40 protein-coding genes are annotated in these 46,135 nt (G+C 62.6%); 14 read left to right on the top strand and 26 right to left on the bottom strand.

Features of this window, described 5'->3' with window-relative positions; all coding sequences use genetic code 11:
• The first annotated feature begins 122 nt into the window (after nucleotides 1-122).
• On the top strand, nucleotides 123-2,243 hold the full coding sequence (locus tag AD670_RS08165) for a TonB-dependent receptor (RefSeq protein WP_053130326.1): 2,121 nt from the start codon (nucleotides 123-125) through the stop codon (nucleotides 2,241-2,243).
• A 5-nt stretch (nucleotides 2,244-2,248) separates the two neighbouring features.
• Here AD670_RS08165 and AD670_RS08160 read toward each other — a convergent pair whose 3' ends face one another.
• From AD670_RS08160 to AD670_RS08140, 5 genes are read right to left on the bottom strand one after another with little or no spacing between them, the layout of a single operon-like run.
• Nucleotides 2,249-3,013 carry an energy transducer TonB gene (locus AD670_RS08160; protein WP_053130323.1) on the bottom strand — a complete coding sequence of 255 codons (765 nt, stop codon included), beginning with the start codon at nucleotides 3,011-3,013 and terminating at the stop codon, nucleotides 2,249-2,251.
• The gene (gene tolR, locus AD670_RS08155) at nucleotides 3,010-3,456 is read right to left on the bottom strand and encodes a protein TolR (protein ID WP_027607142.1); all 447 of its coding nucleotides are present in this window, start codon (nucleotides 3,454-3,456) and stop codon (nucleotides 3,010-3,012) included. Before tolR ends, AD670_RS08160 begins: the two co-directional genes overlap by 4 nt.
• Nucleotides 3,457-3,470: 14 nt before the next feature.
• Nucleotides 3,471-4,163, bottom strand: a complete 693-nt coding sequence (gene tolQ, locus AD670_RS08150; protein WP_053130320.1) for a protein TolQ — start codon at nucleotides 4,161-4,163, stop codon at nucleotides 3,471-3,473.
• Nucleotides 4,164-4,210: 47 nt separating this feature from the next.
• Nucleotides 4,211-6,076, bottom strand: coding sequence for a phytase (locus AD670_RS08145; protein WP_053130317.1), 1,866 nt, complete (start codon nucleotides 6,074-6,076; stop codon nucleotides 4,211-4,213).
• A 46-nt stretch (nucleotides 6,077-6,122) separates the two neighbouring features.
• Nucleotides 6,123-8,636 (bottom strand): TonB-dependent receptor, encoded by a 2,514-nt coding sequence (locus tag AD670_RS08140; protein WP_053130314.1) that lies wholly within the window; start codon nucleotides 8,634-8,636, stop codon nucleotides 6,123-6,125.
• 381 nt (nucleotides 8,637-9,017) lie between these two features.
• On the opposite strand from AD670_RS08140, the gene AD670_RS08135 reads away from it, so the two are divergent.
• A complete protein-coding gene (locus tag AD670_RS08135; RefSeq protein ID WP_053130313.1) occupies nucleotides 9,018-9,932 on the top strand; it encodes a GGDEF domain-containing protein in 915 nt (304 codons plus the stop codon).
• A gap of 1 nt (nucleotide 9,933) precedes the next feature.
• Nucleotides 9,934-10,971, top strand: coding sequence for an AraC family transcriptional regulator (locus tag AD670_RS08130; protein WP_053130310.1), 1,038 nt, complete (start codon nucleotides 9,934-9,936; stop codon nucleotides 10,969-10,971).
• On the opposite strand, the gene AD670_RS08125 is transcribed toward AD670_RS08130, so the two are convergent.
• The 6 genes from AD670_RS08125 to AD670_RS08100 all read right to left on the bottom strand — a co-directional run bounded on the left by AD670_RS08125 (nucleotide 10,958) and on the right by AD670_RS08100 (nucleotide 16,663).
• Entirely contained in the window at nucleotides 10,958-11,839 is an 882-nt protein-coding gene (locus AD670_RS08125; protein ID WP_053130307.1) for a LysR family transcriptional regulator, read from the bottom strand. The two genes, AD670_RS08130 and AD670_RS08125, sit on opposite strands and share 14 nt — an antisense overlap.
• Nucleotides 11,840-12,018: 179 nt before the next feature.
• Complete coding sequence (gene ycaC / locus AD670_RS08120) at nucleotides 12,019-12,636, bottom strand: isochorismate family cysteine hydrolase YcaC (RefSeq protein WP_027607149.1); 618 nt, start codon at nucleotides 12,634-12,636, stop codon at nucleotides 12,019-12,021.
• A 27-nt stretch (nucleotides 12,637-12,663) separates the two neighbouring features.
• Nucleotides 12,664-14,502: an amidohydrolase gene (locus AD670_RS08115; RefSeq protein ID WP_053130304.1), complete on the bottom strand. Its 1,839-nt coding sequence runs from the start codon at nucleotides 14,500-14,502 to the stop codon at nucleotides 12,664-12,666.
• Entirely contained in the window at nucleotides 14,499-15,089 is a 591-nt protein-coding gene (locus AD670_RS08110) for an antibiotic biosynthesis monooxygenase (RefSeq protein WP_053130301.1), read from the bottom strand. The genes AD670_RS08115 and AD670_RS08110 overlap by 4 nt, the downstream gene beginning before the upstream one ends.
• A gap of 106 nt (nucleotides 15,090-15,195) precedes the next feature.
• Nucleotides 15,196-15,783: an NUDIX domain-containing protein gene (locus AD670_RS08105; RefSeq protein WP_053130298.1), complete on the bottom strand. Its 588-nt coding sequence runs from the start codon at nucleotides 15,781-15,783 to the stop codon at nucleotides 15,196-15,198.
• Nucleotides 15,784-15,817: 34 nt separating this feature from the next.
• Nucleotides 15,818-16,663 carry an SDR family NAD(P)-dependent oxidoreductase gene (locus AD670_RS08100; RefSeq protein ID WP_053130294.1) on the bottom strand — a complete coding sequence of 282 codons (846 nt, stop codon included), beginning with the start codon at nucleotides 16,661-16,663 and terminating at the stop codon, nucleotides 15,818-15,820.
• A 162-nt stretch (nucleotides 16,664-16,825) separates the two neighbouring features.
• Here AD670_RS08100 and AD670_RS08095 point away from each other — a divergent pair, with 162 nt between their 5' ends.
• Nucleotides 16,826-17,752: an alpha/beta hydrolase gene (locus tag AD670_RS08095; protein WP_053130292.1), complete on the top strand. Its 927-nt coding sequence runs from the start codon at nucleotides 16,826-16,828 to the stop codon at nucleotides 17,750-17,752.
• Nucleotides 17,753-17,929: 177 nt separating this feature from the next.
• On the opposite strand, the gene AD670_RS08090 is transcribed toward AD670_RS08095, so the two are convergent.
• Nucleotides 17,930-19,105, bottom strand: a complete 1,176-nt coding sequence (locus AD670_RS08090; protein ID WP_053130289.1) for an alpha-hydroxy acid oxidase — start codon at nucleotides 19,103-19,105, stop codon at nucleotides 17,930-17,932.
• 121 nt (nucleotides 19,106-19,226) lie between these two features.
• On the opposite strand from AD670_RS08090, the gene AD670_RS08085 reads away from it, so the two are divergent.
• Both AD670_RS08085 and AD670_RS08080 read left to right on the top strand, forming a co-directional pair.
• Complete coding sequence (locus tag AD670_RS08085; RefSeq protein ID WP_053130286.1) at nucleotides 19,227-20,012, top strand: DeoR/GlpR family DNA-binding transcription regulator; 786 nt, start codon at nucleotides 19,227-19,229, stop codon at nucleotides 20,010-20,012.
• A gap of 395 nt (nucleotides 20,013-20,407) precedes the next feature.
• Complete coding sequence (locus AD670_RS08080) at nucleotides 20,408-20,968, top strand: type 1 glutamine amidotransferase domain-containing protein (RefSeq protein WP_053130283.1); 561 nt, start codon at nucleotides 20,408-20,410, stop codon at nucleotides 20,966-20,968.
• A 61-nt stretch (nucleotides 20,969-21,029) separates the two neighbouring features.
• Here AD670_RS08080 and AD670_RS08075 read toward each other — a convergent pair whose 3' ends face one another.
• A complete protein-coding gene (locus AD670_RS08075; RefSeq protein WP_053130280.1) occupies nucleotides 21,030-21,236 on the bottom strand; it encodes a PLDc N-terminal domain-containing protein in 207 nt (68 codons plus the stop codon).
• Between the two features lie 256 nt (nucleotides 21,237-21,492).
• Between AD670_RS08075 and AD670_RS08070 the strand changes: the two genes are divergently transcribed.
• Both AD670_RS08070 and AD670_RS08065 read left to right on the top strand, forming a co-directional pair.
• Complete coding sequence (locus tag AD670_RS08070; RefSeq protein WP_053130277.1) at nucleotides 21,493-21,969, top strand: hemerythrin domain-containing protein; 477 nt, start codon at nucleotides 21,493-21,495, stop codon at nucleotides 21,967-21,969.
• Between the two features lie 68 nt (nucleotides 21,970-22,037).
• Nucleotides 22,038-22,316 carry a hypothetical protein gene (locus tag AD670_RS08065; RefSeq protein WP_053130274.1) on the top strand — a complete coding sequence of 93 codons (279 nt, stop codon included), beginning with the start codon at nucleotides 22,038-22,040 and terminating at the stop codon, nucleotides 22,314-22,316.
• On the opposite strand, the gene AD670_RS08060 is transcribed toward AD670_RS08065, so the two are convergent.
• A complete protein-coding gene (locus tag AD670_RS08060; RefSeq protein ID WP_053130271.1) occupies nucleotides 22,305-22,514 on the bottom strand; it encodes a DUF3079 domain-containing protein in 210 nt (69 codons plus the stop codon). The genes AD670_RS08065 and AD670_RS08060 overlap by 12 nt on opposite strands.
• Nucleotides 22,515-22,693: 179 nt before the next feature.
• Between AD670_RS08060 and AD670_RS08055 the strand changes: the two genes are divergently transcribed.
• The 4 genes from AD670_RS08055 to AD670_RS08040 are packed head-to-tail and all read left to right on the top strand — an operon-like array spanning nucleotide 22,694 to nucleotide 25,748.
• Nucleotides 22,694-23,224, top strand: a complete 531-nt coding sequence (locus AD670_RS08055; RefSeq protein WP_053130268.1) for an iron transporter — start codon at nucleotides 22,694-22,696, stop codon at nucleotides 23,222-23,224.
• Complete coding sequence (locus tag AD670_RS08050) at nucleotides 23,224-23,547, top strand: cupredoxin domain-containing protein (protein ID WP_053130265.1); 324 nt, start codon at nucleotides 23,224-23,226, stop codon at nucleotides 23,545-23,547. Before AD670_RS08055 ends, AD670_RS08050 begins: the two co-directional genes overlap by 1 nt.
• A gap of 9 nt (nucleotides 23,548-23,556) precedes the next feature.
• Nucleotides 23,557-24,396, top strand: a complete 840-nt coding sequence (locus AD670_RS08045; protein WP_053130261.1) for an FTR1 family protein — start codon at nucleotides 23,557-23,559, stop codon at nucleotides 24,394-24,396.
• On the top strand, nucleotides 24,393-25,748 hold the full coding sequence (locus AD670_RS08040; RefSeq protein WP_053130258.1) for a 4Fe-4S binding protein: 1,356 nt from the start codon (nucleotides 24,393-24,395) through the stop codon (nucleotides 25,746-25,748). The genes AD670_RS08045 and AD670_RS08040 overlap by 4 nt, the downstream gene beginning before the upstream one ends.
• A 319-nt stretch (nucleotides 25,749-26,067) precedes the next feature.
• Here the strand turns inward: AD670_RS08040 and AD670_RS08035 are convergent, their stop codons facing one another.
• The 12 genes from AD670_RS08035 to AD670_RS07980 form a co-directional block, all read right to left on the bottom strand.
• Nucleotides 26,068-27,687, bottom strand: coding sequence for a methyl-accepting chemotaxis protein (locus AD670_RS08035; protein WP_053130255.1), 1,620 nt, complete (start codon nucleotides 27,685-27,687; stop codon nucleotides 26,068-26,070).
• A gap of 68 nt (nucleotides 27,688-27,755) precedes the next feature.
• A complete protein-coding gene (locus tag AD670_RS08030) occupies nucleotides 27,756-28,451 on the bottom strand; it encodes an anaerobic ribonucleoside-triphosphate reductase activating protein (protein ID WP_053130253.1) in 696 nt (231 codons plus the stop codon).
• The gene (nrdD, locus tag AD670_RS08025; protein WP_027607168.1) at nucleotides 28,448-28,603 is read right to left on the bottom strand and encodes an anaerobic ribonucleoside-triphosphate reductase; all 156 of its coding nucleotides are present in this window, start codon (nucleotides 28,601-28,603) and stop codon (nucleotides 28,448-28,450) included. Before nrdD ends, AD670_RS08030 begins: the two co-directional genes overlap by 4 nt.
• A gap of 31 nt (nucleotides 28,604-28,634) precedes the next feature.
• On the bottom strand, nucleotides 28,635-30,635 hold the full coding sequence (locus AD670_RS08020) for a ribonucleoside triphosphate reductase (RefSeq protein ID WP_027607169.1): 2,001 nt from the start codon (nucleotides 30,633-30,635) through the stop codon (nucleotides 28,635-28,637).
• Between the two features lie 908 nt (nucleotides 30,636-31,543).
• On the bottom strand, nucleotides 31,544-32,530 hold the full coding sequence (gene moaA / locus AD670_RS08015; protein WP_053130250.1) for a GTP 3',8-cyclase MoaA: 987 nt from the start codon (nucleotides 32,528-32,530) through the stop codon (nucleotides 31,544-31,546).
• Between the two features lies 1 nt (nucleotide 32,531).
• Nucleotides 32,532-33,446, bottom strand: a complete 915-nt coding sequence (locus tag AD670_RS08010; protein WP_053130247.1) for a peptidylprolyl isomerase — start codon at nucleotides 33,444-33,446, stop codon at nucleotides 32,532-32,534.
• 10 nt (nucleotides 33,447-33,456) lie between these two features.
• Entirely contained in the window at nucleotides 33,457-34,137 is a 681-nt protein-coding gene (narI, locus tag AD670_RS08005; RefSeq protein WP_053130244.1) for a respiratory nitrate reductase subunit gamma, read from the bottom strand.
• Nucleotides 34,130-34,885, bottom strand: coding sequence for a nitrate reductase molybdenum cofactor assembly chaperone (gene narJ / locus AD670_RS08000; RefSeq protein ID WP_053130241.1), 756 nt, complete (start codon nucleotides 34,883-34,885; stop codon nucleotides 34,130-34,132). The genes narI and narJ overlap by 8 nt, the downstream gene beginning before the upstream one ends.
• 3 nt (nucleotides 34,886-34,888) lie before the next feature.
• Nucleotides 34,889-36,427, bottom strand: a complete 1,539-nt coding sequence (narH, locus tag AD670_RS07995; protein ID WP_027607174.1) for a nitrate reductase subunit beta — start codon at nucleotides 36,425-36,427, stop codon at nucleotides 34,889-34,891.
• A gap of 1 nt (nucleotide 36,428) precedes the next feature.
• Nucleotides 36,429-40,202 (bottom strand): nitrate reductase subunit alpha, encoded by a 3,774-nt coding sequence (locus tag AD670_RS07990; protein ID WP_053130238.1) that lies wholly within the window; start codon nucleotides 40,200-40,202, stop codon nucleotides 36,429-36,431.
• Between the two features lie 57 nt (nucleotides 40,203-40,259).
• Nucleotides 40,260-41,657 carry a NarK family nitrate/nitrite MFS transporter gene (locus AD670_RS07985; protein WP_053130235.1) on the bottom strand — a complete coding sequence of 466 codons (1,398 nt, stop codon included), beginning with the start codon at nucleotides 41,655-41,657 and terminating at the stop codon, nucleotides 40,260-40,262.
• Nucleotides 41,658-41,659: 2 nt separating this feature from the next.
• Nucleotides 41,660-42,916: a nitrate/nitrite transporter gene (locus AD670_RS07980; RefSeq protein WP_156338154.1), complete on the bottom strand. Its 1,257-nt coding sequence runs from the start codon at nucleotides 42,914-42,916 to the stop codon at nucleotides 41,660-41,662.
• 309 nt (nucleotides 42,917-43,225) lie between these two features.
• On the opposite strand from AD670_RS07980, the gene AD670_RS07975 reads away from it, so the two are divergent.
• Both AD670_RS07975 and narL read left to right on the top strand, forming a co-directional pair.
• Nucleotides 43,226-45,025, top strand: coding sequence for a HAMP domain-containing protein (locus AD670_RS07975; RefSeq protein WP_053130229.1), 1,800 nt, complete (start codon nucleotides 43,226-43,228; stop codon nucleotides 45,023-45,025).
• Nucleotides 45,022-45,669, top strand: coding sequence for a two-component system response regulator NarL (narL, locus tag AD670_RS07970; protein WP_053130227.1), 648 nt, complete (start codon nucleotides 45,022-45,024; stop codon nucleotides 45,667-45,669). Before AD670_RS07975 ends, narL begins: the two co-directional genes overlap by 4 nt.
• Nucleotides 45,670-46,135: the final 466 nt, after the last annotated feature.

Genomic DNA, 46,135 nt, shown 5'->3' with positions numbered 1-46,135 from the left:
TAATTAACATATAACAAAACGGACTTTTACGAACGCCTTTCCTATCCATATTGTTATGTCCAGCACCGACCCCTGACCAGGTGGAGGCCTTGCCTGAACCACCACTTTCTCAGGGACCTACCATGAGCCACATCGCCGCGCCCAATCGCCTCACCCTTGCTGTCTCCCTCGCCCTGTTCGGCGCGTACGCCCACGCCGATGACGCCGCGCTGCCGGTGGTCAATGTCACGGCCGAGCACCGCAGTGAAGACTTGCAGAAAACCCCACTGGCGATTTCCGCCTTCGACGAGAAGAGCCTCGACGACAAGCAGATCCGCAGCGTGCGCGACCTGTCGGGCCAGGTGCCGAACCTGACTCTCAGCCGCCAGTCGATCTCCTACAGCGCCCAGACCTATGGCATTCGCGGCATCGGTGAAACCGATCCGATCCAGGAAGCCGCCGTGGCGGTGTATGCCGATGACTTGTACATCCCAAGGGCGATTTCTTCGATGCTCGATTTCAATGACGTCGAGCGCGTCGAAGTGCTGCGCGGCCCCCAGGGCACCCTGTACGGGCGCAACAGCAGCGCGGGGGCGATCCGCGTGATCACCCGTGACCCCAACCAGGAAACCCGTGGTTTCGTCGAGCTCGGTGCGGGTAATTACAACGCGCAGAACGGCCGTTTCCTGATCAGCGGCCCGCTGGTGGACAACGCCTTGTTCGGCAGCTTTTCGGCGATCCGCCTGAGCCGCGACGGCACGGTGTCCAACCCGACCCGGGGCAAGGATGTGAACAACGTCGATATCCAGTCCTACCGTGGCAAGCTGCGCTACAAGCCGGAGGATTCACCCTGGGATGTGCAGTTGACCCTGGCCGGCACCTTTGACCGTGGCGACACCACCAGCTACTCGCCGTTCGACGCCAATGGCCGTTTCGACAAGTTCAAGAGCTACAGCAGCCTCGACCCGAAAAACCGCCTTGACCAGGGCAGTTCGGTATTGCGCGCGATCTATGCGATCAACGATCACTTGAATGTCAAATCGGTCACTGCCTGGTCGTCCTTCAACCAGCCGGTGGACTACGACAACTCGGGGCAGGCCGCGCTGATCCAGAACAACCTGATCCTCTACAAGCAGAACTACGCCACCCAGGAATTCCAGCTCAACGGTGACTATGACGACTTCAGCTTCAGCACCGGCCTGTACCTGTACCGCGAACGCTTCGATGCAGACCGCGACAACCTCACCTACTCCATCGCACGCAACCGGGTGATCGGCCAGGGCCAGTACAGCACCACCAACACCGAAAGCTACGCGCTGTATGGCCAGGGCACCTACAAGATCACCCCGCAGCTGTCGCTGATCGCCGGCCTGCGCTTTACCCGCGAACACAAGAACTTCGAGTTCACCAATTACGCGATCAATACCGACCGGCAGATTACCGGCACCAACTTCGCGGCCGAGTCGAGCAAATCCTGGCAGTCCACCAGCCCGAAAATCGGCTTCGAATATGCCTGGACGCCGCACCTCAACCAGTACGCCTACGTCGCCAAGGGTTTCAAGGCCGGCGGTTACGACAACCGTGCGCCCACCCGCGCCGCCGCCGAGCAGGCGTTCTCGCCGGAAGACGTGACCACCTGGGAAACCGGCTTCAAGGGCGACTTCTTCGACCAGCGCCTGCGGGCCAACGTCGCGCTGTTCTACAACGACTACAAAGACCTGCAGACCAACGCCTACGACCCGGCGCTGGGGGTGAGCCTGCGCACCAACGTCGGCCAGGCCCACACCTACGGCGTCGAGCTGGAAACCCTCACCGCCCTGAGCCGCGACCTGCAACTGAGCGCCAACCTCGGCTACCTGGAGAGCCAGTACGACGACTTCCAGAACGCCAGCGGTGCCGGGGTCGACGCCAATGGCAAGCAACTGGTGTTCTCGCCGCGCTGGAACGCCAGTGTCGGCCTGAACTACACCATTCCCGCAGGCCTGCCGGGCACCTGGCTGGCTGGCACGGATGCGCAGTTCCAGACCAAGTCCTACGCCAACGCGCTGAACGACGACATCCAGGAAGTGCCGCAGCAAACCTTCTGGAACGCCAACACTCGCTACATCAGCGGCGACGGCCACTGGACCACCACCCTGGCGGTGAAAAACCTGCTGGACCGCGCTTACCCGCAATCGGTGGGCTATGTGCCGTCCAGCGGCGCCCGTTATTACTCGGTCAACGATCCGCGCACGCTGTTGCTGTCGGTGCGCTATGACCTCTGAGTGCGTTACTTGATGCGGTAGTGGAAGGTGTTGCGCACTGCCGGCACGGCCACGGCCTTGCCATCAACGATCCTCGGCTGGTAGCGAAAGGTGTTCGCCGCCGCCAGTGAAGGCCGGATAAACAATGGGTGGCAGCCGTCCAGCACCTTGGGGTTTTCCACGCGGCCTTGGGTGTTGACGCTGTATTCCAAGGTGCAGTCGCCCTCGATGTTCTTGTCCAGGGCGCGCTCGGGATAGTCCGGTGCCTCCTTGCTCAGGGGTTGGTATTGGCGGCTGTCGAAGGCGGGTGCCGGGGCTGGCGCGGGTGTGGCAGCCCGGGCTTTTTCAGCGGCCAGGCGTTGCTGATCGAGGCGTTGCTGTTCCAGCTCGCGGTTGCGTTGTTCGCTGGCCAGGCGTTCCTGCTGCTCGATCTTCTTGTCTTCGACGCGTTTACGCGCCAGGGCGGCTTTCTCGAGTTTTTGCGCCTGGACCTGTGGATCGACCACGGGCTTTACCGGCACCGGTATCACCACCGGTTCCGGCGGTGCGGGAGCAGCCACCACCGGTTCAGGCTCGGGTGCTGGCGCCGGCGGCAGCATGACCAACTGCGTGTGCATCACCCGAGGGGCATCCACCACGGGCTTCTCCGTCGACCAGCCCAGCATCAACGCGGCCAGCACGCCGACGTGCAGCGCCACCGCCAGGCTGGCGGCGAGGCTGTTTCTCCAAAACCCGAAAGCATCCCGGGGCGCCATCGTCAGGGTGGGACTGTGCATGATCATCGCCGTCATTGCGGGGCCTCGGTCACCAGCCCCAGGTTGCTGACTCCACCCTTCTGCAACACCGCCATGGCCGCGACCACACGGCCGTAACCGGCGTTGTCGTCGGCGCGGATATAGACCTGGGTGTCGCTGCGCGCCGCCACCACCTGCATGACCTTGGCGCCCATTTCATCCAGGCTCACGGCGCTGTCGGTCTGGTGCTGGGTATCGAGTTCGCCGCCGAGGTTCCAGTAGTAGCCACCGTCGGCCTTAACCGACAGCGTGAGGATCTGCTGGCGGGTGTCGGTGGCCAACGCCTCGGCGGCGACCTTGGGCAGGTCGATCTTCACGCCCTGGGTCAGCATCGGCGCGGTGACCATGAAGATCACCAGCAGCACCAGCATCACGTCGATATACGGCACCACGTTCATCTCGGCCTTGGGCCCGTGCTTGCGTTGCGGCCTGACTAACATGGGAGTTGCTCCTTTCAGGCGGCGACGGCCAGGTTGATCGACGTACCGCGCAGGGTGCGGTGCAGGCGCACTTGCAGCTCGTTGCCGAAGGCGTAGTAGCGGGTGAGCAGGGTCTGGCCGCGCGCCGCGAAGCGGTTATAGGCGATCACCGCCGGGATGGCTGCAAACAGGCCAATGGCCGTGGCGATCAAGGCTTCGGCGATGCCCGGCGCTACGGTGGACAACGTCGCCTGTTGCACCTGGGACAAGCCGATAAAGGAATTCATGATGCCCCACACCGTGCCGAACAGGCCGATGTACGGGCTGACCGAACCCACAGTCGCGAGAAATTGCAGGCCCTTTTCCAACTCGATTTCCTGCTCGGTGATCGCCACTTGCAAGGCCCGCTCTACGCCTTCGAGCACCGCCGGGTCATGGCTGTGCAGGTGCTGGTATTCCTGGACCCCGGCGATAAAGATCGGCGCAATGCCGCCCTCGCCCGCCTGCTGGATCTCACGGGACAGCGCCTGTAAATCCGGCGCGGCGCGAAAGCGCTGCACAAAAGCGTTCAACTGACGCTCCAGGCGGCGCAGCACACTGCCGCGCTGGATAATCAGGTACCAACTGAGCAAGGACGCCAACAGCAAGGTGACCATGACAGCCTTGACCAACAGGCTGGCGTCGCTGATCAAACCCCAGATCGTCATATGTTCCATCGTCGCGTGCATAGTGAATCTCCCATTCGATTAAAAAGTGATGACCGGTTGATGACGGTTCACGGCAATTTCAATGCACGGGTGACCTCGGCCCAGGGCACGAACTTGAAATTCTGGGTTTGCTCGGGCATGCGCTTGCGCCCGTCCTGCACCACCAGCATGCCTTGGCTCCATGGCCCACCGAGGTTGATGGCGGTGACTTCCAGGCCATCGGTTTCCGACGCGCCATCGATACCGGCGGCGGCGTTCAAGCCGACGCGGAAGCCGCCGTGCACGGCAAACGGCGGTTCGGCATCCACCACCAGGTAGCTGTCATTGCCTTGGCTGGAGATCACCAGGTAGTCATGTTTATCGCTCTGGTACAGCGCCAGGCCCTCGACATCCGCGTGCAATTGCGGGCCGACCTTGATCACACTGGTCAGCGTCGCCGGTTGATCGGCGCGCGCATCCACCGCCCACACGCCGACGTCTTCCTCACCGATAAACAGGCGCTGGCGCTGGTCGTCGGCCACACAGCCTTCGGGCTGGCTGTCGACCTTGAACTGGCGCACCAGCTCGCCATGCACACGGCCGTCCGGCGCACTGAGGCGGTATTGCAGGAAGGTGCCGTCCTTGCCATTGGCAATCGCGTAGATCTCGCCGCTGGCGGGCTGGAACAGGCAGATGCCATAGATTTCCTTGAGCGGCGTGGGCACTTCACCGGCCTCACGCAGCTCGCCGCTCTGACGGTCGATGCTGAACAGGCTCAGGCTGTTGTGATCGCGATTGCTCGCCACAGCCAGGTCGACAGTTTGCGCGCCGAGCTTGAAGTTGGGACGTACATCGACGTTATTCAGGCGGCCCACCGCCAGTTCCTGCAACAGCTTGCCGTCGAGGTCGTAGGCGAGCAGGCCCTGTTTCTTGTTGGTGCCGAGCACACGGCTGTTGGCCGGGGTTTCGGGGTGAATCCAGATCGCCGGGTCATCCGCCGCGTCGCCCTGGCGGCCGACCGGGTCGCTCTGGCGCAAGGCCGCGACTTCCGGCAGCACCGCAGCCGCCGCGACGGGCGTGGCCTGCCAGTCGAGCCTGGCCTGGTAGAGCGTGCCACTGTCATCATCGCGCACCAGCAACTGGCGGCCATTGATCGCCAATTGCTCCGGTTCTTTCAGACCCGGCAGGCCCAGGCTCGATTGCTCCACCCAACGTTCGCCGGTGTGCTGGAACAGATGCAACCGGGCGGTCTTCGGGTCCAGCGCAACCACGCCACCGGGTACCAGCGCCATGGCCCCGGCTTCGCGCTTGGGAGTGTCGAACAGCGCCACCGGCGTGCGTTTCACCTCGGCTTCCGGGTGCGCCGGGTAGGCCCACCAGCCGACATTCTCTTCATTCACCAGCAACTGCTGGGTGGCGTCGTCCACCTGGCAGAACTGCGCCGACGGCGGCAGCGGCAAACCACGTACACGCTGGGGGTCGGTGAGCAGCGTCGAGCCGTTGCCCACCAGCCATTGCTCGCCCTTGCCCTCTTCGCCCACCAGGAACACAAACAGGTTGGCCGCGGCGTCGCGGTACAGGCACAGGCCATTTACCGGGTAGTCGCGGGTCGGCAGGTACAGCGGTTTGCCCCAGTTTTTGCTGGCGCTGTCCAGGCTGATCAGCAGCGCCTGTTGGCGCTCGTTGTCGAGGCTGGCGACCAGCACCTGGGCACCTGCGGCGCGGGTGTCGAGGCTGCTGAAGTTACCCTTGAAACGCGCCAGCACGGCGCCCTTGCTGTCAAGCAGTTGCAGGCCGTCGCGGGTGCTGGCAGCCACGCGCTCGGTGGCGTTGGGCAGGAAGGTCACGGCTTCGGCCTTCAGGCTGGGTGCCCACGGGGTCAGCGCCAGGTCGGCGGCGAACGTATGGCCGCTGGTGACCAGGGCAATCAGCAGGTACAGCTTGGAAATTCTCATGAACAAACAAATCCTTCAAAAACAATGGAGATCAAATGTGTTGAATTCAAAAATGGGTGAAGGTCAGGCCCACTTTGTAGGTGGGTCCGTACTCTTCGTATTGGCCGTTGTAGCTGCGGTGGCCGGTGTAGACGAAGTACGACTCATCGGTGAGGTTCTGGGCCTCGAAGCTGACTTGCAGGTTCTTGGTCAGCGAGTAGCGCGCGCTGAAGTCGACGAAGGTCTGCGCGTCGACGTGCAGGTCGTGGGCCTTGTCGTTGATCGAGGCCAGTTCATACAGATAGGCCGACTTGTAGTTGGCCGACAGGCGCAGGCTGAGCTTGTCGTCCTCCCAGCCGAGCATCAGGTTGCCGACGGTGTCCGACTGGTTGGGCAGGCTGATGTTGCGTTTGCGATTCGTGCCGCTGGCGGCGTCGAAGCCTTCGATATCGGCGCTGGAGCGGCTGAAGGTGCTGTTGGCGCCGATCAGCAAACCGTTCCACGGTGCGGGTAGCCAGTCGAACTTCTGTGAGTAGGCCAGTTCCAGGCCGTAGAGCTTGGCGCTGTCGCCGTTGGCGTAGTTGTGGGCCTCGGCGAAGTTGGTCCAGGCGCCGGTGCCGGCGAGGTCGGTGTTGTAGACGAAGTTCTTGATGTCCTTGTAGAACACGAACGCCGACACGGTGCCGGCACGGCCCATAAAGTGCTCGATGCCCAGGTCAAGGTTGCTCGACTCCAGGGGCTTGAGGTCCGGGTTGCCGAAGGTGGCTTCGTCATCGTCGATCACGAAACCCGGCGCCAACTGGCCGAACGTCGGGCGCACCACCGACTTGGTCCAGGCCGCACGCACCTGGGTGTTCTTGTCGATCTTGTAGCGCGCATGCAGGCCCGGCAGCCAATGGTGATAGCGGCGTTGGGTCTCGGTGGGCGTGAACACGCCATCGGTGGCACCGGTGCCCTTGGCTTCGAACTCGGTGCCTTCGTAGCGCAGGCCGGCGATAAAGCGCCAGTCATCGATATCGAGGGTGTTCATCAGGTAGCCGGCGTTGATGTCTTCACGGATGGTGAAGTCGTTGACCCGCGATTCGGTCTCGTCATAGAAGTCCGCCGGGTTGAGGCTGCCGATCAGTTGCTTGATGGCGCTGGGGCTGATGCCGGGGCCGTAGTTGCCAAGGCGATAGTCGACGCTGCCCTTTTGGAACCGGGTGAGGTTGAGTTGGTCGGCGGTGAAGCCGAGGGTGTCGAAGTCTTCGTAGACCCAGGCTTCCAGGTCGTTGTCCTTGTTGCGGCGGCTGACCTTGCCACCGAACTTGACCTGGGACGCATAGCCGCTCAGGTCATAGTCGCGGGCCAGGTCCAGGCGCAGGTTTTTCTCGGTGTCTCTGGTGTTCTGTTTTTCCCAGTCGACCTTGTCGAGGCTGAAATTGCGGGCGTCGTAGAAGCCGCTGCCGATGATCGGGCGGGGTTTGTCCTTGTCGTAGAAACCGCTGTTGGCAAAGTCGCCGCCGTCGAAGGTGGCGCCGGCGATGTGTGCCGGGCTGTCTTCGCTGGATTGGCTGTAGCCGGCCTGGCCGCTTAAGGTCCACAGGCCGAGCATGCGTTCGCCGCCGAACACATAGGATTGGATTTCCTGGGTTTCCTCACGGTTTTTCAGCTTGCGCTTGCCCTCGGCATCGCCCAGTTGACCCGGGGCCTGGGGGTCGGCAAATTCAATGCTGGTGGAGTTGCGGGTTTCGGTGTCGGTGTAGCGGCTGTAGAGGGTGCGCAGGTAGTAGCTGCTGAGGTCATCAGGCTTGTAGTCGAAGTTCAGGCCACCGCCGGCGCGTTCGCGGCTGATGTCGTAGTCGCGTTGTTCGAACTCGTTGAGCCGCGCGCCGTCGGTGAAATCCCAGGCGCCACCGGTTTCGACGTTGTCCGAGCCGAAGTCGCGCTTTTGCCAGCTCAGCGCTGCGGCCACGCCGAAGTTGTCGATGCCGTCGCCGAGGCTGAACCGGTTACTGGCGGCGCCGGAGAATTTCGGGCTGGTCTGGCGGGTGTTCTTGTCGTAGCTGGCTTCGCTGCTGCCGGTATAGAACAGGCCTTTATGGTCGAAGGCCGAGAGGCTTTGCACATCGACGGTGCCACCGAGGGAGTTGGCGTCCATGTCCGGAGTGAGGGTCTTGATCACCGACAGCGACTGCACCAGCTCCGAGGGCAGCACATCGAGGGCCACGGCGCGGCGCGCGCTTTCCGGGGCGGGCACCAGGGTGCCGTTGATGGTCACGCTGTTGAGGTCCGGGCCCAGGCCGCGCACGCTGACAAAACGCCCTTCGCCCTGGTCGCGCTCGACACTGATGCCCGGCAGGCGCTGCACCGCTTCGGCGACGTTTTCATCCGGCAACTGGGCCACGCCATCGGCATGCACCACGCTCTTGATGCTGTCGGAACTACGTTGCTCCTTGAGCGCCTGGTCGATGGCGGCAGCCTGGCCGACCACTTCGACGTGCTCGGTGGCGCTCGCGTCGGCGGCGCTCAACCGTTCACTGGCCATCGCCAGGGCCAAGGCGGTAAGCGTAAAGCTGACGAGCCCGGTGCGCTTGTACATGCAATCCTCCCCAAGAATCCGTTGGCGCCAGGCAAGGGGCCCGGCAACTGGGAGGGCAAGCTAGGGGTGGGGGATGACGGTTCTGTGACAGACGGTCTGTGGCAGGCCCATAAACCGGGGGGTTTAGCCGGTTTCCGGCTTGAAATGAGCTGAAATGACCTCAGCAGATCGAATGTGGGAGGGGGCTTGCTCCCGATAGGGGTGGGTCAGTCACCTGTTTCTCTACTGATCCAGCGCTATCGGGAGCGAGCCCCCTCCCACATTTTTTGATCTCCAGTGTGTTTGAGCTGAGCTGATTCGACCCTCCTCCACCGTCATCCAACGGTCACATCCATCTGCTGTGCTGGCGCCCATCGCTCATTTGCCCAAGGACCCGCGGCCATGTTTTCCGTGCTCAAGCCCCACCGCTGGAAACTCACGTTGCTGCTGCTCGCCGCCAACCTCGGGCTGATCCTGCACCTGGCCTGTGGCGAATTGAAAAGCGTCAGCGAGTGGGTGTGGCTGGACATTTTCGGCGAAGGCGGTTCCGCCCTGCTCGCCCTGGTGTGGCTGGGCCTGGTGCTCAAAAGCCGCCCCGCCGGGCGCGTCACCAATTACCTGGCGCTGGGCCTGTCGTGCATCTTTTTCTCCTGGTGGATCGACAGCCTCGACGAATTTATCCGCCTGCCCGACAGCATCACCTGGGACCATTGGCTCGAGTCCGGGCCGATGCCGGTGGGCATGATCCTGCTGACCATCGGCATCTACCACTGGCACCGTGAACAACTGGCGATCAGCGCGCAGATGGAAAAACGCGAGCGCTTGTTCCGTGAGCATCGGTTGTTCGACAAACTCACACCGCTGGCCGGCGCCGACTACCTCAAGCGTCAGTTGGCCGACAGCCTGCAAGACAGCCGTGCGCAGCAACAACCGCTGTCGCTGCTGGCCCTGGACCTGGACAACTTCGCCGCCATCAACCAGGCCTACGGGCATGCCGAGGGCGACGCGGTGTTGCAGGCCCTCAGTCATTTGCTGCTGCTCAACCTGCGCCGCCAGGACCTGCTGTGCCGCCTGGCCGGCGACCGTTTTGTGGTGCTGCTGCCCAATACCGGCGAGCGCCAGGCCAAGGAGCTGGCGCTGGAGTTGCAGCAAGCGGTGCGCGGTCTGGCCCACAAGACCCGGCAACAGGGCGAACGCCTGCAACTGGCGGCGACCACCGCCGTGGTCATGGCCCTTGAAGAACCGCCCCAGGACTTGCTCAAGCGCCTGAACCTGGCATTGGCCAGGGCCAAGCAACCGCTTGCGAAAAGTGCCTGAGATGGCCGTGAAAACCAGCTGGTACGAAGCCGACAGCCGCTTCATCCCAGGGCATTACCAACCCGCCACGCTGATCGACCTGGCCTTGTCCCGCGACATCGACAGCCATCGCCTGCTGCGCGGCACCGGGCTGTTTCACGAGGACATCCTGGCCGGCACCGCGCAGTTGAGCCCGCAGCAGTTTTTCGGCTTGATCGGCAACAGCCGCAAGTTACTGGACGCCGACGACAGCAGCTTCCTGTTTGGCCAGCGCCTGCTACCCGGCTATTACGGCGCCGCCAGCCACGCCCTTGGGCATGCGCAGAACCTGCACCAGGCGCTGGAAATCCTGATCCAGCAACAGGTGCTGCTCAGCCCGTTGGCCACCCTGCAACTGGAGCTGGATGAGCACCACGCCTACCTGTACTGGCTGGACAGTTGCGGCGCCGGCGAACACTGGCGCTTCCTGCTGGAAGCCAGCATGACCTCGCTGGTTGCCATGAGCCAATGGCTCAGCGGCGAGCGCTTGCCATGGACGTGCAGTTTCAGCCATGCCGAACCGCGCTATATCGAGCAGTACTGGGTACATCTGGGCGAAGGCACGCGCTTCGAGCGCCCGCTGGACATGATGTGCCTGCCACGCGAATACCTCACCCGCGCCTGGCCTGGCGCCTCGGCCACGGCCGGCCAGGTTGCGCGGCGGCAAGCCCGCGAGCAGATCGAACAATTAGGCTTTGCCAGCAGTTTTCTCGACTGCCTCTACGAGTACCTGCGCGACCAGGTGCGCCAGCCGCCCAGCCTGGAACAGGCGGCCCAGGCCTTCGCCATGAGCCCGGCGACCCTCAAGCGCAAGTTGCACAAGCACGACACCGGTTTTCAACAGCAGGTGGACCGCGTGCGCAAACAGGTGGCGTTGCACCTGTACCAGGTCAAGGGCTACAGCAATGACGAAGTGGCGGCGTACCTGAACTTCAACGATGCGGCGAACTTCCGGCGTTCGTTCAAGCGCTGGACCGGCAGCACCCCGAACCTGATCCGCCAGCTGTTCAACAGCCGCTAGCCAGGCGTTCGCGCAAAAACTCCACCAGCGCCTGCACCGGCCGTGAGCTTTGCCGATGCTGGGGGTACACCGCCGACAGGGTCAGGGCTTCGGGGGCGAAGTCATCGAGGACGGTGACCAGGCGCCCGTCCTTCAAGGCGTCGCCGACGATAAAGGTCGGCAAGTAGGTCACGCCCAGCCCCGCGATGGCGGTGTCACGCAACAGGTCACCGTTGTTCACACGCATGCGGCCGCTGACCGGCAGCGCCTGCACCTTGCCCTTGAAGCGCCATTGCACCTGGCGGCCATGGCCGTAGGGCAGGCAGTCGTGCTCGGCAAGGTCCTCGGGTTTTTGCGGGGTGCCGCGCAGCGCCAGGTAGTCGGGACTGGCGCAATACACACGCGGGATGCTGGCGATACGGCGGGCGATCAGGGTGGAGTCTTCCAGGGTGCCGATCCGCAGCACCAGGTCGTAGCCTTCGCCAATCAGGTCCACGGGACGGTCGCTGAGGTCGACCTCCACCGAGACCAGCGGATGGCGCTGCAAAAACAGCGGCAGCAGGCAACCCAGATGGGCCATGGCAAACGACAACGGCGCGCTGAGGCGCAGGGTGCCGCGCGGTTCGCTGTTCTGGCCGGCGATGCCCTGCTCCACTTGCTCGACTTCACCGAGCAGGCGCAAAGCGGATTCGTAGTAACTCTGGCCCAGGGGCGTGATATCCAGGCGGCGCGTGGAGCGGTTGAGCAGGCGCACGCCGAGGCGGTCTTCCAGCTGGATCAGGCGGCGGCTGACAAACTGCTTGGACAAGCCCAGCTGTTCGGCGGCGGCGGTGAAGCTGCCGGATTCCATGACCTGGCAGAACAGGCGCATGTCTTCGAAAGGGTTCATTGTCGCTTCTCGGTGGACGATGGGCTGATTTATAACTGGATGGTCGCAACACCACAAATCAAATGTGGGAGGGGGCTTGCCCCCGATTGCGGTGTGTCAGTCTCAATAGCTTTGACTGATACACCGCTATCGGGAGCAAGCCCCCTCCCACATTGATTACCTACAGGCTTGAAAACCGCTTACTTGGCAGTGAACGCCGAGTAGCTGTTCATCAGGTTGCGGTAGTTGGGAATACGCGGCGACAGCAGGTTGGCCAGGCCTTCCATGTCGTTGCGCCAGTCCACTTGCAGCTCACAAGCCACGGCGAACCAGTTCACCAGTTGCGCACCGGCGGCGGTCATACGGGCCCAGGCGGCTTGTTGCACGGTTTCGTTGAAGGTGCCGGAGGCGTCGGTGACCACGAACACCTCGAAGCCTTCGTCGAGGGCGCACAGGGTCGGGAACGCTACGCACACGTCCGTCACCACGCCGGCAATGATGATCTGCTTACGACCGGTAGCCTTGACCGCCTTGACGAAATCTTCGTTGTCCCAGGCGTTGATCTGGCCAGGGCGGGCGATGTACGGCGCGTCCGGGAACAGTGCCTTGAGCTCTGGCACCAGTGGGCCGTTAGGACCGCCTTCAAAACTGGTGGTCAGGATGGTCGGCAGGTTGAAGAACTTCGCCACATCGGCCAGGGCCAGCACGTTGTTCTTGAATTCGTTAGGGGAGAAATCCTGCACCAGGGAGATCAGGCCGGTCTGGTGATCCACCAACAGCACCACCGCGTCATCTTTGTTCAAGCGCTTGTAAGTCATGGGGTAACTCCTTTGTGGGTTTAGGTATCAGAACGCAAAGCACGAGCAGCCAAACGCTCCCCAGAAGCCCTGGAAGTCGCTGACCGGCACTTTGGAAAGGCGCGCCTTTTCGTGGCTGTGGGAATGCACGCCGCACGGGCCGCTGCATTGGTGTACTTGAGCTTGCAACGGCGAACTGGGGCGCCAGTGCCCCGGCACCTTGACCACCGGCGACCAGTCCGGCAGCACCGGCACGCGAGGCGGTGCGTAGTCTTCAAAGTCGCCGGCGCCGTAGACCACCTTGCCGCCCACGACAGTGAGCACCGATTCGATCCACTTGATGGCTTCTTCATCGACGCTGAAAAAGTCCGCCGACAGCGCCGCCACGTCCGCCAATTGGCCGACCTTGATCTGGCCTTTCTTGCCCTGCTCGGACGAGAACCAGGCGCTGCCATGGGTGAACAGCTCCAGCGCGGTCAGGCGCGGCAGGCCTTCGGCGTGCAGCTCCAGGCCACCGACGGTGCGGCCGCTGACCATCCAGTACAGCGAGGTCCACGGGTTGTAGCTCGACACCCGCGTGGCATCGGTGCCCGCCCCTACCGGCACCCCTTCGGCGAGCATGCGCTTGATCGGTGGTGTGGCTTCGGCGGCCTTGGCGCCGTAGCGCTCGACGAAGTATTCGCCCTGGAACGCCATGCGGTCCTGGATCGCAATACCACCCCCGAGGGCGCGCACTCGCTCGATATTCTTCGGTGTGATGGTTTCGGCATGGTCGAAGAACCACGGCAAGCCATTGAACGGAATGTCGCGGTTGACCTTCTCGAACACGTCGAGCATGCGCGAGATCGATTCGTCATAGGTGGCATGCAGGCGGAACGGCCAGCGCTGCTCCACCAGGTGGCGCACCACCGGTTCCAACTCCTGCTCCATGGTCAGCGGCAGGTCGGGACGGGGTTCGAGGAAGTCTTCGAAGTCGGCGGCCGAGAACACCAGCATCTCGCCAGCGCCGTTGTGACGCAGGTAGTCATCGCCCTGGTGCAGGGTGACGCTGCCGGTCCAGTTCTTGAAGTCGCTGAGTTCTTCCTTGGGCTTCTGGGTGAACAGGTTGTAGGCGATGCGCACCGTCAACTGTTCATCCTTGGCCAGTTGTTCGATCACCGCGTAGTCATCGGGGTAGTTCTGGAAACCACCGCCGGCATCGATGGCGCTGGTCAGGCCGAGGCGATTGAGTTCGCGCATGAACTGGCGCGTCGAGTTGACCTGATATTCCAGCGGCAGTTTCGGGCCTTTGGCCAAGGTCGAGTAGAGGATCATCGCGTTGGGTCGCGCCACCAGCATGCCGGTGGGGTTGCCGTTGCTGTCGCGCACGATCTCGCCACCCGGCGGGTTCGGCGTGTCCTTGGTGTAGCCGGCCACGCGCAGGGCGGCGCGGTTGAGCAAGGCACGGTCATACAGGTGCAGCACAAACACCGGGGTGTCCGGCGCGGCCTGGTTGAGCTCTTCCAGGGTCGGCATGCGTTTTTCGGCGAACTGGAATTCGTTCCAGCCACCGACCACCCGCACCCATTGCGGCGTCGGGGTACGGTCGGCCTGCTCCTTGAGCATGCGCAGGGCATCGGCCAGGGACGGCACGCCTTCCCAGCGCAGTTCGAGGTTGTAGTTCAGCCCGCCACGGATCAGGTGCAGGTGCGAGTCGTTGAGGCCGGGGATCACCGTGCGGCCCTTGAGGTCGATGACCTGGGTGCCGCTGCCACGCAGGGCCATGGCCTCGCCATCGGTGCCAACGGCAACGAAGCGCCCCTCGCGGATGGCGACGGCGGTTGCCCGTGGGTTTTCACGGTCCACGGTGTGGAACTGGCCATTGAACAGAATCAGATCGGCGTTCATAGGGTTTCCTTTACAGAGGCTTCAAGCCAGGGAGCGAACAGGCGGGTGGCCGCCGGCATCAACAGGTAGACCACCAGCAGGACGATGGTCACGGTGACCAGGAAGGTGGCGACCACGTAGTTGGACAGGAACGGGTGCAGACGCAGGATCGGGCCCCACACGATCGGCACCAGCAGGGTCAGCGGCAGGATCACGCACAAGGTCACCACCGCCTGCTTCCAGCGCGGCGGCTTGACGGCGTTTTCGCTGTCGGGGCTGAACCAGAATTCATTGACCGCACCGATCTCGGTCTTGTCGCCGTCGGCCAGCATGGGCGCGGCTTCGGTGATGAGGGTTTTGCGCTCGGGGGATTCGAGCCAGGTTTCCAGATCATCGGTGGAGCGGTAGCGCAGGACACAGGTGAACAGCGCCAGGTTGTTCTGTTTGCTGCGCACCACGTCGACACCGAGGTGGCCGGGACGCTCGCCGGCAATGCGCACGATGCGACGCAACCAGGCTTCGTAGTTGGCTTCCTGACCGGGTTTGATCAGGTGTTTGACCACCAGGGTGACGACTTCGTCGCGCCCGGTCTGCGGTGCTGGGTCCATGGTGTGCCCCTCTGCCTTGAAATTTCAGCGATGAGGGGAGTGTGCCGGGGATGGGGGTGGGAAAATTGCATGTACGTGCTGTTTAAGGGGGATCGCTGCCAGGGGGTCACCAACCTTGTTTGAGCATGCGCAACTCCAGGTGCTGCAACAACATGATGGTCTTGCCGTCTGCGATCTCGCCGCTCTGCACCATGGCCAACGCCTGCTCGAAGCCCAGCTCCAGCACCTCGATGTCCTCGCCCTCCTCTTCCAGGCCACCGCCACTGCCGATCCGATCTCCTGGCCGGTACTCGCCGAGGAAAAAGTGAATCCGCTCGGTGACCGACCCTGGGCTCATGAACGCCGCATAGATCTTCTCCACATGCCCGACGCGATAACCCGTCTCTTCCTCCGCCTCCAGGCGAATGCGCTCTTCGGGGCTGGCGTTGTCCAGTAACCCCGCCGCCGCTTCAATCAGATAGCCGTGGTAGTCATTGACGAAGGTGGGCATGCGGAACTGGCGAATCAGCAACACCGTGCGCTGCTCGCGGTTGTACAGCAGGATGGTCGCGCCGTTGCCGCGGTCATACACCTCGCGGGTCTGGGCTTGCCAACTGCCGTCGCGGCGACGCAGGTCGAAGCTGTATTTTTTCAGCAGGTACCAGTTGTCCGAGAGGGTTTCTTCGGCGGTGATGCGAACGGGGCTGTTGTCCATGGTCAGGCTCTTTGTTCCAAGGAGTAATCGGGGTTCACGCTTGTTTGATGCGAGGCCACGCGGCGGCGACTTCTTCAGCACTGCCGGCGTGGATCCGCGCCAGGTTGCGCGGGTAATCCACACCAGGATTCTCAGTGAAACGCGTTGCGGTGAATTGACCGTTGCTGGCCCGCAGGATGTAGCCGGTGTCCTCGCACAGCGTGGAGGCGAGAAACAATACTCCCGGTGTCACCCAATCCGGCTTGAGCTCGTCGGGTTCCTCGGTCACGCCCCACATCCGCGTCTTGGCCACCGGCGAGATCGCATTGACCCGGATGCCAGCTTCGGCACCCTCATGGCTCAGCGCGTTCATGATCCCCAGTTGCGCCATCTTGCCAGCGCTGTAGGCCACCAGGCCGGTCTGCTCGTATTGTGCGTACATGGCGCGGTCGGAGGTGGTGAGGATAATGCGTGGCGCGGTTGAGCGCAGCAGGTGCGGCCACGCGTGTTTGCACAACCAAAGTGGCGCGTAGAGGTTGATGTCCATGGCCCGCTGCAGGAACGCGGCATCCAGGTCCTGGATGTTCTGGTAACCCACCCAACCGGCGTTGTGAATCAGGATATCGAGTTGACCGAATGCCTCGATGGCGTACGCAACCAGTTGCTGGCAACCCTCGTTGGTGGACAAGTCGCCGCCATGTCCGACCACTGCGAGCCCTTCGGCCTGCAAGGCCTCCGCCGCCGCCTGTACTACCGAGGCATCGTTGCCGGCACCGGCCTTGTCGGCGCCGATATCGCTGATCACCACCCGGGCACCGCCCAGGGCCAGCGCTCGTGCATAACTGAGTCCCAACCCGCGCGCACCGCCAGTCACGATGGCGGTTTTACCTGTGAAATCCATGTGCTTGTTCTCCTGTTCGGCCGCCTACCCTAACAACCTGTGCACGGGTTGTTCAACGCTGTAACACTTTGCAAGCAATCACCCTGGACAGCCGTCGAATTTATACCTGCCTGTGTAGGCCATCTGGTAAAACCACCGTTTCACCTTTGCCCTGGAATCTTCATGCCCTCTCGTTTTCTCTCGCGCCTGAGCCTGCGCTGGTTTCCCCTGCTGTGCATGGCGCTGTTGATCATTGGCCTGCCGGTGGGTTGCAGCGTGCTGCAGCACAAGGAGCGCGAGCTGGTATTTCGTATCGAGCCGGGCACTGCCGGTTGGTACAGCGGCTTGCCCAAGGCGGTGCAGGAATTCGAACTCAAGCCCGCCAGTTTCAAGTCGGGGCAGAACATTCATGGCTGGTGGTACCCGGCAGCCAACAAGGACGCGCCGGCGATCCTCTACCTGCACGGCGTACGCTGGAACCTCACCGGCCAGCTGTTTCGCATCGAGCAATTGCATGCACTCGGGTTCTCGGTGCTGGCCATCGACTATCGCGGTTTCGGCCAGAGCCACGGTGAACTGCCGTCGGAGACCACCGTGTACGAAGATGCGCGCGTCGCCTGGGAACGCTTCCAGGTACTGCAACCGGACCCTGGCAAACGCCTGATCTATGGACACTCACTCGGCGGCGCGGTGGCCATCGACCTGGCCGCCGAACTAGGCAAGCAAACGCCGCTGCCGGTACGCGGCCTGGTGATCGAGTCGACATTTACATCCCTGGCGGACGTCGCCACGGCGGTGGCCAACACCTCATTACCGGTACGCTGGCTGCTGTCGCAGAAGTTCGACTCCATCGACAAGATCGCCGACATCCATATGCCGCTGCTGGTGGTGCATGGCCTGGACGACCGCTACGTACCGCCGCGTTTCAGCGAGCAACTGTTTGAAGCCGCCCAGGAACCCAAGCGACTGTTGCTGGTGCCCGGTGCCAGCCACAACAACAGCATGAGCCTGGCCGGTCGCAGCTATCGCCAGGCACTGGATAACCTGATGCAAGCGAAGATGCCGGCCCAGGTTGTGACCCACGCCGCAGGTCGCAACAACGAGTCATAAATGTGCTTTTCGGCACTGGGTTCGCGCTTGGCTGTCAAGCGCAAACCCTGCCCATACTGGCCCTCGCCGGCAGTTGATCAAATATTAACCTTTGGTTAAATCGCCAACCCTGCCGGGCGTTCGCAAAGTTATCCACAGAGATACCCACGGTTTTCGTGGACAACTCTTTTTATTTTTTTACGATTTTTTTGCTGCATAAACGCTTTCGGGGAAGGTACCCGGCAGCAAAATCTGGCGATTCACATCGCGTATATCGTTATAGCCACACAGTGCCATCGTGACGTCCAGCTCACGGGCGATGATGTCGAGTGCCTTGGTCACACCGGCCTCGCCCATCGCGCCCAAACCGTACAAATGCGGGCGGCCGATCATGGTGCCCTTGGCGCCGAGTGCCATGGCCTTGAGCACGTCCTGGCCGGAACGAATCCCGCCATCCAGCCATACCTCGATACGCTCGCCCACCGCTTCGACAATCGCCGGCAATTGGCTGATGCTCGACGGTGCGCCGTCCAACTGGCGGCCACCGTGGTTGCTCACCACCAGTGCATCGGCACCGGAATTGGCGGCCAGGCGCGCGTCTTCTACATCGAGAATGCCCTTGATGATCAGCTTGCCGCCCCAGCACTTCTTGATCCATTCCACATCGTCCCAACTCAGGCGCGGGTCGAATTGCTGGGCGGTCCACGACGACAGCGAACTCATGTCCGCCACACCCTTCACATGCCCGACGATATTGCCGAAACCGCGCCGTTGGGTGCCGAGCATGCCCATCACCCAGCGCGGCTTGGTGGCCATGTTGAGGATATTCGCCAGGGTCAGCTTGGGCGGTGCCGACAGGCCGTTGATCAGATCCTTGTGGCGCTGCCCGAGGATCTGCAGGTCCAGGGTCAGCACCAGCGCATCCACGCCGGCAGCCTTGGCGCGCTCGATCAATTGCTCGACAAACCCACGATCGCGCATCACATACAGCTGGAACCAGAACGGCTTGCCGACGTGTTCGGCAATGTCTTCGAGGGAACAGATACTCATGGTCGACAAGGTATAGCGCAGGCCGAACGCGGCCGCGGCACGGGCGGTGAGGATCTCGCCATCGGCATGCTGCATGCCGGCCAGGCCCGTCGGTGCGAGGGCCAACGGCATGGCCATGTCCTGGCCGATCATGGTGGTACGGATCGAACGTTCATCGATATTGCGCGCCACACGCTGGCGGAATTTGATCCGGGCAAAATCGCTTTCATTGGCCCGGTAGGTGCTCTCAGTCCAGGACCCGGAATCGGCGTAGTCGTAGAACATCCGTGGGACACGTTTTTGCGCGAGCTTGCGTAAATCTTCGATGGTTGTAATCAACGACATCTAGGTCACCTCTCCCTGAACTGAGCACAGAGAGTAACCGCCCCACGGGTGGGCAACCAGCCATTGCGTTTATATCGACTGCGGACTAATCTCGCACAAACCCGCAAAAAAGCGCATAACCATGCACAACACTCATCACGCCATCGACCTGCCTTCGCTGCGCAAACAGAAGATCCTGTTGCTGCTGGAACGCGACGGCAAAGTCACTGCCTCGGAACTGGTGGACCACTTCGCGGTGTCCCAGGACACAATCCGCCGCGACCTCGGTGAACTCGCCGCCGCCGGCCTGTTGCAGCGCGTACACGGTGGCGCCCTGCCCCGGCCCAAGGACACCGGCAAGGACTTCTTCACCCGTGTCGGCGAGACCAATGAAGCCAAGCGTCAACTTGCCCAACTCGCCGCCGATCAGGTGCAAGACGGCCAGATCGTGCTGTTCGATTCCGGCTCCACCACGTTGCAGATCGCCCAGTCATTGCCACGTTCGATCCGCCTGACCGTTGTCACGCCGTCACCGATGATCGCCATCGCCCTGGCCGACCATCCCGACGTAAAAGTGATTCTCGCCGGCGGCCAACTCAACCCGGCCACCTTGTCTACCAGCGGCCAGGAAAGCGTGCGCCTGATCCAGAGTATCAAGGCCGACCTGCTGTTTACCGGGGTCTGCGCACTGCACCCGCAAGTGGGCATCAGCTCGCTGCATTTTGACGAGGTCGCGGTCAAACAGGCCCTGCTCGACAGCGCCTCCCATGTGGTAGCGGTGACCCTGGCGGACAAGCTGGGAGCGGTGGAGCCGTTTGTGGTGGCGCCGTGCAACCGTATTCACACGTTGATCACGGAGTGGCATGTGCCGAGTGTGGAGGCGTATGAGCAGTTAGGGTTGGAGGTGTTGCGGGTGGATACCGAGTAGCAGCAACGGTGCGGCTGGCAGGCTTGTTGTGGCGAGCGGGCTTGTTGTGGCGAGCGGGCTTGCCCCGCGTTGGGGCGCGTAGCGCCCCTCAATAAGCCCGCCGCCACTATCCTGCCTAAACGCGGTGGCTGGTTTTAGGGCCGCTTCGCAGCCCAACGCGGGGCAAGCCCGCTCGCCACAAAAGCCCGCTTGCCGCACTTTGGCACTCAGTGACCCAGCTTGCGCTCGGTCTCGGCAGCCTGCTCGCAGAGGCCGGTGAATTTGGATAGTTCAAGGAAATTGCCCGCGCCAACCGCCGGCGAAATAAGCGCAAATTAATTTAAACCTTTGCCGCCCGGACTCGATCCACTCTCCCATATCGCTTCTTTAATCCACCCCTCAGGAGACACTCGATCATGAGTTCACACCTTAACGGCAAGAAGATTTTGATCATCACCTCCAACACCGGCATCGAGCGCGACGAACTGCTCAAGCCCCTGGACGCCTTGCGCGGTTACGGCGCCGCGGTGACCCACGCTTCGAGCAAAGGCGGCACTACCCAGACCTTTGTCGGCGACACCGAGAAGGACAAAACCGTGGAATCCGACGTGCAACTGTCGGACGTCGTGAGCAGCGACTTTGACGCCTTGGTCATCCCCGGCGGTACCGTCAATGCCGATACCCTGCGCCAGGATGCGGCCGCGCTGCGCCTGATCAAGGACTTCACCGACGCGGGTAAAACCATCGCGGCGATCTGTCACGGCCCATGGACCTTGATCGACGCCGGCGTGATCAAGGGCAAGACCCTGACCTCCTATAAGAGCGTGCGCATCGACCTGGAAAACGCCGGCGCCGCTGGATGGGTGGATGCCGAGGTCAAGCAGTGCCAGGCCAATGGCTGGACGTTGATCACCTCGCGCACACCGGATGATTTGCCAGCGTTCAATGAGGCGATTGCCAAGGCTGTCGCCGGTTGAACGGCCACGGTTGAATGTAAACAGGCGCCTCTCGGCGCCTGTTTTCCTTTCCCCAAACCACTCAGCTTTTACGCTGCTGCGGCATCTCACGTTTGGGCCCGAACATCGCCCAGGCAATCAAGCCAAACAACGGCACAAAAATCAGGATCACCAACCACAACCCCTTGCTCTCCCAACCACCGGTGCTGCGCAGGACGATATTGATCGCCCACAACTCCAGCAACAGCAAAATCACCGCCAAGCCGATCCAGATATATTGAATTTCCATGCTTCACCTCCTAGGTCGTATGGGTTAGGTCAAGCATCGGGCACGAGGGTTCATTTAAATTTTCTTGCGTTGTGGAATGCAACGCGCCGCACGGCCAACCATGCAACCTGCACGACGGGCACTGCCTCCCGCCTTTTGTAGCCCATTGAAATAAAACACGAATTTAAAAAAACTCAAGTTGGTACAACTGATGCACCACAGCAGTAGACGAGGCGTGCATATCGACACGCCCTGAAATTCCCGTGAGGTGTCACCCATGAATGCCATTGACCTGCTCAAAGCCGACCACGAACGCGTGAAGGCCCTGCTCACCCAACTGAGTGAATCCACCGAACGCGGGGTTAAAAAGCGCACCGAGTTGCTGGCCAAGCTGGAAGCGGAAATCAGCCTGCACACCAAGCTGGAAGAAGAAATCCTCTACCCGGCGTTCAGAAAAGCCGGCGGCAAGGAACAGGACATCATGTACCACGAGGCCAAGGAAGAGCATCGCACCGTCGACTCCCTGGTACTGCCCGACCTGAAGCAAACCGAACCTTCGACCACCGAGTTTTCCGGCCGCGTCAAAGTAGTCAAGGAATTGCTCGAGCACCATATCGAAGAAGAGGAAACCGAGATGTTCCCGCAGGCTAAAAAGCTGCTGGGCAAGGCGCTGCTTGAAGAGTTGGGCGCTGAAATGGAAGCCATGAAAGCGGCGCATAAAAAGTTGCAGTCGAGCAAGCCCATGGCGGCTTGATCGAGGCATGACCAGAGCCTGGAATCCATCCAGGCTCTTGATACATCCACACGATAGGGGATAGCGTCATGAAGACCAGATCGTCCCAACGGATTGTGCTTATCGTCGGCCTGTCAGCCCTGCTCTCGGGCCCCGCCCTCGCCGCCTTTGGCGATAACCCGGAACCTGCCTCCAACGCATTGAGTGGCGACAGCGCCGCCGGTTCCGCCCTGCCACCGGGGACCTACCCCAGCAGCCCCTCGGACAGCGACAAAAAAACCAAGGACACCGCCAAACCGCCGAGCAAACCCGCCAGGCCGGCTGACACCCATGAAGACGGCAAGGAAAAACCCCGCTCAGGCAGCTGACGGCTCATCCGCAACCGGCGGCTCGGGCGCAAGCCCCCAGTCGCCATGTTCGTACCAGTCATCCCCGATCATTTCGGCCGGGTGCATGGTGCGGTCGGCGCCATTGCCGCAGGCCAGGTCGGTGGCAGCGCAGTAGCGATCACAGCCCCAGCAGATGCGCTCGGGGTGCTTGGGGTGCAGCGGAAAAGGCTTGGCCATGATGGGGCTCCCTGGCGACGAACACTCCCTGCAACCTACCCCCATAAAGCCGGTGCAACCTTGACCGGCATCAAGCCTGGACAAGATGAAATATCCTCGAAACTTGACAGGAATCATTATTATTTACGGCTGACCTTCCTAGACTCGGGTTCTCTCCCCTCACCCGTCAGGAAGCCTCCATGCGTAGCCCTTCTTTGTTGTCCCTTGCCCTGCTGCTGAGTACCTCCGTGGCAGTTGCCAAGGAGTACCCGATCGGTGAACCGCAACACTGCCCCGGCCTGGAAATCGGCGCGGTGTACCTGCAACCGATCGAGATGGCACCCGCCGGCATGATGCGCGCCACCGCCGATTCCGATGTGCATCTGGAGGCCGACGTACGCGCCACGGCGGACAATGCCCAAGGGTTTCAGGAAGGCAGTTTCGTGCCCTACCTCAACCTGTCTTTCACCCTGAAGAAACAAGGCAGCGACACCCCCATCAGCGGCGACTTCCACGCCATGGTCGCCAACGACGGGCCGCACTATGGCGATAACGTCAAGCTGCAAGGCCCAGGCAAATACACCCTCACCTTCAGCGTATTGCCGCCCACCGGCCACCACTCCCTGGGCCGTCATACCGACAAGGAAACCGGGGTCGCCCCCTGGTTCGAACGCTGCGAGGTGCACTACGAATTCGTCTACGCCGGCATCGGCAAAAAAGGCGGTTATTGATGCGCCGCGCCCTGTTGCTGGGCGGCCTGCTGCTAAGCGGCCCGGCAGTGGCGGCACCGTTGCCCACCTATGAGTTGAGCCTGCAGGACGGCCATTTCAACCCACCACAACTGGTGGTCAAGGCCGATGAGCGTTTCAAGATCGTGCTCAAGAACATCGGCCAAGGCCCGGCCGAATTCGAAAGCACACCGTTGCGGGTCGAGAAGGTGTTGTCTGCGGGGGTGACCACCTTTGTGGTGATCCACCCGCTCAAGCCGGGGTTGTACCCGTTCTTCGACGAGTTCAACCCTCAGTTGCCCGAAGGCAGCATCCTCGCCGAATAGGAGCCGTTGATGAATCAATCGATGTTTATTGTCTGGCGTGAAAGCGTCGAGGCCCTGCTGGTGATCGGCATTCTGCAGGCCTGGATCAGCCGCCAGGCCGGCCATGCACAACTGGCCCGCTTCCTCTGGGCCGGGGTGCTGCTGGGGTTGTTGTGCTCGGCCGGGCTGGCCGGTTTGATGCTCTGGGCCGGTGACACCATGACCGGTCCACAGGGCGAGTGGCTGCAAGCGGCGCTGACCCTGTTGGCCAGCGGCTTGATGGTGCAGATGGTGTTCTGGATGCACCGCAACGCGGCCACGCTCAAACACACCCTGGTACGCGAAGCCGACGAGCGCCTGGCGCGCCAGGGCGGCTGGGGCGTGCTGTTACTGGCGCTGCTGGCGGTGAGCCGCGAAGGCAGTGAAACCGTGGTGTTCTTGTATGGCGCCGGGGCGCGCCTGCACGATGAGGCGCAAGGCCTGTTCGCCCTTGGCGGCCTGCTCGGCCTGGCACTGGCGGGGCTCACCGTCCTGGTGTTGCGCGGCAGTCGGCGCTTTATCTCCTGGTCACGGTTTTTCACCCTCAGCGAGGCGCTGCTGTTACTGCTCGGCGGGGCCTTGCTGGTCGCGGCCGTGGACCGTATCAGTGGGCAACTGCTGGGCCTGGACATGCCCGAGTGGGCCTACGCCGCAGTCGGTGACAGCCGCTGGGACAGCAGCGCACTGCTCAGTGACAGCCACGGCCTGGGCGCGCTGCTGGCCGACTTTGCCGGCTACCGAGCGGCGCCTAGCCTTATCACCGTGTTGGTACTGCTCGGCTACTGGCTCTGGGTGGGCAACGGCCTGCGTCGCGCCCGGCACGCGGCATGAGCTGGTTGCAGCAACTGGGCGATGGCATGCGCCGCCATGGGCGGTTGATCCGTGCCGCGCAATGGGCGGTGGTGCTGGTCTACGCCGTGTTGCTGGTGCTGCCCGCCGTGCTGCCGTTGCCCGATAGCCAGGCGCGCGTGGTGAACAACCTGACGCTGCTCGCGCAATTTATCTTCTGGGGGATCTGGTGGCCGTTCGTGTTGCTGTCGATGGTGCTGTTCGGGCGCCTGTGGTGCGGCGTGCTGTGCCCGGAGGGTTCGCTGAGCGAATGGGCCAGCCAGCACGGGCGCGGCCTGGGCATACCGCGCTGGCTGCGTTGGGGCGGCTGGCCGACCCTGGGCTTTTGCCTCACCACGCTCTACGGCCAGTTGATCAGCGTGTACGACTACGCCCAGGCAGCATTGCTGATCCTGGGCGGCTCGACGTTGGCGGCGGTGGTGGTCGGCCTGTTGTTCGTGCGCGGCAAGCGCGTGTGGTGCCGTTACCTGTGCCCGGTCAGCGGCGTGTTCGCCCTGCTCGCCCGCCTGGCGCCGCTGCATTTCGCCGTGGATGAACAACGCTGGAAAGCCAACAATGCCCCGCGCCTGCCGCTGCCCAACTGCGCGCCCCTCCTGGACATCCGCCGCCTGCAAGGCGCCAGCGACTGCCATGCCTGTGGCCGTTGCAGCGGGCAACGCGGCGCAGTGCAACTGATCGCCCGCTCGTGCAATCAAGAGATTCTCCAGGCGCCGCGACAACCCGGCTCGCCGTGGGATGCGCGCCTGCTGCTGTTTGGCGTGATCGGATTGGCCATGGGCGCGTTCCAATGGAGCGTCAGCCCGTGGTTTATCGCCCTCAAACAGACACTCGCCGAATGGTTGGTGAGCCGCGACTGGCTATGGCTGCTGCAAGACAACGCGCCGTGGTGGCTGCTCACGCACTACCCGCAACTCAACGACAGCTTCAGCTGGCTCGATGGCCTGTGCATCGTGCTGTACCTGGGTGGCAGCGCACTGCTGATCGGCGGTGGCTGCTGGCTGCTGCTGCGCCTGGCCGCACGCGCGGCGGGTGATCGCGCACTGTTTCGGCCTCTGGCGCTGACACTCACGCCCCTGGGTGGTGCAGGGCTGTTCCTGGGGCTGTCGGCGACGACAGTGAAGTTGTTGCGCTATGAAGGGTTGGCATTGGCATGGGTCCAACCGGCGCGCGCACTGATGCTGAGCGCCGCGATTGGCTGGTGCTTGTGGTTGGGTTGGCGGCAGCTCAAGGGGCTTGGAACCCGACCGCGCTGCCTGGGGTGGTTGTGCGTACTGCTGAGTAATGGGCTGGTGGGGTGTGGCTGGTGGTTGCAGTTCTGGGGGTGGGCTGGCTGATGCACACTGATGCAAATGTGGGAGGGGCTTGCCCCCGATGGCCATAGATATCTACACAATTTCAGAGACTGGCGAGTTCCCCTGTGGCGAGCGGGCTTGTCCCGCGTTGGGCTGCGAAGCAGTCCCAAAACCAGCCTCCACAGAGTGTCTGATGCACTGCGTTCTTCCTTACTGGGGCTGCTACGCAGCCCAACGCGGGACAAGCCCGCTCGCCACAACAGCCCTATCTGCCGGGCGTTCAGCGTTGAGCCAACGTTGTGGATACCTATGGCTATCGGGAGCAAGTCGAATCGTCGCACCGCCCCTCCCACAGGCAAAGTTACACCTTGAACCGCGCCACCGTCTGATGCAGCGTCCCCGCCATTCCGGCCAGGTCATGCCCGGCAGTCTCGGTGTGTATCGCCCCCTGCAACACCTGCTGCGACAGGTTGCGAATGCCCACCAGGTTGCGATCCACTTCGCGCGCCACCAGTGCCTGTTCCTCGGTGGCACTGGCAATCATCATATTGCGTTCGTTGATCTGTGAGATGGACCGGGTGATTTCCTCCAGCGCCTCTCCCGAGCGTTGTGCCACGCTCAGGGTCGCCTGTACCCGCTCACTGCTGCTGTGCATGGCGGCCACGGCGTGTTCGGTGTCCTGGCGGATATTGCCGATCATCTGCTCGATCTCCTGGGTCGAGGTCTGCGTGCGATGGGCCAGTGCACGTACTTCATCGGCGACTACCGCAAACCCGCGTCCGGCATCCCCGGCGCGGGCCGCTTCGATGGCGGCGTTCAACGCCAGCAGGTTGGTCTGGTCGGCAATGCTGCGGATCACTTCGAGCACGCTGCTGATGTCTTGCACGCGGCCGGCCAGTTGCTGGATACGCTCCGAGGTTTCCACCACGCCGGTGGCCAAGGTATTGATCGACGCCACGGTTTCCTGCACCTGCGCCTGTCCACGCTGGGCGGTCTGCTCCGACAGGCGCGAAGCTTCGCTGGTGCTCACGGCATTGCGTGCCACTTCGTCGACGGCGGCGGTCATTTCATTCACCGCCGTGGCGGCCTGTTCGATTTCCTGGCCCTGCAACTGCAGGCTGCTGCTGGTCTGGCCGCTCACCGCGCTCAACTCTTCCGACGAGCTGGCCACGCCGTCCACCGACGCGGCGATATGCCGGACCATCTGGTTAAGGTTCTGCTGCATCTGGTGCAGATTGCGCATCACACTGCCGTCGATACTGTTGCCCAGCGGCACCTCGATAGACAGGTTGCCCTCGGCGATATGACTCAACACCCGCGCCACTTCATCCGGCTCGCCGCCCAACGGTCGGGTGACGCTGCGCGTGACGATCACCGCCGCCACCACCACCAGCGCCAGGCACAGCAGGAACAGCCCGAGCATGGTGCCTCGAGCCTCGTCATACAGGGTTTGCGCGGCCTGCTGGCGCTCGGCGAACAACCGCCCCTGCATGGCCATCAATGCATCCAGGCTCTTGAACACCTCCAGCTCGGCCGGGATCACCTGTTGCTTGAGCTGGGCCAGGCCCTGCTCGCGGGCGCCCTGCCTGATCAGCGCCTGCACTTGGGTGAAGGCCGCCACGTAGGCTTCGCGATGGGTTTTCAAGGTGGCATAGGCGGCCTTGCCTTCGGCGGTGTCGAGCAGCGGCTCAAGGGTGGCGAACGCCTGGGTGATGCGTTCGCGCGTGGTGCCGATGGAGGCCTGGGCCTGCTGGTTATCCTGGTCGATCAGCAGGTCGCGGGTGTTGCGCCCGTTATCGCGCACACCGGTGGCGATCACCATGATCGGCGCGATCCGTGGCCAGTCCTGCTGCACGATCTGTTCGGACTGCTGCTTGAGGGTTGCCAGGTCGTGAAGGGCGTAGAACACCAACCCGACCAGGGCCAACGGCGCAATCGCGAAACCGATGACAATGCGTTGTGCCGTGGTTAATTGCTTCATTCTGAGAGTCCCTGATGAAAACCTGCCCACCATGGGCAGCCTGTATAAAAATCCGGTGAGGGCGCGCGTCACCCTCGCAATACAAAAGCAGGAAACAACTCGCGCAATCGGCCCCATAACTCCGGCAACGCGGCCTGTGCCGGTGAACTCGACAATTGCGCATCGAGCATGCTGGCCGTACGCACCATTTGCACTGCGAAGCGTCGCACGCCGTTGGCTTGCAAACGCTGGGCCAGCAACAGCAACCGAGGAGGGTCGATCAAATGCCAATGCACCGTGGTGCGGCACTCGTATTCCACGCCGCTGGCCAACAGGGTGTCGAGGCTGCGCCAGTTGGCGGCACCGCTGTGCTTGACCTGGGTGATCAACTGGCAATCCTCGGCGAGCGCCTTGACGTCAAAGCCGACCCAATCGGCATGCCGCAACGCATTGGCAAACCCTGCCGGTTTGATCCCGGCGCTGTGCAGGCCGACATGAAAGCCCATCGCCCGCACTTCATCCATGGCGGCCGGCAAGCCTTCCTGCAAGGTCGGCTCGCCACCACTGAACACCACGGCGTCGAGCAAGTCCTTGCGTCGCTGCAAAAACAGCAACACCCGGCGCCAATCCACCTCCGTGCTACCGCGCGGCGGGATCAGGTCCGGGTTGTGGCAGTAACGACAGCGCCAGGCACAGCCTTGGCAAAACAGCACACAGGCGAGCATGCCGGGGTAGTCGAGGGTGGTCAGGGGCACGAGGCCCCCGACCCGTAGCGCTCGACTCATTGGCGCCCGGCCACGGCGGCCGTTTCAGTGAAATGCACGCGTTCCTTGTGCTCGGATTGTTTGCCAGGATTGAACGCCGACACGGGCCGGTGATAACCCATCACCCGGGTCCAGACTTCGCAGCGCTGACGTTGTGGCTGGGATGTTTGCATGGTGAATCTCCTTGCGGGTTGGAAGATCGGTTCAATGCGCAGCGGCAAGTGCCAGCACTTCATCGCACTTGGGACAGAACTCATGCTCACCGGCGAGGTAGCCGTGCACCGGGCAGATCGAGAACGTCGGGGTGATCGTCAGGTACGGCAGGCGGAAACGCCCCAACGCCTTGCGCACCAGTTGCTTGCAGGCCTGGGCCGAGGAAATCTGCTCGGCCATGTACAGGTGCAACACGGTGCCGCCGGTGTATTTGCATTGCAGTTCGTCTTGCAGCTCCAGGGCTTCGAAGGGGTCTTGGGTAAAGCCCACCGGCAGTTGCGAGGAGTTGGTGTAGTACGGCGCGACGTCGCTGCCGGCCTGCAGGATGTCCGGGTAGCGCTTGCGGTCTTCCTTGGCGAAACGGTAGGTAGTGCCTTCCGCCGGCGTGGCTTCGAGGTTGTAGAGGTGGCCGGTGTCTTCCTGGAAGCGCAGCAAGGTGGCGCGCACATGGTCGAGCAGCTTGAGGGCAAAGGCGCGGCCCTCTTCGGTGTGCATGCCCTGCTCGTCGCCGGTGAAATTGCGCAGCATCTCGTGCATGCCGTTGAGGCCGATGGTGGAGAAGTGATTGCGCAAGGTGCCGAGGTAACGCTTGGTGTAGGGGTACAAGCCGGCGTCCATATGGTGCTGGATCACCTTGCGCTTGACCTCCAGGCTTTCCATGGCCATGTCCATCAGGCTGTCCAGGCGTTGCAACAGGCCCGAGGTGTCGCCCTTGAACAGATAGCCGAGGCGCGCGCAGTTGATCGTCACCACGCCCAGGCTGCCGGTCTGCTCCGCCGAACCGAACAACCCACCGCCGCGCTTGAGCAGCTCGCGCACATCCAGTTGCAGGCGGCAGCACATCGAGCGCACCTGGTTGGGTTGCATATCGGAATTGAGGAAGTTCTGGAAATACGGCAGGCCGTAGCGCGCGGTCATCTCGAACAGACGGTCGGCGTTCTCGCTGTCCCAAGGGAAATCGTGGGTGATGTTGTAGGTGGGAATCGGGAAGGTGAAGACCCGGCCCTTGGCATCGCCGGCCTGCATCACTTCGATATAGGCGCGGTTGATCAGCTCCATTTCCGCTTGCAGGTCGCCATAGGCAAACGGCATTTCCTCACCACCGATCACCGGCACCTGCTCGCGCAGATCTTCCGGGCACACCCAGTCGAAGGTCAGGTTGGTAAACGGCGTCTGGGTGCCCCAGCGCGACGGCACGTTGAGGTTGTAGATGAACTCCTGCACCGCCTGGCGCACCTCGGCGTAACTCAGTTGGTCCTTGCGCACATAGGGCGCCAGGTAGGTATCGAACGAGCTGAACGCCTGGGCGCCGGCCCATTCGTTTTGCAGGGTGCCGAGGAAATTGACCATCTGCCCCAGGGCGCTGCTCAAGTGCTTGGGCGGTCCCGCTTCGACACGGCCCGGCACGCCATTGAGGCCTTCGTGCAACAGCGAACGCAGCGACCAGCCGGCGCAATAACCGGCGAGCATGTCCAGGTCATGGATATGCAAATCCGCCTCGCGGTGCGCGCGGCCGATCTGCTGGCTGTAGACCTCGTCGAGCCAATAGTTGGCGGTGACCTTGCCCGACACGTTCAACACCAGCCCCCCCAGGGAATAGCCCTGGTTGGCATTGGCTTGCACGCGCCAGTCTTCGCGGTCGAGGTATTCGTTCATCGAGGTGGCGACTTCCACCAGTGTCTTGCGGTCGCGGCGCAGGCGGCCGTGTTGTTCGCGGTAGACGATATAGGCGCGCATGGAGAGGAAGTAGCCGGCGTCCATCAACACGCGTTCGACGCTGTCCTGGATTTGTTCGACGTCCAGGTGTTCGATACCCCTCAGGCGGGCCAGGACGGCGCCCAGTAACAGGTCGACGTCGGCCTCTTGGTACTCGCCGGTTGCGGTGCCGGCAGCGGTCAGGGCGTGGTGGATTTTTTCGGCGTTGAAGGGGACCAGGCTGCCGTCGCGTTTGTGTAGGCGGGTGCTGACCAACGGGGTGAGCGTGTTTTGCATTTTCCGGGCTCCAGACACTACATATAGATTAAATAACAACTTAAAACACAACATGCAGTGATATTACGGAGACTGGGTTTTGCTTCCCTTGATCGGGGTCAAGCTTTTTTGATTGGGTACATATCCGTTATTTAGGTAACGGCGGCCTATGGTTCCGCTCTTACAGCGGGTCACTTTGGAAAAGAGCCCCAAAGTAACCAAAGGGCTCTTGCCCCAACACTCGGTGCCTCGCCTAGGCTCGGCATGCCCTCACTCCGGCTTGAATCCGTGGGCCGCCGTCATGGGCCATCCTTGGCCCAGGACGGCTAACCCGGCGTCCTGCCGGGTTACCCACGGATTCAAGCCTGCGTTCGGCCAGCGTGTTTGACGGGGCGCCTAGGATCAAGATCAAAAGCCAGAGCAAAAGCAGAGCAAAAGCAGACCGAGGTCTAGCTGATATGTGGAGATCCAAATGTGGGAGGGGCGGTGCGACGATTCGACTTGCCCCCGATAGCGCCGGGTCAGTTAAAAAATAAGTGACCGACACTCCCTCATCGGGGGCAAGCCCCCTCCCACATTTTTAACCCAGTACACCAGACCCAACTCCGGTCGGCTCTCAGGCCGCCGCGCTTTGGCTCTTGATCTCAAATCGCCCCGTCAAACACGCTGGCCGAACGCAGGCTTTGGAGCGTGGGTAACCCGGCAGGACGCCGGGTTAGCCGCGCTGGGCCAAGGATGGCCCATCGCGGCGGCCCACGCTCCAAAGCCTTCGTTCGGGCACACCGAGCCTAGGCGAGGTGCCGAGTGTTGGGGCGAGGACCTTTTGGTTACTTTTGGGTCCCTCCAAAAGTGACCCGCTGTAAGAGCGGAACCCTAAGTAGCCGTTACCGAAGAAACGGATATGTACTCAGTACCACCCCACACACCCCTCACCCCCCACTCATATTCATAAACCGCACCACCTGCACCTCCCCCTCCCCACTGAAATCATGCCGCAACGGCTTGCCCTTCAACCCCCTGTGCAACGCCTCAACCAACGGCCCATCCTCCAACGGATAGCGCCGTAACAAAGCGCGAAAATCCAGCGCCTCCTCCTGCCCCAGGCACAGCAGCAACTGCCCTTCCACCGTCATCCGTACCCGATTACAACTGCCACAAAAGTTATGCGAATTAGGCGAAATAAACCCCACCCGCGTCCCAGGATGCGCCGCCAACCGCACATACCGCGCTGGCCCTCCGCTGTTCTCGGTGCTGTCGATCAACCCATGCTCACGGGCAATCACCGCCCGTACTTCATCGCTGGCGCAGAAGGTCTCCCCCCGCGACCGCCCCACGTCCCCCAGGGGCATTTCCTCGATAAAACTGATGTCGACACCCTGGTCAATGGCATACCGCACCAACGCCGGAACCTCGTCAAAGTTGCGCCCCTTCATCACCACGCAATTGAGCTTGACCCGCTCGAACCCCGCCTCCCGCGCGACCTCGATACCGTCCAGCACCTGGCGCAGATCACCGTTGCGGGTAATCCCACGAAAGCGCGACGCATCCAGGCTATCGAGGCTGATGTTCATGCGTTTGACCCCCGCATCCACCAACGGCCGCGCCAGTCGCGCCAACTGCGAGCCATTGCTGGTCATCACCAGTTCACGCAAGCCCGGCAGCGCCGCGATGTTGCGGCACAGCCCGACAATGCCCGGGCGAATCAGCGGCTCGCCGCCAGTCAGGCGGATCTTGCGTACGCCCTGCCCCACAAACAGCGCGGCCAGGCGTTGCAGTTCTTCCAGGTTCAGCACCTGCTGGCGCGGCAGGAATGTCATGTTTTTCGCCATGCAGTACACACAGCGAAAATCGCAACGGTCGGTCACCGACAAGCGCAGGTAATCGATCGAACGGCCCACCCCATCCACCAGGCTCATGTCACTGCACCAACGGTGAGTCGGCACCCTGCAGCGCGATGCCGCGGATGTCCGCTGCGCCGATCAGGGTTTGCAGGTACTGCACCAATGCCTTCTGCCACACCCCTTGCTGCAACTGGGTGCGAATCGCCACGGCCACCGCTTCATACGGCAACGGCTGGCCTTCGATACGTTGGTCGACGCTGATCACGTGCCAGCCATAACGGCTCTCCAGCGGCTTGGCGGCCAAACCTGGGGCCAGGGTGAACAACTGGCGCTCCAACTCCGGCACGGTCTGGCCCTTGCTCACCTGGCCCAGCGAACCGCCCTGGGCCTTGGACGGACAGGCCGAATACTTGAGCGCCAGTTCGGCAAATTGGCCCGGTTGTTCTTCCAGGCTCAGCAGCAGGACTTCGGCCTGGGTGCGCGCCAGGTGGCGCGCCTCGGCGTCGTCCGGCGCGCATTCAAGCAGAATGTGCCGCGCCGCCAGCAACGGCGCGCTGTGAAAGCGCCCACGGTTGTTCTCGAAGTAGCGCACACAGGTCGCCTCGTCGCAGTCGGGTACCGTCACCTCACGCTCCAGCAGCAGGCGCGTGGCGGCTTCCTCTTCGTTCTCTCCGGCGGCGATTTCCACCGCCAGGCCCAGCTCGGCGATCCGCTGTTGCAACAGCTCGCGGATCACCAGCGCGCGGGCGGCCAGGTACACCGCTTCCTCACGGCTGTCGGCCGGGTGGTATTGCAACTCCAGGGCCATGGCCTCGGGGGTGACCGCCACGCCGTTGACGCTGATGATCGGCCATTCCTGTTCACTGCTGGCGATCAACTCCGGCGCCTTGATCTCCTCGAAAGAAGCCTGGGCCACCACCGGTTCTTTGGCCGACGAGCCGCAACCACCGCTGCCGCCGTTACCGCCACCACATCCGCATCCTGTAGTCATGACGTTCTCCTCAGTACTTCTGCCGCACGATTTGATAACGACGCCCCAGGTACCAGATCGGCGCGCTGACCATGTGCACCAAGCGGGTAAATGGGAACAGCACGAACAGGGTCAAGCCCAGCGCCACGTGGGCCTTGTAGATCAGCGACACCGGCGCAATCGACTCGGCGGCTTCCACCGGCCGCAACAGCACCACGTTCTGCGCCCAGTCGGCGAGCATCACCATCACCGAGCCGTCCATATGCCCGGTGGAGGCGACGATGGTCAGCAGGCCCAGCAGCAACTGCGCCAGCAACACCAGCAGGATCAGGATGTCCGACGGGCTCGAGGTCGCCCGCACGCGCGGGTCCCCCAGGCGACGCTTGACCAGCATCAGCAGGCCCACCAGGCACAGCAGGCCGAAGAAGCCACCCGAGATCATCGCCAGCAACTGCTTGTTCTCAGTGCTGATCACATGGTGGTAAACCGACGCCGGGGTCAGCAGGCCGACAAAATGCCCGGCCAGCACGAACAGCACGCCGATATGGAAGAAGTTGCTCGCCACGCGCATGCCCCGGTTGTTGAGCATCTGGCTGGAACCGGCCTTCCAGGTGTACTGCGACAGGTCGAACCGCGCCCAACTGCCCAACAGGCAGATCGCCAGGGCCACATAGGGATACACCCCGAATACCAGCAAATTCCACTTAGACATTACCCACCTCCCCGGCTGGCGCTGTGGCCCGGCCTTCTTGCTGAAAATCCACCCAATGCAACGGCACCGCGCTTTCTTCGCGGGCCTTGCCGGGGGCGCTTGGCATCGAGCTGCAGCGGTCCTGTTGCTCAGCCTGCATAAAGTCCACCGCTTCCTCTTCCCAGATTTTGTCCAGGGCTTCGAGGGAGTCGTCGCGCGGTTCGGCGGCGACCTGGGCACGCAGTTCGGCCACGGCCTGGTGCGGCTCGGCGCCGGCAATCTGCAACAGCGCACGGAAGCAACTGGCATAGCCGCTCTCACGCTCGTCCAGACGCGCAGCGAGCAAGGCCAACAGGTGCGCCACATCCGCCAGGCCCTCGCGGGCCTCGATGTCTTCGCGGGTGGACAGGAACTCCAGGTACAGCGGGATGTAGTCCGGCAGCTCCTTGACGCCAATGGCGAAGCCGGCCTCCTCGTACTGGGCCATCATGTCGACCATGGCCTGGCCGCGGTCGCGGGACTCGCCGTGCACGTGTTCGAACAACAACAGCGACAGCGAACGCCCCCGGCCAAACAACGCGCCGTAGTGTTCCTGGCCGTCCATCAGGTCATTGGCGCAGATCAGTTCCAGCAGTTCGAACAACGCACCGCGCTGCTTGGGGCTGATTTCCCGTGCTTCAAGAATCGCCTGCTCCAGTTCATCGCGACCGTTCACCAGGGTTTCAGTGGGGTAGTCGAGCAGCAACGAAATCACTTTAAGAATGCGCATGGCTCAGTCCTCCCAGATCTGGACGGTTTTCAGCACGTCACGGCGGTTGGCCTTCTTGGCGCCGAACATGTTGGTGTCAGAGCTGCCGCTGCAACCGCTGCCGAAGCTGAAGCCACAGCCGGAGCGTTCGGCGAACGCGTCGCTCATGGCGTCTTCACGGTGGGCGCTCGGTACCACGAAGCGGTCTTCGTAGTTGGCAATGGCCAGGTAGCGGTACATCTCTTCCACCTGTTCAACGCTCAGGCCGACGTCTTCGAGCACTTGCAGGTCCTGCACGCCATCGACTTGCTGGGAGCGTTTGTAGGCGCGCATCGCCAACAGGCGCTTGAGTGCACGCTTGACCGGTTTTTCATCGCCGGCGGTGAGCATGTTGGCCAGGTAGCGCAGGGGGATGCGCAGGCTGTCCACATCCGGGATCACCCCGTTCATGCCCACGGTGCCGGCAGCGGCGGCGTTCTGGATCGGTGACAGCGGCGGCACGTACCAGACCATCGGCAAGGTGCGGTATTCCGGGTGCAGCGGCAGTGCCAACTTCCAGTCGACGGCCATTTTGTACACCGGCGAACGCTGGGCCGAGTCGATCACCGACTGCGGCACGCCATCGGCCAGGGCCTGGCGAATCACCGCCGGGTCATTCGGGTCGAGGAAGATCTCCAGTTGCTTCTCGTACAGGTCCTGCTCGTTGGCGGTGCTGGCCACTTCGCTGATGCGGTCGGCGTCATACAGCAGCACACCGAGGTAGCGAATCCGACCCACACAGGTTTCGGCGCACACGGTCGGCATACCGGCTTCGATACGCGGGTAGCAGAAGATGCACTTCTCGGATTTGCCGCTCTTCCAGTTGAAGTAGATTTTCTTGTACGGGCAGCCGCTGATGCACATGCGCCAGCCCCGGCACTTCTCCTGGTCGATCAGCACGATGCCGTCTTCTTCACGCTTGTAGATCGCACCGCTCGGGCAGGATGCCGCACACGCCGGGTTTAGGCAGTGCTCGCACAGGCGCGGCAGGTACATCATGAAGGTGTTTTCGTACTCGCCATAAATGTCGGCCTGGATCTGGTCGAAGTTCTTGTCCTTGCGGCGCTTGGCGAATTCGGTGCCGAGGATTTCCTCCCAGTTCGGGCCCCACTCGATCTTTTCCATGCGCTTGCCGGACACCAGCGAACGCGGGCGTGCGGTCGGCTGGTGCTCGCCCAATGGCGCGGTGTGCAAGTGCTGATAGTCGAAGTCGAACGGCTCGTAGTAGTCGTCCAGGCTCGGCAGGTCGGGGTTGGCGAAGATGTTCGCCAACACGCGGAACTTGCCGCCGATGCGTGGGTTGATCGAGCCGTTGGCGTTGCGCACCCAGCCGCCCTTCCACTTGTCCTGGTTCTCCCACTCCTTGGGGTAGCCGATGCCGGGCTTGGACTCGACGTTGTTGAACCAGGCGTATTCCATGCCTTCACGGCTGGTCCACACGTTTTTGCAGGTGATGGAACAGGTGTGGCAGCCGATGCATTTGTCCAGGTTGAGGACCATGCCGATCTGTGAGCGAATTTTCATCTCAGTTCTCCTCGATGTCAGTCGGCAATGGGCGCGGCAAATCATCACCGCTGGAGCCATCGAGCCAGTCGACCTTGGCCATCTTGCGCACCACGACAAACTCATCGCGGTTGCAACCGACCGTGCCGTAGTAGTTGAAACCGTAGGCCTGCTGGGCATAGCCGCCGATCATGTGGGTCGGCTTGAGCACCACGCGGGTCACCGAGTTGTGGTGGCCGCCACGGGTCTTGGTGGTTTCCGAACCCGGCACGTTCACGATGCGTTCCTGGGCGTGGTACATCATCACCATGCCTTCCTTGACGCGCTGGCTGACCACCGCACGGGCGGTCAATGCACCGTTGACGTTGAAGCATTCGATCCAGTCGTTGTCTTCGATGCCGGCGCGCTTGGCGTCGATTTCCGAGAGCCACACGATCGGTCCGCCACGGCTCAGGGTGAGCATCAGCAGGTTGTCGCTGTAGGTGCTGTGGATGCCCCACTTCTGGTGCGGGGTGATCCAGTTCAGCACGATCTCGGTCTCGCCATTGCTGCGCTTGCCCTTCACCCCTTCGATGGTGCGGGTGTTGACCGGTGGCCGGTAGCTCATCAGCTGCTCGCCGAACGCCTGCATCCACGGGTGATCCTGGTAGAACTGCTGGCGGCCGGTGATGGTGCGCCATGGGATGTTTTCATGCACGTTGGTGTAGCCGGCGTTGTAGCTCACATGCTCGTCTTCCAGGCCTGACCAGGTCGGGCTGGAGATGATCTTGCGCGGCTGCGCCTGGATGTCGCGGAAGCGGATCGCTTCGTGGGCCTTGGAGATCGCCAGGTGGCTGTGGTCGATACCAGTGAATTCCGATAGCGCGGCCCAGGCTTTCAAGGCGACCTTGCCGTTGGTTTCCGGGGCCAGGGACAGGATCACTTCGGCGGCGTCGATGGCCGTGTCGATTTTCGGCCGGCCGTGGCTGATGCCCGCAGCGCTTTCGTGATGGTTCAGCTCGCCGAGGAACTCGACTTCTTCATCGGTGTTCCAGTTGATGCCCTTGCCGCCGTTGCCGAGTTTTTCCAGCATCGGGCCCAGCGACGAGAACTGCTTGTAGATGTTCGGGTAGTCGCGTTCCACCACCGCCATGTTCGGCGCGTTCTTGCCTGGAACCGGCGCCACACCGGCGCTTTTCCAGTCGGTGCCGCCAAACGGCTGGGCCAGTTCGCCGACGCTATCGTGCATCAACGGTACGGTGACCAGGTCTTGCTCCACGCCCAGGTGGCCGACCGACATGGCCGAGAACGCCTTGGCGATGCCCTTGTAGATTTCCCAGTCCGAGCGCGACTCCCACGCCGGGTCGATGGCCGCCGACAACGGGTGAATGAACGGGTGCATGTCCGAGGTGTTCATGTCGTCTTTTTCGTACCAGGTGGCAGTCGGCAAGACGATGTCGGAATACACGCAAGTGGAGGACATGCGAAAGTCCAGGGTGGTCACCAGGTCGAGCTTGCCGATGGCGCCGTCTTCGACCCATTCGGCCTCGGTGGGCTTGCATTCGGTGCTGTGGCCGATGTCTTCGTTCATCACGCCGTTCTTGGTGCCCAACAGGTACTTGAGCATGTACTCATGGCCCTTGCCCGAGGAACCGAGCAGGTTGGAGCGCCAGATAAACATGTTGCGCGGGAAGTTCACCGGGCTGTCCGGCTGTTCGCAGGCGAAGCGCAGGCTGCCGTCCTGCCAGGATTTGACCACGTAGTCTTTCGGCGTCATACCGGCGGCAGCCGCATCACGGCAAATGTGCAGCGGGTTGGTGTTGAGCTGTGGCGCACTCGGCAACCAGCCGGCGCGTTCGGCGCGGATGTTGTAGTCCAGGGCGTGTTCCGGGAATTGCGACTTGTCGGCCAGCGGCGAGAGCACGTCGTGCATGCTCATCTTCTCGTGGCGCCATTGCGAGCTGTGCCCGTAAAAGAAGCTGGTGCCGTTCATCTGGCGTGGCGGGCGGTTCCAGTCGAGGCCGAAGGCCAGGGGCAGCCAGCCGCATTGCGGGCGCAGCTTTTCCTGGCCGACGTAGTGGGCCCAGCCGCCGCCGGTCTGGCCGACGCAACCGCAGAGCATGAGCATATTGATCAGCCCGCGGTAGTTCATGTCCATGTGGTACCAGTGGTTCATCGCCGCGCCGACGATGATCATCGAACGGCCCTTGGTCTTGTCGGCGTTGTCGGCGAACTCACGGGCGATCTGGATGGCTTTCTCGCGGCTGACGCCGGTGATCGCTTCCTGCCACGCCGGGGTGCCCGGCACGCTGGCGTCGTCGTAGTCCTTGGCCACGTTCTGGCCGCCCAGGCCACGGTCGATGGCCAGGTTGGCGGCGGACAAGTCGAACACCGTCGCCACTTTGGCCACGCTGCCGTCGGCCAGGGTCACGCTGTGCACCGGCACGCGGCGGAACTGCACGGCATCGCCAGCCACGTGCTGGAAGTGCTCGTGGGCTTCGCCGGCAAAATACGGGAAGGCCACTTCGGCGACGTCGTCACCGATCAGGCTGAGCTTGAGGTCGATGGCACGGCCTTCACCGCCCTCCTTCGCGAGGATGTTCCACTTGCCCTTCTCGCCCCAGCGGTAGCCGATGGACCCTTGTGGCGAGACCAACTCGCCGCTTTCGTCGAGGGCGATGGTTTTCCATTCCGGGTTGTTGTCCTGACCAAGGTTGCCGGTGAGGTCCGAGGCGCGCAGGAAGCGGTCGGGCTGGAAGCCGGCGCCAGGGGCGAACCCGGTCATCGGCTTGAGCATCACCAGCACCGGCAAGTCGGTAAAGCGCTTGGCGTAGTCGGTGAAGTAGGCGCTTGGTTTATCCAGGTGAAATTCCTTGAAGATCACATGGTTGAAGGCCTGGGCCAACGCGGCGTCGGTGCCCTGCTTGGGGTTGAGCCACAGGTCGGTGAGCTTGGCCACTTCCGAATAGTCCGGGGTGATAGCCACGGTCTTGGTGCCCTTGTAGCGCACCTCGGTGAAGAAGTGCGCGTCCGGGGTGCGGGTCTGCGGAACGTTGGAACCCCAGGCGATGATGTAGTTGGAGTTGTACCAGTCGGCCGATTCCGGCACGTCGGTCTGCTCGCCCCACACCATCGGCGAGGCCGGTGGCAGGTCGCAGTACCAATCGTAGAAGCTCAGGCACACGCCGCCGATCAGCGACAGGTAACGCGAACCCGCCGCGTAGCTGACCATCGACATGGCCGGGATCGGCGAGAAGCCGACGATGCGGTCCGGGCCGTATTGCTTGATGGTGTAGACGTTGGAGGCGGCGATGATCTCGTTGACCTCCTCCCAGTTCGAGCGAATGAAACCGCCCATGCCGCGTTTGCTCTTGTAGGAGTCGGCCTTGACCTTGTCCTCGACGATGCTCGCCCACGCCTCGACCGGCGACAGGGTCTGGCGCGCGTCACGCCACAGCTTGAGCAGCGGCTTGCGGATCTTCGGGTACTTGAGGCGGTTGGCGCTGTAGATGTACCAGCTGTAGCTGGCACCCCGTGGGCAGCCGCGCGGCTCATGATTGGGCAGGTCGTTGCGGGTGCGCGGGTAGTCGGTCTGCTGGGTTTCCCAGGTGATCAGGCCGTTCTTCACGTAGATCTTCCACGAGCACGAGCCGGTGCAGTTCACGCCGTGGGTGGAGCGCACGATCTTGTCGTACTGCCAGCGCGAGCGGTAGACGTTTTCCCAGTCGCGGGACTCCTTGCGGGTCTCGCCGTGACCGTCGGAGAATTCGTTTTGCTTACGGTTGAAGAACCGCAGTTGATCCAATAAGTGACTCATGATGCTTTCCTCATCAGGCGTGCCGTGGGGTGCGTTGCCCCGGCGAATTCGGGTCGATCAGCAGGGTGTGGCGCAGCCTTTGCGGGCGTACCACCACCAGGTCACGACGATGCAGCTCAGGTAGAAACCGACAAACATGTAGAAGGCCATCGCCGGGCTGCCGGTGGCGGCCATGGACGTGCCGAAGGACTTGGGAATGAAGAACGCACCGAAGGCGCCCATGGCCGAACTGAAGCCCAGCACGGCGGCGGATTCCTTGCCGGCATCCTTGATCGCCTGCTCGCGCTCGGCGGCCGATTTACCGGCACTGGCCTTCTCGTGCTGGGTGCGGAAGATCACCGGGATCATGCGGAAGGTGGAGCCATTGCCGACGCCGGTGGTGATGAACAGCAGCATGAACATGCCGAGGAAACCGTAGAAGCTGCCGCCCTGCCCGTTCACCGGCAAAAAGTGCAGCACGCCGAACACCATCACGATCATCAGCACGAAGTTCCACAAGGTCACCCGTGCGCCGCCCATTTTGTCCGCCAGCCAGCCGCCGAGTGGGCGCACCAGGGCACCGACGAGTGGGCCGAGGAAGGCGAATTTCAACGCCACCACGTCGGGGAACGAGGTCTTGATCAGCAGCGGGAACGCCGCCGAAAAGCCGATGAAGGAGCCGAAGGTCGCCAGGTACAACCAGCACATCAGCCAGTTGTGCTTGCGCTTGAAGATCACCGCCTGCTCGCTGAACGAAGCACGGGCGCTGGACAGGTCGTTCATGCCGAACCAGGCCGCCACGGTGACGGTGAGGATAAAAGGCACCCAGATAAAACCGGCGTTCTGCAGCCAGAGTTGACTGCCATCCGGCAAGGTTTGCGGTTGACCGCCCACCAGGCCGAACACGCCGAACGTGATCACCAGCGGGACGCAGAACTGCATCACCGACACCCCCAGGTTGCCGAGGCCGGCGTTCAGGCCCAGGGCCGTGCCTTGCTGCGACTTGGGGTAGAAGAAGCTGATGTTGGACATGCTCGAGGCGAAGTTGCCGCCGCCGAAACCGCACAGCAGCGCGATCAGTACAAACACGCTGTAGGGGGTGTTGGGGTCTTGCACCGCAAAGCCCATCCACAGCGACGGCAGCAACAGCGACGCGGTGCTCAGGGCGGTCCAGCGGCGGCCGCCGAAGATCGGCACCATGAACGAGTAGAACACCCGCAAGGTGGCACCGGACAAACCCGGCAACGCCGCCAGCCAGAACAGCTGGTCGGTGGTGAACATAAAGCCGATGGCGTTCAGGCGCACGATCACCGTGCTCCACACCATCCACACGGCGAAGGCCAGCAACAGCGCAGGGATCGAGATCCACAGGTTGCGGGTCGCGGTCTTCTTGCCGCTGGCGCCCCAGAACGCAGGGTCTTCAGGGCGCCAGTCGTGGATCACCGGCCCCGAGCCGGGCTTTTGCGCGATGGACATGTTCATTCTCCTTGGAGAGGTTGGGCGGTTTTGCCCAACAGCGGTTGCTTGCGCATTTCGCTGAAGTACATCCAGGTCAGGGACACCCAGACCACGCCGTACATCAACATGAAGCAGGACGAGCGCACGCCGGTGAGGTCCACCAGGGCGCCAAACAGGATCGGCAGCACAAAGCCGCCCAGGCCACCGGCCAGGCCGACGATGCCGGACACCGCGCCCATGTTCTGTGGGTAGTCATTGGCGATGTACTTGAACACCGAGGCCTTGCCGAACGCGAAGGCGATGCCCATCACAAACAGCAGCACGGTGAACAGGGTGGCGTTGAGGCCGATGTGGAAATCCAGGGGACCGTTGACGGTCTGCACCTGCAATTGGGTCTGCGGGTAGCTGAGCAGGAACAGGCAGATCCAGCTCACCCACAGCACCCACCAGGTCACGCTCTGGGCGCCCCAGCGGTCGGACATCCAGCCGCCCACCGCACGCAGCACGCCGCCCGGCAGGGAGAAACACGCGGCCAGCAACGCGGCGCTTTGCAGGCTGAAGCCGTATTCCTGCACGTAGTACTTGGTCATCCACAGCGCCAGGGCCACATAGCCGCCGAACACAATCGAGTAGTACTGGCAGTAGCGCCACACGGCCGGGTCCTTCAGGCACAGCAACTGCTCGCGCAAAGTGGCGCCGTCGGCATTGCGGTGGGCCTTGTTCTCGCTGGTGAGAAACCAGAACAGCAGCGCAGTGATAAACAGGATCGCGCCGAACACCTTGGGCACCAGGTGCCAGGTGCCGAGGGCGATCAGCGCCGGGGCCAGAAACTTGGTGACGGCGGCGCCCGCGTTGCCGGCGCCGAACACGCCCATGGCAAAGCCCTGGTTCTCTTTGTCGAACCACTTGGCGACGTAGGCGATGCCCACCGAAAACGAACCGCCGGCCAGGCCGACGAACAGGCCCAGCACCAGGAACTGCCAATAGGCGGTGGCGTAGGTGATCAGGTACAGCGGCAGCACACAGGCGAGCATCAACAGGAAGAACACGATGCGCCCGCCGAAGCGGTCAGTCAGCAGGCCCAGGGGCAAGCGCACCAGGGAACCGGTCAACACCGGCGTGGCGGCCAGCAGGCCGAACTGGGTTTCGTTGAGTTGCAACAGCTCTTTGATGGGTACGCCCAACACGGCGAACATCATCCACACCATAAAGCAGACGGTGAAAGCCAGGGTGCTCATGCCCAGCACCAGGCCCTGTCTCATACGGGGTTGAGTCACGGTATGCGCTCCAGAAAGTGATTCCATGAGCGCAGGTTAGGGGCGACACCCCCGTGGAACTTGACCCAGATCAACGTCCGCCTGGGGGGTATGGAGCTATGCTGGCCCCGCATACCTCTAAGGAGGTAGTCCTAATAACAAGAGAAAGTCTTTATTTATCAATGGATTGGTCTCTTGTGCCGGTATTTTCCCGTGGGAGGGTTGGCCGGCAATTCTTTAGAGGTAGTGCGCCAGGGATTGCGGTTTTCAGCCTTTTTCCCTTTGCAGGTGCCGCCATGCAGGCTTCCATCCCCCTTCGTTTAAGCCGCCATGTTTAACTGGCTGCGCAGCTCCCTGCCCGCTCGCGCCGGTCTGGCGGTGATCCTGATCGCCATCCTCGCCCTCGCCAGTTCGCTGAGCGCCGGCTTGATCGCCTGGTTCAGCCAGGGCGATGCGGCCGCCATCAACACCGCCGGCTCGGTGCGCATGGAGACCTACCACCTCAGCTGGAAACTCGCCGCCGGTGCCCCTGCCGCCGAGATCGACGCCATCATCCACAGCCTGCAAGGACGCCTCGACAGCCAATCGCTCAAGGCGGTGCTCGAAGACGGCCCGCGCAGCGCCCTGCTCCAGAGCTACCAACAGATCCAGCAGCGCTGGAACGATGACCTGCACCCGGCCCTGGCTCGCGGCGACGCAGGGCTGTTCCAGGCCAGCGCGCCGGGTTTTGTCGATCAACTCAACCAGTTCGTCAGCCTGTTGCAGCAACAGAGCGAACAGAAACAAGGCTGGCAGCAGGGTATCCAGGGGCTGGCACTGTTCAGCACGCTGATCATCCTGCTGATCGGCCTGTATGAATTGCAGTACGGCGTGGTCAACCCCCTGGAAGAACTGGTGCACGCGACCCGACGCTTTCGTGACGGCGACTTCAAGACTCGGGTCAACCACCGCTCCGAAGACGAGTTGGGGCAACTGGCCCTGAGCTTCAACGCCATGGCCGAGACCATTGAAGAATCCCACCGCACCCTGGAGAGCCAGGTGCGGCAGAAAACCCTCAACCTGCAACAAGCCAACGCCGCCCTCGAGCTGCTCTACCAGAGCAGCCGCAGCCTGGCCACGCGCCTGGCGAATGCCGAGGGCCTGGATGAACTGATCCGGCGCTTCCAGAAACGTCTGCCAGGGCTGCGCCTGTCGCTGTGCCTGCAAGGGCACTTCCTCGCGCCGGCCCAGCAGATGTTGTCGCTGCACGAGAACGGCCGTAACGTCTGCGCCATCGGCGACTGCGCCTCCTGCCAGAAGATCCACGTCGCACTGCCCCAGGTGTTCAGCATCAGCAACCAGGGCGCGGAACTGGGTGAACTCAAGGCGCACTTCCTCGACGGCCATGCGCCCCAGGACTGGGAGAAACAGTTGATCCAGGCCCTGGCCAACCTGATCGGCACCTCGCTGTCGCTCAAGCGCCAGCGGGAGCAGGACCACCGCCTGCTGCTGCTCGACGAACGCACCATCATCGCCCGCGAACTGCACGACTCCCTGGCCCAGGCGCTGTCCTACATGAAGCTGCAAGTCAGCCGCATGCAAACCCTGATCCGCCGTGGCGAACCGGTGGAGACCCTGGCCACCGTCACCGCCGAACTGCGCGACGGCCTGAACAACGCCTACCGTCAACTGCGCGAATTACTCACGACCTTCCGCCTGCAAATCCACGATGCCGGGCTGGTGCAGGAGCTACAGGACACCGCCGAAGAGTTCTCCCAGCGCGGCGAATTCCAGGTGCACCTGCATGTGGACGCCCTGGCCTTCCAACTGTCGGCCAGCGAACAAATCCACTTGCTGCAGATCACCCGCGAAGCCCTCTCCAACTGCCTGCGCCATGCCCATGCGCAAAACGCCTGGCTGCAACTGCGCCAGGAGGGCGAAACCGTGAGCCTGAGCATCGAAGATGACGGCCGTGGTTTTTGCGAAGAGGTCGACAGACGTGAACACCACGGCCTGACCATCATGGACGAGCGCGCCCGCAGCCTGCAGGGCCACCTCGACATCAGCCCCCGCGAGCCCCAGGGCACGCGGGTGCAACTGCGCTTTCACCCGGAGTTTCTCGGGCAACCCCTACAAGGCACCCACCCATGAACACAGCCAATCGCCACCGTATCCTGCTGGTCGACGACCACCCGATGATGCGCCACGGCATGCGCCAGATGCTTGAACTGGAAGACGACCTGCAAGTGGTCGGCGAAGCCGGCAACGGCCAGGAAGCCCTGGACCAGATCGACGCGCTGCAACCGGACCTGGTGCTGCTGGACAACAACATGCCGCACATGAACGGCCTCGAAACCCTGCGCCGCCTGCGCGCCATGAACTATGGCGGCAAGGTGTTGCTGTTTACCGTGTCCGACGCTGAAGACGATATTCGTGATGCGTTGCGGCTGGATGCCAATGGCTATCTGCTCAAGGACATGGAGCCGGAGTTGTTGATCCAGTACATCCGTGATGCGTTGCATGGCGCGTTGGTGATCAGCCCTGGCCTGACCCGCGTCCTGGCCCAGGCCCTGCGCTCGCCGCAACCGCATGCGGCGGTGGAGTTGACCGAGCGGGAACGGCAGGTGCTGAGGACGATTGCCAGTGGGCACAGTAATAAGGTGATCGGGCATAAGTTGGGGATTACCGAGGGGACGGTGAAGGTGCATGTGAAGAATTTGCTGCATAAGTTGGGGTTACGGTCGCGGGTGGAGGCGGCGGTTTGGGCGATGGAGCATTTGCGGCAGGCGGGGTGAGTTTGTTTGTGTACATATCCGTTGCTGCGGTAACGGCTGATATTGGTTCCGCCCTTACGGCGGGTCACTTTGGAAAAGAGCCCCAAAGTAACCAAAGGGCTCTTGCCCCACCACTCGGCACCTCGCTTGGGCTCGGTGTGCCCTCACTCCGGCTTGAATCCGTGGGCCGCCGTCATGGGCCATCCTTGGCCCAGGACGGCTAACCCGGCGTCCTGCCGGGTTACCCACGGATTCAAGCCTGCGTTCGGCCAGCGTGGTTAACGGGGCGCCTGAGATCAAGATCAAAAGCCAGAGCCAGAGCCAGAGCCAGAGCCAGAGCCAGAGCCAGAGCCAGAGCCAGAGCCAGAGCCAGAGCCAGAGCCAGAGCCAGAGCCAGATCAAAAGATTGCTGACTTCGTCAGCGGGTAAGGAAGTAGAAGCCACACCGCGTACGCTTCAAAGATCAGGTCGGCTTTAAGGCCGCCTC

The organism is Pseudomonas sp. MIACH, assembly GCF_001269925.1.
In the GTDB taxonomy this organism is placed as follows: Bacteria; Pseudomonadota; Gammaproteobacteria; order Pseudomonadales; family Pseudomonadaceae; genus Aquipseudomonas.
The sequence above is the reverse complement of the archived record's forward strand: the minus strand, read 5'-3'. Positions and strand labels throughout refer to the sequence as shown.

Bases quoted from the DNA above. Each gene is read 5' to 3' on its own strand.
- AD670_RS08140 (WP_053130314.1), bottom strand. From the start codon at position 8,636: ATGTACAAGCGCACCGGGCTCGTCAGCTTTACGCTTACCGCCTTGGCC.
- AD670_RS08160 (WP_053130323.1), bottom strand. From the start codon at position 3,013: ATGACGGCGATGATCATGCACAGTCCCACCCTGACGATGGCGCCCCGG.
- narL (WP_053130227.1), top strand. From the start codon at position 45,022: ATGAACACAGCCAATCGCCACCGTATCCTGCTGGTCGACGACCACCCG.
- AD670_RS08110 (WP_053130301.1), bottom strand. From the start codon at position 15,089: ATGGACCCAGCACCGCAGACCGGGCGCGACGAAGTCGTCACCCTGGTG.
- AD670_RS08040 (WP_053130258.1), top strand. From the start codon at position 24,393: ATGAGCTGGTTGCAGCAACTGGGCGATGGCATGCGCCGCCATGGGCGG.
- AD670_RS08035 (WP_053130255.1), bottom strand. From the start codon at position 27,687: ATGAAGCAATTAACCACGGCACAACGCATTGTCATCGGTTTCGCGATT.
- AD670_RS07985 (WP_053130235.1), bottom strand. From the start codon at position 41,657: ATGTCCATCGCGCAAAAGCCCGGCTCGGGGCCGGTGATCCACGACTGG.
- AD670_RS08080 (WP_053130283.1), top strand. From the start codon at position 20,408: ATGAGTTCACACCTTAACGGCAAGAAGATTTTGATCATCACCTCCAAC.
- AD670_RS08010 (WP_053130247.1), bottom strand. From the start codon at position 33,446: ATGACTACAGGATGCGGATGTGGTGGCGGTAACGGCGGCAGCGGTGGT.
- AD670_RS08165 (WP_053130326.1), top strand. From the start codon at position 123: ATGAGCCACATCGCCGCGCCCAATCGCCTCACCCTTGCTGTCTCCCTC.
- AD670_RS08085 (WP_053130286.1), top strand. From the start codon at position 19,227: ATGCACAACACTCATCACGCCATCGACCTGCCTTCGCTGCGCAAACAG.
- AD670_RS08115 (WP_053130304.1), bottom strand. From the start codon at position 14,502: ATGAACGCCGATCTGATTCTGTTCAATGGCCAGTTCCACACCGTGGAC.
- AD670_RS08055 (WP_053130268.1), top strand. From the start codon at position 22,694: ATGCGTAGCCCTTCTTTGTTGTCCCTTGCCCTGCTGCTGAGTACCTCC.
- narJ (WP_053130241.1), bottom strand. From the start codon at position 34,885: ATGCGCATTCTTAAAGTGATTTCGTTGCTGCTCGACTACCCCACTGAA.
- AD670_RS08030 (WP_053130253.1), bottom strand. From the start codon at position 28,451: ATGAGTCGAGCGCTACGGGTCGGGGGCCTCGTGCCCCTGACCACCCTC.
- narH (WP_027607174.1), bottom strand. From the start codon at position 36,427: ATGAAAATTCGCTCACAGATCGGCATGGTCCTCAACCTGGACAAATGC.
- AD670_RS08105 (WP_053130298.1), bottom strand. From the start codon at position 15,783: ATGGACAACAGCCCCGTTCGCATCACCGCCGAAGAAACCCTCTCGGAC.
- AD670_RS08050 (WP_053130265.1), top strand. From the start codon at position 23,224: ATGCGCCGCGCCCTGTTGCTGGGCGGCCTGCTGCTAAGCGGCCCGGCA.
- AD670_RS08070 (WP_053130277.1), top strand. From the start codon at position 21,493: ATGAATGCCATTGACCTGCTCAAAGCCGACCACGAACGCGTGAAGGCC.
- tolR (WP_027607142.1), bottom strand. From the start codon at position 3,456: ATGTTAGTCAGGCCGCAACGCAAGCACGGGCCCAAGGCCGAGATGAAC.
- narI (WP_053130244.1), bottom strand. From the start codon at position 34,137: ATGTCTAAGTGGAATTTGCTGGTATTCGGGGTGTATCCCTATGTGGCC.
- AD670_RS07990 (WP_053130238.1), bottom strand. From the start codon at position 40,202: ATGAGTCACTTATTGGATCAACTGCGGTTCTTCAACCGTAAGCAAAAC.
- AD670_RS08020 (WP_027607169.1), bottom strand. From the start codon at position 30,635: ATGCAAAACACGCTCACCCCGTTGGTCAGCACCCGCCTACACAAACGC.
- AD670_RS08130 (WP_053130310.1), top strand. From the start codon at position 9,934: ATGGCCGTGAAAACCAGCTGGTACGAAGCCGACAGCCGCTTCATCCCA.
- ycaC (WP_027607149.1), bottom strand. From the start codon at position 12,636: ATGACTTACAAGCGCTTGAACAAAGATGACGCGGTGGTGCTGTTGGTG.
- AD670_RS08075 (WP_053130280.1), bottom strand. From the start codon at position 21,236: ATGGAAATTCAATATATCTGGATCGGCTTGGCGGTGATTTTGCTGTTG.
- AD670_RS08095 (WP_053130292.1), top strand. From the start codon at position 16,826: ATGCCCTCTCGTTTTCTCTCGCGCCTGAGCCTGCGCTGGTTTCCCCTG.
- AD670_RS08100 (WP_053130294.1), bottom strand. From the start codon at position 16,663: ATGGATTTCACAGGTAAAACCGCCATCGTGACTGGCGGTGCGCGCGGG.
- moaA (WP_053130250.1), bottom strand. From the start codon at position 32,530: ATGAGCCTGGTGGATGGGGTGGGCCGTTCGATCGATTACCTGCGCTTG.
- AD670_RS08045 (WP_053130261.1), top strand. From the start codon at position 23,557: ATGAATCAATCGATGTTTATTGTCTGGCGTGAAAGCGTCGAGGCCCTG.
- AD670_RS07975 (WP_053130229.1), top strand. From the start codon at position 43,226: ATGTTTAACTGGCTGCGCAGCTCCCTGCCCGCTCGCGCCGGTCTGGCG.
- AD670_RS08145 (WP_053130317.1), bottom strand. From the start codon at position 6,076: ATGAGAATTTCCAAGCTGTACCTGCTGATTGCCCTGGTCACCAGCGGC.
- AD670_RS08065 (WP_053130274.1), top strand. From the start codon at position 22,038: ATGAAGACCAGATCGTCCCAACGGATTGTGCTTATCGTCGGCCTGTCA.
- tolQ (WP_053130320.1), bottom strand. From the start codon at position 4,163: ATGCACGCGACGATGGAACATATGACGATCTGGGGTTTGATCAGCGAC.
- AD670_RS08090 (WP_053130289.1), bottom strand. From the start codon at position 19,105: ATGTCGTTGATTACAACCATCGAAGATTTACGCAAGCTCGCGCAAAAA.
- AD670_RS08125 (WP_053130307.1), bottom strand. From the start codon at position 11,839: ATGAACCCTTTCGAAGACATGCGCCTGTTCTGCCAGGTCATGGAATCC.
- AD670_RS08060 (WP_053130271.1), bottom strand. From the start codon at position 22,514: ATGGCCAAGCCTTTTCCGCTGCACCCCAAGCACCCCGAGCGCATCTGC.
- nrdD (WP_027607168.1), bottom strand. From the start codon at position 28,603: ATGCAAACATCCCAGCCACAACGTCAGCGCTGCGAAGTCTGGACCCGG.
- AD670_RS08135 (WP_053130313.1), top strand. From the start codon at position 9,018: ATGTTTTCCGTGCTCAAGCCCCACCGCTGGAAACTCACGTTGCTGCTG.